48 protein-coding genes, 1 tRNA gene and 2 pseudogenes (2 of these 51 cut by a window edge) are annotated in these 56,826 nt (G+C 63.4%); 29 read left to right on the top strand and 22 right to left on the bottom strand.

The window, feature by feature from the left end; translation table 11 throughout:
• Nucleotides 1-31: the 5' end (the start) of a hypothetical protein gene (locus tag ABIB00_RS12555; RefSeq protein WP_164718835.1), read on the bottom strand. It extends 110 nt beyond the left edge of the window; 31 of the gene's 141 nt are visible here — the first part of the coding sequence; it begins with the start codon at nt 29-31; the stop codon falls past the left edge of the window.
• 79 nt (nt 32-110) lie between these two features.
• Between ABIB00_RS12555 and ABIB00_RS12550 the strand changes: the two genes are divergently transcribed.
• The 5 genes from ABIB00_RS12550 (at nt 111) to ABIB00_RS12530 (ending at nt 5,041) form a co-directional block, all read left to right on the top strand.
• Entirely contained in the window at nt 111-680 is a 570-nt protein-coding gene (locus ABIB00_RS12550; protein ID WP_354104531.1) for an alpha-ketoglutarate-dependent dioxygenase AlkB, read from the top strand.
• A gap of 232 nt (nt 681-912) precedes the next feature.
• Nucleotides 913-1,398, top strand: a complete 486-nt coding sequence (locus ABIB00_RS12545; protein WP_354104530.1) for a hypothetical protein — start codon at nt 913-915, stop codon at nt 1,396-1,398.
• A 125-nt stretch (nt 1,399-1,523) separates the two neighbouring features.
• A complete protein-coding gene (locus ABIB00_RS12540; protein ID WP_354104529.1) occupies nt 1,524-2,453 on the top strand; it encodes an alpha/beta hydrolase in 930 nt (309 codons plus the stop codon).
• A gap of 168 nt (nt 2,454-2,621) precedes the next feature.
• A complete protein-coding gene (locus ABIB00_RS12535; RefSeq protein WP_354104551.1) occupies nt 2,622-3,845 on the top strand; it encodes an ABC transporter substrate-binding protein in 1,224 nt (407 codons plus the stop codon).
• 104 nt (nt 3,846-3,949) lie between these two features.
• Nucleotides 3,950-5,041: an enolase C-terminal domain-like protein gene (locus ABIB00_RS12530; RefSeq protein ID WP_354104528.1), complete on the top strand. Its 1,092-nt coding sequence runs from the start codon at nt 3,950-3,952 to the stop codon at nt 5,039-5,041.
• A 221-nt stretch (nt 5,042-5,262) separates the two neighbouring features.
• Here ABIB00_RS12530 and ABIB00_RS12525 read toward each other — a convergent pair whose 3' ends face one another.
• Nucleotides 5,263-6,690, bottom strand: a complete 1,428-nt coding sequence (locus ABIB00_RS12525; protein WP_247339718.1) for a sulfatase family protein — start codon at nt 6,688-6,690, stop codon at nt 5,263-5,265.
• Between the two features lie 167 nt (nt 6,691-6,857).
• On the opposite strand from ABIB00_RS12525, the gene ABIB00_RS12520 reads away from it, so the two are divergent.
• The 5 genes from ABIB00_RS12520 to ABIB00_RS12500 are packed head-to-tail and all read left to right on the top strand — an operon-like array spanning nt 6,858 to nt 11,539.
• Nucleotides 6,858-7,622, top strand: coding sequence for a FadR/GntR family transcriptional regulator (locus tag ABIB00_RS12520; protein WP_354050773.1), 765 nt, complete (start codon nt 6,858-6,860; stop codon nt 7,620-7,622).
• Between the two features lie 30 nt (nt 7,623-7,652).
• A complete protein-coding gene (locus tag ABIB00_RS12515; protein ID WP_247445076.1) occupies nt 7,653-9,005 on the top strand; it encodes an ABC transporter substrate-binding protein in 1,353 nt (450 codons plus the stop codon).
• Nucleotides 9,002-9,898 (top strand): carbohydrate ABC transporter permease, encoded by an 897-nt coding sequence (locus ABIB00_RS12510; protein ID WP_354104527.1) that lies wholly within the window; start codon nt 9,002-9,004, stop codon nt 9,896-9,898. Before ABIB00_RS12515 ends, ABIB00_RS12510 begins: the two co-directional genes overlap by 4 nt.
• Entirely contained in the window at nt 9,895-10,722 is an 828-nt protein-coding gene (locus ABIB00_RS12505; protein WP_247339693.1) for a carbohydrate ABC transporter permease, read from the top strand. The genes ABIB00_RS12510 and ABIB00_RS12505 overlap by 4 nt, the downstream gene beginning before the upstream one ends.
• A 4-nt stretch (nt 10,723-10,726) precedes the next feature.
• Nucleotides 10,727-11,539 (top strand): shikimate dehydrogenase family protein, encoded by an 813-nt coding sequence (locus ABIB00_RS12500; RefSeq protein WP_354104526.1) that lies wholly within the window; start codon nt 10,727-10,729, stop codon nt 11,537-11,539.
• A gap of 35 nt (nt 11,540-11,574) precedes the next feature.
• Here ABIB00_RS12500 and ABIB00_RS12495 read toward each other — a convergent pair whose 3' ends face one another.
• The 4 genes from ABIB00_RS12495 to ABIB00_RS12480 all read right to left on the bottom strand — a co-directional run bounded on the left by ABIB00_RS12495 (nt 11,575) and on the right by ABIB00_RS12480 (nt 14,441).
• Complete coding sequence (locus tag ABIB00_RS12495) at nt 11,575-11,817, bottom strand: hypothetical protein (RefSeq protein WP_247339815.1); 243 nt, start codon at nt 11,815-11,817, stop codon at nt 11,575-11,577.
• 14 nt (nt 11,818-11,831) lie between these two features.
• Nucleotides 11,832-12,305 (bottom strand): L-2-amino-thiazoline-4-carboxylic acid hydrolase, encoded by a 474-nt coding sequence (locus tag ABIB00_RS12490; RefSeq protein WP_354104525.1) that lies wholly within the window; start codon nt 12,303-12,305, stop codon nt 11,832-11,834.
• Between the two features lie 417 nt (nt 12,306-12,722).
• On the bottom strand, nt 12,723-13,526 hold the full coding sequence (locus ABIB00_RS12485; protein ID WP_354104524.1) for a hypothetical protein: 804 nt from the start codon (nt 13,524-13,526) through the stop codon (nt 12,723-12,725).
• Nucleotides 13,527-13,670: 144 nt separating this feature from the next.
• Nucleotides 13,671-14,441 carry an abortive infection family protein gene (locus tag ABIB00_RS12480; protein ID WP_354104523.1) on the bottom strand — a complete coding sequence of 257 codons (771 nt, stop codon included), beginning with the start codon at nt 14,439-14,441 and terminating at the stop codon, nt 13,671-13,673.
• Nucleotides 14,442-14,638: 197 nt separating this feature from the next.
• Here ABIB00_RS12480 and ABIB00_RS12475 point away from each other — a divergent pair, with 197 nt between their 5' ends.
• The 4 genes from ABIB00_RS12475 to ABIB00_RS12460 all read left to right on the top strand — a co-directional run bounded on the left by ABIB00_RS12475 (nt 14,639) and on the right by ABIB00_RS12460 (nt 19,362).
• Nucleotides 14,639-15,262: a tyrosine-type recombinase/integrase gene (locus tag ABIB00_RS12475; protein WP_354104522.1), complete on the top strand. Its 624-nt coding sequence runs from the start codon at nt 14,639-14,641 to the stop codon at nt 15,260-15,262.
• Nucleotides 15,263-16,148: 886 nt separating this feature from the next.
• The gene (locus ABIB00_RS12470; protein ID WP_354104521.1) at nt 16,149-16,493 is read left to right on the top strand and encodes a response regulator; all 345 of its coding nucleotides are present in this window, start codon (nt 16,149-16,151) and stop codon (nt 16,491-16,493) included.
• A gap of 446 nt (nt 16,494-16,939) precedes the next feature.
• On the top strand, nt 16,940-17,797 hold the full coding sequence (locus tag ABIB00_RS12465; RefSeq protein ID WP_354104520.1) for a hypothetical protein: 858 nt from the start codon (nt 16,940-16,942) through the stop codon (nt 17,795-17,797).
• 62 nt (nt 17,798-17,859) lie between these two features.
• Nucleotides 17,860-19,362 (top strand): hypothetical protein, encoded by a 1,503-nt coding sequence (locus tag ABIB00_RS12460; RefSeq protein WP_354104519.1) that lies wholly within the window; start codon nt 17,860-17,862, stop codon nt 19,360-19,362.
• 381 nt (nt 19,363-19,743) lie between these two features.
• Here the strand turns inward: ABIB00_RS12460 and ABIB00_RS12455 are convergent, their stop codons facing one another.
• The 3 genes from ABIB00_RS12455 to cpdR all read right to left on the bottom strand — a co-directional run bounded on the left by ABIB00_RS12455 (nt 19,744) and on the right by cpdR (nt 21,389).
• On the bottom strand, nt 19,744-20,769 hold the full coding sequence (locus ABIB00_RS12455) for a tyrosine-type recombinase/integrase (RefSeq protein WP_354104518.1): 1,026 nt from the start codon (nt 20,767-20,769) through the stop codon (nt 19,744-19,746).
• 111 nt (nt 20,770-20,880) lie between these two features.
• Nucleotides 20,881-20,955: transfer RNA gene (locus ABIB00_RS12450), tRNA-Val, on the bottom strand.
• A gap of 74 nt (nt 20,956-21,029) precedes the next feature.
• Nucleotides 21,030-21,389, bottom strand: coding sequence for a cell cycle two-component system response regulator CpdR (gene cpdR / locus ABIB00_RS12445; RefSeq protein WP_007597092.1), 360 nt, complete (start codon nt 21,387-21,389; stop codon nt 21,030-21,032).
• A 367-nt stretch (nt 21,390-21,756) separates the two neighbouring features.
• Between cpdR and ABIB00_RS12440 the strand changes: the two genes are divergently transcribed.
• The 3 genes from ABIB00_RS12440 to ABIB00_RS12430 all read left to right on the top strand — a co-directional run bounded on the left by ABIB00_RS12440 (nt 21,757) and on the right by ABIB00_RS12430 (nt 24,952).
• On the top strand, nt 21,757-22,647 hold the full coding sequence (locus ABIB00_RS12440; RefSeq protein ID WP_354104517.1) for an N-formylglutamate amidohydrolase: 891 nt from the start codon (nt 21,757-21,759) through the stop codon (nt 22,645-22,647).
• 538 nt (nt 22,648-23,185) lie between these two features.
• On the top strand, nt 23,186-23,968 hold the full coding sequence (hisN, locus tag ABIB00_RS12435) for a histidinol-phosphatase (protein WP_247339684.1): 783 nt from the start codon (nt 23,186-23,188) through the stop codon (nt 23,966-23,968).
• Nucleotides 23,969-23,986: 18 nt separating this feature from the next.
• On the top strand, nt 23,987-24,952 hold the full coding sequence (locus tag ABIB00_RS12430; protein WP_354104516.1) for a Bug family tripartite tricarboxylate transporter substrate binding protein: 966 nt from the start codon (nt 23,987-23,989) through the stop codon (nt 24,950-24,952).
• A gap of 8 nt (nt 24,953-24,960) precedes the next feature.
• Here ABIB00_RS12430 and ABIB00_RS12425 read toward each other — a convergent pair whose 3' ends face one another.
• Nucleotides 24,961-25,854, bottom strand: coding sequence for a LysR substrate-binding domain-containing protein (locus tag ABIB00_RS12425; RefSeq protein WP_354104515.1), 894 nt, complete (start codon nt 25,852-25,854; stop codon nt 24,961-24,963).
• Between the two features lie 93 nt (nt 25,855-25,947).
• Between ABIB00_RS12425 and ABIB00_RS12420 the strand changes: the two genes are divergently transcribed.
• Nucleotides 25,948-26,700, top strand: coding sequence for a sulfite exporter TauE/SafE family protein (locus ABIB00_RS12420; RefSeq protein WP_247445082.1), 753 nt, complete (start codon nt 25,948-25,950; stop codon nt 26,698-26,700).
• A 5-nt stretch (nt 26,701-26,705) separates the two neighbouring features.
• Here the strand turns inward: ABIB00_RS12420 and ABIB00_RS12415 are convergent, their stop codons facing one another.
• Nucleotides 26,706-27,338, bottom strand: a complete 633-nt coding sequence (locus ABIB00_RS12415) for a LysE family translocator (protein ID WP_247445083.1) — start codon at nt 27,336-27,338, stop codon at nt 26,706-26,708.
• 244 nt (nt 27,339-27,582) lie between these two features.
• Between ABIB00_RS12415 and ABIB00_RS12410 the strand changes: the two genes are divergently transcribed.
• Both ABIB00_RS12410 and ABIB00_RS12405 read left to right on the top strand, forming a co-directional pair.
• Nucleotides 27,583-29,379 carry an adenylate/guanylate cyclase domain-containing protein gene (locus tag ABIB00_RS12410; protein WP_354104514.1) on the top strand — a complete coding sequence of 599 codons (1,797 nt, stop codon included), beginning with the start codon at nt 27,583-27,585 and terminating at the stop codon, nt 29,377-29,379.
• Between the two features lie 174 nt (nt 29,380-29,553).
• Nucleotides 29,554-32,319 carry a di-heme-cytochrome C peroxidase gene (locus ABIB00_RS12405; RefSeq protein ID WP_354104513.1) on the top strand — a complete coding sequence of 922 codons (2,766 nt, stop codon included), beginning with the start codon at nt 29,554-29,556 and terminating at the stop codon, nt 32,317-32,319.
• A gap of 205 nt (nt 32,320-32,524) precedes the next feature.
• Here the strand turns inward: ABIB00_RS12405 and ABIB00_RS12400 are convergent, their stop codons facing one another.
• Nucleotides 32,525-33,472 (bottom strand): alpha/beta fold hydrolase, encoded by a 948-nt coding sequence (locus ABIB00_RS12400; protein WP_247339671.1) that lies wholly within the window; start codon nt 33,470-33,472, stop codon nt 32,525-32,527.
• 206 nt (nt 33,473-33,678) lie between these two features.
• On the opposite strand from ABIB00_RS12400, the gene ABIB00_RS12395 reads away from it, so the two are divergent.
• Together ABIB00_RS12395 and ABIB00_RS12390 are read left to right on the top strand one after the other, a co-directional pair.
• A complete protein-coding gene (locus ABIB00_RS12395) occupies nt 33,679-34,149 on the top strand; it encodes an Hsp20 family protein (protein ID WP_247445457.1) in 471 nt (156 codons plus the stop codon).
• A gap of 362 nt (nt 34,150-34,511) precedes the next feature.
• Nucleotides 34,512-35,282, top strand: a complete 771-nt coding sequence (locus ABIB00_RS12390; RefSeq protein ID WP_354104512.1) for an alpha/beta fold hydrolase — start codon at nt 34,512-34,514, stop codon at nt 35,280-35,282.
• 61 nt (nt 35,283-35,343) lie between these two features.
• Here the strand turns inward: ABIB00_RS12390 and ABIB00_RS12385 are convergent, their stop codons facing one another.
• The gene (locus ABIB00_RS12385; protein WP_354104511.1) at nt 35,344-36,120 is read right to left on the bottom strand and encodes a hypothetical protein; all 777 of its coding nucleotides are present in this window, start codon (nt 36,118-36,120) and stop codon (nt 35,344-35,346) included.
• A gap of 490 nt (nt 36,121-36,610) precedes the next feature.
• Here ABIB00_RS12385 and gltB point away from each other — a divergent pair, with 490 nt between their 5' ends.
• Entirely contained in the window at nt 36,611-41,344 is a 4,734-nt protein-coding gene (gene gltB / locus ABIB00_RS12380) for a glutamate synthase large subunit (protein ID WP_354104510.1), read from the top strand.
• A gap of 157 nt (nt 41,345-41,501) precedes the next feature.
• Nucleotides 41,502-42,953, top strand: coding sequence for a glutamate synthase subunit beta (locus ABIB00_RS12375; RefSeq protein WP_354104509.1), 1,452 nt, complete (start codon nt 41,502-41,504; stop codon nt 42,951-42,953).
• A 159-nt stretch (nt 42,954-43,112) separates the two neighbouring features.
• Here ABIB00_RS12375 and ABIB00_RS12370 read toward each other — a convergent pair whose 3' ends face one another.
• Nucleotides 43,113-44,879 carry an outer membrane beta-barrel protein gene (locus ABIB00_RS12370; protein WP_354104508.1) on the bottom strand — a complete coding sequence of 589 codons (1,767 nt, stop codon included), beginning with the start codon at nt 44,877-44,879 and terminating at the stop codon, nt 43,113-43,115.
• A 191-nt stretch (nt 44,880-45,070) separates the two neighbouring features.
• Between ABIB00_RS12370 and ABIB00_RS12365 the strand changes: the two genes are divergently transcribed.
• Entirely contained in the window at nt 45,071-46,078 is a 1,008-nt protein-coding gene (locus ABIB00_RS12365; RefSeq protein ID WP_354104507.1) for a KpsF/GutQ family sugar-phosphate isomerase, read from the top strand.
• A 105-nt stretch (nt 46,079-46,183) separates the two neighbouring features.
• On the opposite strand, the gene ABIB00_RS12360 is transcribed toward ABIB00_RS12365, so the two are convergent.
• Nucleotides 46,184-46,735 (bottom strand): carboxymuconolactone decarboxylase family protein, encoded by a 552-nt coding sequence (locus tag ABIB00_RS12360; protein ID WP_354104506.1) that lies wholly within the window; start codon nt 46,733-46,735, stop codon nt 46,184-46,186.
• A gap of 72 nt (nt 46,736-46,807) precedes the next feature.
• Between ABIB00_RS12360 and ABIB00_RS12355 the strand changes: the two genes are divergently transcribed.
• Nucleotides 46,808-47,146: a winged helix-turn-helix transcriptional regulator gene (locus ABIB00_RS12355; protein WP_354104505.1), complete on the top strand. Its 339-nt coding sequence runs from the start codon at nt 46,808-46,810 to the stop codon at nt 47,144-47,146.
• A 118-nt stretch (nt 47,147-47,264) separates the two neighbouring features.
• On the opposite strand, the gene ABIB00_RS12350 is transcribed toward ABIB00_RS12355, so the two are convergent.
• From ABIB00_RS12350 to hemH, 4 genes and pseudogenes are all read right to left on the bottom strand, one after another.
• On the bottom strand, nt 47,265-47,708 hold the full coding sequence (locus tag ABIB00_RS12350; RefSeq protein WP_247445094.1) for an NfeD family protein: 444 nt from the start codon (nt 47,706-47,708) through the stop codon (nt 47,265-47,267).
• Nucleotides 47,709-47,783: 75 nt separating this feature from the next.
• Nucleotides 47,784-48,560 (bottom strand): annotated as a pseudogene (locus ABIB00_RS12345) (SPFH domain-containing protein); the annotation flags it as partial.
• Nucleotides 48,561-48,624: 64 nt separating this feature from the next.
• A pseudogene (locus ABIB00_RS12340) lies at nt 48,625-49,422 on the bottom strand (ABC transporter substrate-binding protein); the annotation flags it as partial.
• 43 nt (nt 49,423-49,465) lie between these two features.
• Nucleotides 49,466-50,503 carry a ferrochelatase gene (gene hemH, locus ABIB00_RS12335; protein ID WP_354104504.1) on the bottom strand — a complete coding sequence of 346 codons (1,038 nt, stop codon included), beginning with the start codon at nt 50,501-50,503 and terminating at the stop codon, nt 49,466-49,468.
• Between the two features lie 83 nt (nt 50,504-50,586).
• Between hemH and ABIB00_RS12330 the strand changes: the two genes are divergently transcribed.
• Complete coding sequence (locus ABIB00_RS12330) at nt 50,587-50,985, top strand: MAPEG family protein (protein WP_354104503.1); 399 nt, start codon at nt 50,587-50,589, stop codon at nt 50,983-50,985.
• A gap of 154 nt (nt 50,986-51,139) precedes the next feature.
• Here ABIB00_RS12330 and ABIB00_RS12325 read toward each other — a convergent pair whose 3' ends face one another.
• The 3 genes from ABIB00_RS12325 to ABIB00_RS12315 are packed head-to-tail and all read right to left on the bottom strand — an operon-like array spanning nt 51,140 to nt 54,968.
• Nucleotides 51,140-52,252 (bottom strand): nickel/cobalt transporter, encoded by a 1,113-nt coding sequence (locus tag ABIB00_RS12325; protein ID WP_354104502.1) that lies wholly within the window; start codon nt 52,250-52,252, stop codon nt 51,140-51,142.
• On the bottom strand, nt 52,249-52,887 hold the full coding sequence (locus ABIB00_RS12320) for a DUF1007 family protein (RefSeq protein WP_247339633.1): 639 nt from the start codon (nt 52,885-52,887) through the stop codon (nt 52,249-52,251). The genes ABIB00_RS12325 and ABIB00_RS12320 overlap by 4 nt, the downstream gene beginning before the upstream one ends.
• Nucleotides 52,887-54,968 (bottom strand): M3 family metallopeptidase, encoded by a 2,082-nt coding sequence (locus tag ABIB00_RS12315; RefSeq protein WP_354104501.1) that lies wholly within the window; start codon nt 54,966-54,968, stop codon nt 52,887-52,889. The genes ABIB00_RS12320 and ABIB00_RS12315 overlap by 1 nt, the downstream gene beginning before the upstream one ends.
• Nucleotides 54,969-55,106: 138 nt before the next feature.
• Between ABIB00_RS12315 and ABIB00_RS12310 the strand changes: the two genes are divergently transcribed.
• A complete protein-coding gene (locus ABIB00_RS12310) occupies nt 55,107-55,361 on the top strand; it encodes a hypothetical protein (protein ID WP_354104500.1) in 255 nt (84 codons plus the stop codon).
• 657 nt (nt 55,362-56,018) lie between these two features.
• Nucleotides 56,019-56,826, top strand: partial view of a type III PLP-dependent enzyme gene (locus ABIB00_RS12305; protein ID WP_354104499.1) — the 5' portion only. Its footprint extends 335 nt past the window's final position; the window shows 808 of its 1,143 coding nt (coding positions 1-808); the start codon lies at nt 56,019-56,021; its stop codon lies off the right edge, out of view.

Genomic DNA, 56,826 nt, shown 5'->3' with positions numbered 1-56,826 from the left:
CTGCCGGATCGGCGGTATGCTTCTGTGCCATGACAGCCTCGCACATTACTTCCTGCGTCATATGTAAGTCGCATCAGCAGCCATTAGGTTCCATCACGGAAATGCGAGGAATGACGCAGCTTGGTTTGTTCGCTGATCCGCAAGAAGGCCCCGTCGGCCTTCGCTACACCGATGACTTCGTCGAGGCCGCCGCCGAGCAGGCGCTGATCGGCCGCATCGCGGCATTGCCGCTCCAGCGCTTCCAGTTCGGCGCCTTCGAGGGCAACCGCCGGGTGGCGTCCTTCGGCTATCGCTATGACTACGCCCTGCAGCGGCTCGCGGAGGCCGAGCCGATCCCGGACTGGGTGCTGCCCATCGCGCATCAGGTCGAGGCATGGGCGGGTCTCGTTGGCGGCAGCGTCCAGCAGGTGCTCTGCACCGAATACGACGCCGGCGTCGGCATCGGCTGGCATCGCGACAAGCCGCATTTCAAAGAGATCCTCGGCCTGTCGCTTGGCTCGTCCTGCAAATTCCGCTTCCGCCGCCGTAGCGGCGACAGATGGGAGCGCCACACGCTCGAAGCCCTGCCGCGCTCGCTTTACATGATGGACGGCGAGGCGCGGTCGCAATGGGAGCACAGCATCCCGCCGGTCGAGGCGCGCCGCTACTCCATCACCTTCCGGACGATGAAGCAGGCCTGACGGGGCGGCCGAAACAAAAAACGCGAAAACAACCCCATGCACAGTAGAACGGCGTTCTCGGCCCGAGGCTCGGCCCTGCGGCGTAACCATTTGACACCTCGATGCAAAACAGCCGCGCCGCGCAAAGGCGCAAGGCCTGGCGAACTTGCCTTCCAATTCGCGTTTACATGCTAAACTGGTTCCACGCGCTGCCCAGGAGGGAAGCCGCGATTGCAGGTCCAGGGAGCCACGGATGAAACCCGTTCGATTGATCCTCGCCTGCGCCTTCGTTGTCGCAACCGCGTCCGGTGCCTCCGGCGCGGCGCCGGCAAAGGTCTCCGGCTCGACGGCGCTGGCGCTCGCGGGGGTGATCGCGCCGCTGTCACCGGTTCTGTCCGGTGCCGAGAAGAAGGCAATGGCGATGCTGTTCGCCGCCAACAGCGACATTCCCTACAAGAAGCCGATCGTGGTGACCGCCGATAGAATCGTCTGTCGCACCGGCCACGTCGACATCACCGTGCGGAACTGCGAGGTCGCCTTCGGCAAGAAGACCAGGACGGTGAACGGCTCAACGGCCAACGAGATATTCGCCACCGAAGCACTGGCCGGCATTCCGCCCGACGGCGCGGCGGGATCGAATTTCGAGAGCCTGACGAACCTGAGCTGCACGATCGACCCCAATGCCATCAGGCGGAAGGACGGCGGCGGGGCGGATTGCACGTTCCAGCCGGGGAATTGAACCGGGCCGGGAGGACGAAACGGGGGTGCCGTGAAATCGCCTCAAGACCAACTAACTAATAAGGCGAATTGAAAAGACAGGCCAAACGCGCGAGCCCATATCGGGCACGCGGGGCCGACACCGACATGAAGAATTATCTCGCATTTTTTCTAATTCTGGGCGTGACGGCAGCCTCCGCGCACGCTCCGTTGCCGATGCTGCCGGCTGCGCCGTCCGATCTCGTCCGGGTGGGCCTCACCGACAACGACACGAGCGCCGGTGGCACCGCGCGGCTGTGCGAGCAGGTCACCTTCTCGCGCGGCCTGCGCTACGGCGAGAGCGAAGCCAATGTGCTCGATATCGCCACCAGCACGACCAAGGCGAATACCCCGCGGCCGGTGCTGCTGTTCGTGGCCGGCGACACCTTCACCGGTGACCACGCCGCGCCGGAGCTGTCGCGCCAGATCCAGGACCAGGCCATGTGCTTTGCCGCGCGTAACGACATGATCGGCGTGCGCGTCAGCTACCGGCTGGCGCCCTCGGCGACCTGGCCCACTGGGGCGACCGACGTGGCGGCGGCGCTGTCCTGGATCCACGGCAATATCGACCTGTTCAATGGCGATGCCCACGAAATCGTCGCGGTCGGCTACGGCGCCGGCGCCTTCCATGTCGCCACCCTGCTGGCCCATCCCGAGTTCCAGACCGACCGCGCCGATGTCGCGGCGGTCGTGCTGGTGTCCGGGGTCTATCGCGCGGGCAAGGACGCGAGCGACAGTGAGAAGGCTTATCTCGGCAGCGACGCCAGCCAGTACAACAAGCGCTCGGTCTTCCCCGGCATCCTCAACGTCGAGGTGCCGATCGTGCTGGCCTGGGCCGCGGACGATTCCGCCGGGCTCGTGGCGCAGGGCGAGACCCTGAAGAAGACGCTCTGCGGCGCCGGCCATTGTCCGCGCGCCACACTGCTGCGCAGCCGCGACGGCATCGCGAGCGCCTTCGGCCTCGATGGCTCCGGCGACAGCCTCGCCGAGCCGACGCTGCTGCTGGTGCATCAACTCGAGGCGCGCGGGCTGCCGTAGCGGCACCCCGCTATCAGCGTCAGCGAGGCTGCCGTGTGGCTCCGCGCACACCGCGCACGGTCGAACGGAGCCATCAGGCCACACGATCGACAAACGCTTGACCTAGATCAAGCGGTCCTGGTGCAAATTGAGCCGACCTCGATCAGAGCCAACGTCAAGGTGTCGAGCATGCGCGTCTCCGGCAGGATGCTGTTCGTGTTGATGGTTGCCCTGGCATCGCTCGGGGCGATGTCCCAGGAGCGCGCCGATCAATCCTCCGTCGATAACGAAATCCGCATCGGCAACGTCATGCCGTATTCAGGACCGCTCTCCGAATTCGGCGCCATCGGCCAGGCGGAGGCCGCCTATTTCGACATGGTCAACGCGCGTGGCGGCATCAACGGCCGCAAGATCCGCTTCATCACCCGCGACGACAATTCCGATCCGGCGACCGCGCTGGAGTTGACCCGCAATCTGGTCGAGACGGACGACGTGCACCTGATGTTCGGCTCGTTCGGCACGCCCGGCAATCTCGCCACGCGCTGGTATCTCAACGAGAAGAAGATCCCGCAGCTGTTCGTCGCATCCGGCGACGAGGAGCTGAGCCAGGCCAAGGCGTTTCCCTGGACCATGGGCTGGCAGCCGCCGTTCCGGTCGGAGGGGCGCATCTATGCCAACTACATCCAAGCCTATTATCCGCGGAAGAAGATCGTAGTGCTCTGGCAGAACGACCAGTTCGGGCGTTCGCTCCTCAAGGGCATCGAGGAAGGTCTTGGCGATCTGAATCGTCTCATCCTCGTCGACATCGCCTTCGACATTGCCGACGAGCATCTCGACGGACACGTCTCGATCCTCAAACGCACCGGCGCCGATGTTTTCGTCTTTCTCGGCGTGCCGTCGACGGCGTCCAAGGTGATCAAGCTGGCGGCGTCACTGAAATGGCGCCCGGTCTTCATAGTCAACGACGCCTCCGCCTCGATCGCCAACGCGATGGCGCCCGCGGGCCTGGAGAATTCGGCCGGCGTGATCTCGGCGGCCTTTCTGAAAGATCCAAGCGATCCCGCGTGGAAAGACGATCCTGCCATGAAGGACTGGTTCGCCTTCATGGACAAGTACCATCACGTCGAAAGCACCAACAACAGCGCGGCGCTCTATGGCTACGCCGCGGCCGAGACACTGACGCAGGTGCTGAAGCAATGCGGCGACGACTTCTCGCGCGAGAACATCATGCGTCAGGCAGCTTCGCTCAAGAGTTATCAGCCTTCCGTCGCGCTGCCCAACATCAGGATGAACACCTCGCCGAACAGCTATCTGCCGATCAGGCAGATGCGGCTGGTCCAGTTCGACGGCCGGTCCTGGCAACCCTTCGGCGAGGTGATCGAAACCGCATTCACGGAAGGTGCGGCGCGATAGGCGCAACGCCAGTCTATGGTGGTTGCGGCAAATGCCTTTTCGTTTCATGACGAATGCTTAAAATCGACCCAGATCTGCATTCACTCCGCCGGGAGATCCTCCAAATGACCGAGACCATCCGCATCAAGCGCTTCAATGTGCGCCCCGTGATCGTGCCGATGAACCTGCCGCTCAAGACCTCGACCGGGGCTGTCGCAAAGGCGCCGCTGGTGCTGATCGACTGCGAGACCGACCAGGGCGTGCGCGGGCACGCCTATCTGTTCTCGATCACGCCCTCGGCCTTGAAGCCGCTGACGGCGATGGTCACGGAAATGTCGGACCTCGTCGCCGGCGACGAGCTGCTGCCGTTCGAGATCGAGCGCAAGCTGACCCAGCGTTTCACGCTGCTGGGGCTCGCCGGCCTGCAGCGGATGGCACAATCCGGCATCGACATGGCCGCATGGGACGCGCTGGCGCGCGCACGCGGCCTGCCGCTGGCGCGGCTGCTCGGCGGGGCGCCGAAACCGGTCAGAGCCTACAATTCGAAGGGCCTCGGCATCATGCCGGCGGGTGCCGCGGTGGAGGAAGCTCACAAGCTGCTGGCCGAGGGCTTTCAGGCCGCAAAGATCCGCGTCGGCCGCCCCGATGCGCGGGAAGACCTGAAGGTGGTGCGCGCGGTGCGCAAGGCCGTCGGCGACGACGTGACGCTGATGTGCGACTACAACCAGGCGCTGACGGTGACTGAAGCCATCCGCCGCGGCGAGATGCTCGACGATGAGGGGCTGACCTGGATCGAGGAGCCGATCCGTCACGACGACTATTCCGGCTGCGCCCGTATCGCGGATGCGCTGCGCACCCCGGTCCAGATCGGCGAGAACTTTGACAGCGCGTTCGCGATGCAGTCCGCGCTGTCGGCGGAAGCCTGCGACTACGTGATGCCCGACGTGCAGCGCATCGGCGGCGTCACCGGCTGGCTGCGCGCCGCGGCGCTCGCGCATGCCGCCGGCAGCGAGATGTCGACGCATCTGTTCTCGGAAGTCAGCGCGCATTTGCTTTGCGTGACGCCGACCGCGCATTGGCTGGAATATGTCGACTGGGCCGACGCGGTGCTGGCGACGCGGTTGCAGATCAAGGACGGCTTTGCGCTGCCGTGCGAGGAGCCCGGCAACGGCATTGCGTGGGACGAGGCGGCGGTGAGGAAGTATCTGATTGATTGATCGACACGGTTTCCTTGTGGCCATCCTTCGAGACGCCCGCTTTTAGCGGGCTCCTCAGGATGAGGTCCTGTTGCGCGGCGAGACCGTAGACCCTCCGGCAAGACTGTAGACCCTCATGGTGAGGAGCGCCGCTTACGGCGCGTCTCGAACCATGAAGGCCGAGCACTCTCGCAGCCTCGCCATATGCGTTAGGCCTGCCGGGACCGGGCGAGGGAGCGCCGTCAACGCACCGCCGCGTTCAAATCCATCGTCTCCAGCAGGCTGTTCTGGCGCCAGTCGATAAAGGCATCCTTGAGACGGCTGATGATTCCGGCATGCTCAGGCATACCCCAGAGATTGCGCTGTTCAAGCGGATCGCGCTCGAGATCGAACAACTGCCCGTCCTCGGCGCCGTGGATGAACACGACCTTCCAGCGGTCATCGCGCACCATCGTGATCAGCCGCGCGCCGGTCATGGCGACGTCGCCGGCTTGCTCGCTGAACACGAACTCGCGGCCACTCCATTCCTCGCCCTTCAGCGCCGGCAGCAAGCTGCGGGCCTGGAACGGCTTTGGATGCTGCGCGCCGGCAAGATCGAGGATGGTCGGGCCCAGATCGAACAGCTGGCACTTTTCCTGAATCCGTCGCCCGTCGGAAGGAAGGCTGGGTGACCAGAACAGCAGCGGGACGCGGGTGACGGGCTCGTACATCGACCATTTCTGGCTGAGACCGTGTTCGCCGAGATTGTCACCGTGGTCCGACATGAAGACAACGACGCAATTGTCAAGGTAGCCCTTGTTTTCCAGCACCTCGATCAGGCGGCCGATCTGCTCGTCGATCATGGTGACGTTGGCATAGTAATGCGCGCGCAGGCGCCGCATCTCTTCGTGCGTCGGCGCCAGCTTCCATGACACCGCGTCGTGGTCGACCTCGGTGTCATGGCGCCGCTTCTCCTTCAGATACGCCGGAAGCCCCTCGATCTCGGCCTCGGTCGGCTGCGGCACCGGAAGGTCGTTGCGCGCGAGATAATGCTCCAGATATTCCGGCAAGGGGTCATAGGGCGGGTGCGGTCCGGGCAGGCCGATCTGCATGAACAGCGCTTCCGGCTTGGGGCGGGTCTCCAGCCACCACATCGCGGTCTCGGCGACAAAAATGTCCGGATGCAGCGACTTCGGCATCTCCCAGGTGAACGCGCCCATCCGATCGCCATAATCCGGCAGGCTGCGATAGCCGGCGCGCGACGGCTTTGTCAGCTTGTGCGTGGCGAAGGCCTTGTCGAGCTCGTCGGCGAACCAGCGTCCCTCCAAAAAGCGATCCTTGTTCTCGACCACGAAGCGTTCGTGAAAGCCGGCCTTGGCGTCATAGGGGATCGTGTGCATCTTGCCGACATTGACGCAGTGATAGCCGGCTTCCGCCAGATTGCTGACCCAGGTCTTCTGCCAGTGTTGCCCGTTCTTCAGGACGCCCGAAGCGTGCGGATAGAGACCGGAGAACAATGCCGCGCGCGAGGGAACGCAGCTCGGCGCATTGATGAAGCAATTATCGAAATAGATGCCTTCACGCACCAGACGATCGAGATTCGGCGTCTTCATGTAGGGATGGCCCGTCGCCGCGATCGTGTCGAAGCGTTGCTGGTCGGTCATGACCAGGACGATGTGGGGCTTTGTCACGATTGTTTTGTCCTACGCGGCATTGGGAGGGGAGAAGATATGTCTGACATAATAATTCTTGTCAAACCGCCATTGGCTGGATTATCCTTCAGAACGGCCGCGTTTATGCGGTCATTTCTTCGCACTCGCAATATATCAGACATTAAACCCAGCAGAGCCGGATCAACGTGGCAAAGGCCGACAGCAAGGACAGTCAGCAATCAAGCGGTCACGTCGCCCGCGAGGTGGCGCGGCTGATCCTCACCGGCGTGTGGCGCGAAGGCGCGACCCTGCCGCGCGAGATCGAGCTTGCGTCACGCTTCGGCGTCAGCCGCGCATCGATGCGCGAATCGCTTTCGCTCCTGAAGGCGAAGGGACTGATCGCCTCGAAGCAGAAGGCCGGCACGCATGTGCGCACGCGCTTCGACTGGAATATGCTCGACGCGGAACTGCTGAACTGGACCTTGATGGCGTTGCCGACGCAGGAGTTTGCCAAGCAGATCATGGAGATCCGCAGGATCGTCGAGCCCGAGGCCTGCGCGATTTGCGCGACGCGCGGCACGGACGAAGACTTTGCCAGGATCGAGCGGGCCTATCGCGGCATGGACGCTGCCGGAATGGACCGCGTCGCCTATGCCGAGCCCGACTTGCAGTTTCACCGCGGCATTCTCATCGCCACAGGCAATGACTTTCTGATTGCTTTTGGCGCCACGGTCGCAGCCGCACTGCGGATGTCGTTCAACCTGTCGAGCACCAATCCGGGCGCGCCGCGCAAGAGCCTGCCCTATCATCGCGCGGTGCTTGAGGAAATCTGGGCGCGCAATCCCGACGGCGCGCGTCAGGCCATGCACAAGCTGATGGATCTCACCGAACAGAACATCGTCTCGGCCATGTCGCGCCAGAAGAAAAAGGACACCGAGGACGAGAAGGCCCGCACCAGACGGGCGCGTTGAAACCGACATACAATATCGAGGGAGGTCAAGATGAAGAACGCATCGCGCGCAAGTTCGCTCACCCGCCGTAAACTGCTCAAGGCCAGTGCCGCGACCGCGGCGCTTGCCGCGTTCCCCGCGCCGCTGATCGCGCAGACAAAGCCGTTTGCCGGCGTGACGCTGCACGGCGCCTCGTTCCAGCACCGCTTCTTCACGCTGCTGCAAAAGTACATTCCCGAGTTCGAGGAGCAAACCGGCATAAAGGTCGACCTGCAGCTCTCGGCCTTCCCGGTCTACAACCAGCAGGCCAATCTCGAACTGTCCTCGGGCGGCTCGGCCTACGACTTCGTCAACGTCACCTTCATCCTCGCTGCGCGCTGGGTCGCTGCGGGGCTGCTCGCCGATCTCAATGAATTCACCGGCGATCCCAATTTGACGCCCGCCGAGTGGAATCCCAAGGACTTCGTCGAAGGCGCGCAGGTGCCCTATCGCGACGCCAAGGGCGGCACCTATGGCTATTCCTGGGAAGGCGGCGCGATGCTGATGGGGCTGTCGCGCATGGACCTGATGGAAAAGAAAGGACTGAAGATCCCCAAGACGTTCGCCGAGCTCCAGCAGGTCTGCGCCGAGATCAACGGCACCGATGGCGTCAGCGGCATCACATCCTTCCAGCTTCATCACTGGAACCTGCCGCCCTACATCCAGGGCTTTGGCGGCGACATCTTCCGCAAGCCGCCGGGCGACATCATGCCGGCGCTGAACACGCCGGAGACCATCCAGGGCATCGAGTTCTACGCGAACCTGTTGAAAAACGCGCCGAAGGGCGTGCTCACCTATACCGAGGACCAGGCGCGGCAGTCGCTGCTCACAGGACGTTCCAACATCTTCATCCATTCCAGCTCCTGGGTGACGCCGATCCTGCTCTCCGACGAGAGCAAGGTGAAGGAGACTTCGCGCGTGGTGCGCTCGCCCGCCGGTCCCGTGCATGATTATCCGGCGTCGAACAGCCAGGGGCTCGGCATTCCCAAGAACGCCAAGAACAAGAAGGCCGCGTGGGAATTCATCAAATGGGCGCTCTCGCCCGACATCTCGATGCGGCTGGTGAAGGAGCACGGTCATTCCTCGGTGTGCCGGCGCTCGATCATCACCAGCGAGGCCTATCGCAAGCTCAACACGGTGAACGGGCAGGACCTCGGCGCGCTCTATCTCGAAGTGCTGGAGCTGCCGGCCAAGGGCGAGAACTACATGGCCTATCGCACCGTGAAGGAATTCCCGATCGTGGGCGACGTCCTCAACAAGGCGTTCGAGCAGGTCGCAACCGGCCAGCTGCCGGCAAAGGACGCGATGAACGCGGCGCAGGACCAGGCTATCGCCGCACTGCGCCGTTCCGGGACGCAGCTTTGAGCGAGAGTGGAATTGACGGAGAGCGCCGCAGGTTCATCGCCTTCGCGCTCACGCCGAGCCTGATCGTGCTGTTCGCGATCGCCGTGCTGCCGGCGATCTATCTCGTCGTGACGAGCCTCACGCCATTCCAGCTGACGATGCCGGGCTCGGCCACCGATTTCAGCGCGCCGCTCCGCAACTACGGCCTGCTACCCGGCGATCCCCGTTTCGTCAATTCGCTGTGGGTGCAGGCCAAGCTGTCTTGCTGGGGCGTGCTGTTCCAGGTGTTGTTCGGCATGCTGCTCGCGCTGCTGCTGAACGTGCCGTCGCGCCTTGTCGAGTTCGCCCGCACCTTCTTCCTGATTCCGATGGTGCTGCCGCCGATCGTGGTCGCGGTGATCTGGAAGCTGATCTACACGCCCGACATCAGCCCGCTCTATTACGCGGCACAAGCCCTGCATTTCACCATGCCGGCACTGACATCGAGCGTCGATTTCGCGCTGACCGCGATCATCATCGCCGACACCTGGGAATGGCTGCCCTTCACCTTCCTGATGGTTCTCGCGGCGCTGCAGACCATCCCGGATGAATATTCGGAAGCAGCCCTCGTCGACGGCGCCAGCACGCTGCAGATCTTCTGGTACGTCACGCTGCCCTTCATCATGCCGATCCTGGTCGTATCAGGCATGTTCCGGCTGATCGACAGCGTGAAGGCGTTCCCGCTGATCTTTTTGCTGACCAGCGGCGGCCCCGGCACAGTCACTGAAGTCACCAATTACTATGCATATCTGCTCGCCTTCGACACTAACGAGATCGGCTATTCCAGCGCGGTCACGGTCGTGATGCTGCTGCTGGTCGCCGGCGTCAGCCTTGGCCTGGTCTGGATGGGACGGCGCCGGGAGGCGATGGCATGAACGCGCCCACCTCACGCAAGGCGACGCCCGGCCGGCTGGCCGCGATCATGGTGACCCTGCTCATCCTGCTCTCGCCGTTCCTCTGGTTGTTGCAGATGAGCTTCAAATCGAACGACCAGATCCTGCAATTCCCGCCACCGCTGATCTTCACGCCGACACTGGAGCACTACAGCGCACTCTGGCACAGCGCGTTCTCGGCTTCCTTCGTCAACAGTCTGCTCAGCGCCTCGTTTTCGACCGCACTCGCGCTGCTGCTCGGCGTGCCCGCCGCCTACGCGTTGTCGCGCTGGGCCGGACGCGGCAAGCACGCGCTCTCCTTTGCGATCCTGGTCACGCGCATGGCGCCCCCGATTGCGTTCACGATCCCATTCTTCCTGTTCTACCGCTGGATCGGCCTGCTCGACACTATCACCGGCCTGGTGCTGGTTTATACCAGCTTCAACCTGCCGCTGGTCATCTGGATGATGCAGCCGTTCTTCGACACCATCCCGGTCTCTCTGGAGGAAGCAGCGCTCGTCGACGGCGCAAGGACCCGGACGATTTTCACCAAGATCGTGCTGCCGATGGTGACGCCGGGGATCGCGGCGACCGCGATCCTGTGCTTCCTCTACGCTTGGAACGATTTCTTCTTCGCGCTGATCCTGACCCGGACCAATGCGCGCACGGCCCCCGTCGCCGTCGTCAACTTCATGAACTACGAAGGCTGGGAATGGGGCAAGATCGCCGCCGGCGGCTCGCTGGTGATGGCGCCGGTGCTGATCTTCTCGCTTGCCGTGCGCCGCTATCTCGTCAGCGGGCTCACGGCCGGCGCGGTCAAGGGATGAGGTCATGAAGCTTCCGACCGGCGCATCGCGCACCGTCTTCATCTTCGCCCATCCCGCCGGTCATGTTGGCGCGCCGCGCCATTACACGCCCTATTTCGAGCAGCAGGGCCTCGACTGGCACATGATGCCGATGGACGTCGAGCCGAAGCATCTCGCCGAGACGATCCGCGCGCTGGCAAAGTCGCCGAGCACCGCCGGCTTCACTTTGACCATGCCGCACAAGCCGGCCGCGTTCGAGCTCTGCGACGAGGTCGGGCCTGCCGCGACATTCGAGGGCGTGGTCAACACCATCCGGATCGAAGCCGATGGAAAGCTCGTCGGAGAATCCTTCGACGGCGGCGGATTTCTGAACGCCGCGCGCGAGGCCGGCATCTTCGATCCCGACCGCGGCACCGTCGTGATCGGCGCCGGCGGCGCCGGCCGCGCGATCTGCCATGCGCTCGCGGCGGCAGGTGTGAGGCGCCTGCGCATCCTCAACGAGGTGCCGGGCCCGGTCGAGACGCTGGCGGCAAAGCTGCGCGGGCAATTCCCTGATCTCGACATCAGTGTCGAGGAGCGCTTCGACGATTTAGGCCTGTGCGTCAATGCCACCTCGCTCGGCCTGTACGCGACCGACGCGTTGCCGATGGATCCGGCCAAGCTGCCGAAGGATTGCGCCGTGTTCGACATCATCGCCGCCCGCCGCACTGGATTCATGGAAGCCTGCGCGGCCCGTGGCCTCAAGGTCATCGACGGTGTCGCCATGATCCGGCATCAGTTGCCGCTGCAAACGGCGTTCTGGCGGGGAGCAACTACTCCTTCAGCTCCGACATCCTGAGGCGCAAGCAGCGGGTAGTGCACCTGCAGATGCCTCTACCAAACCTCCGCGCCGGGGATTTTCTTGCGCACCGCCATGCGCTGGATCCAGATGCAGCGACGGACCGATCTATTGGAGCGGCCGACCGCGGATATTCCTTCGCCGGCCTGCAGCAGTGGCGCCACGTTTTCACGCAGCGCGCGGCAGCGCTGGAGCTCGGCCTGCCAGTCGATGATTGCTGCGTCGGCCCGCGACGCAATCAGCGACAGTACCGCCACGGCAAGACAGCTCGCTCGCATGGTCCGCATTCCCTTCACCGTGGTCCGACCGGATCGCGCCGGTAGCGGAAATCGCAATGAGGCGCGCCTTGCATGATGGTCTGCGTCCGCGTCAGCGCGACGTCGGGGCCGAACCCTTCTGCGGTCGCAAAATCGGCGGTACAGACCAGGAGAAAGCCGAGCTCCGGCTCGCCCAGCGCCTTGTAGAACTCGGCATAGGCGCACCGCGTCACGTCGAACGCGAAGACGTCCTCAGTCTGCTCGATGACGTCATAAGCGAGCGCGTCGTCACGGGCATAGGCCCTGAACGCCGATGATACGGCCTTGCCGAGATCGGTCTCGTTCCTGGCTTTCCAGAATTCCTCGCCGTAGCCGCGATAGAGATCGCCGAGCGTGGTGCGCACCAGCGCGTTGGCGCGCGCCTCGCCGAGTTCGGCCTGGAGCGCCTTCACCAGCGGCACCAGGACTTGCGCCTGAATCTTCGCCTGTTCGATGACGGAAACGCTCATGGGCGGCCTCATATCTGAGGCCACATCGTAGCCCGGATCGGACGAAGCGTAATCGGGGTTTCGTGCCGGATGACGAGATTTCCGGATCTCGCGAAGCGTAGTCCGGGCTGCGCGGGCCGCGTACGTTCGGTTGTTTGGACTTGGCCGATGCCCGCTGGGCTTCGGCAAGGCATCCTTCACTCGCTACCGCGAGCGAAGGATGGTGGGCGCGACAGGGATCGAACCTGTGACCCCTACCATGTCAATGCTCTCCCGCGCTCTTGTGCTGAGCTTGGTGCCAGAAAACTCGAACATCTCTAACCAGTTAGCAGACCATAGTAATATGAAAGGCCGGAAGCAAGCTCTCTCGGCGAGCAGTCAAGTGGGACCAATTTGGGACCAACCCCCAAACCAACAATACGTGACCCATTCGGGTTGTCAGACACGGTCCCCCAGTAGCTTCTTGAGGGTGCGAGGGGTGATGATCGGCAGTGGATGAGCAGTTTTCATGTCGAACAACGCCACGTCGGTGGTTACAAAAGCGAGGACCGCAAAAGAATGTCGGAAGCTGGCGAAGAACAACCCCATCCGTTCGTTTTCGGCGAGCCGCCATTGATAGCTAAACTGATCGGAGACCTCAAACTTGCCCTGTTCCAAGATCAGGGGAGGCAGCAAGATGTCAAAGACGCTTTGCGGAAACGTTCCTTCCAGTCGATCCACGTTGGAAAACCACCGAGCGGCAACTCCTCCCCGGTCAGGAACGATCTTGCCTGTCAACTCGTAGTAAAGTGCAAACCCTAACTTGGTAGCGAATGTTTGCATATGAGCAGACACAAGCGGCCCATCGGTCTTCAAGAAGCTTGCCGCTGCATATTGGGGCAACCTTTTCCTGGCTGCTGATAGATCATCTGCACCGAGATGCATTTCCTCCAGCAGCCCCGGCACGTTGTTGCTCACGCCGGTCAGCAGCTTCTTCAACTCGGCCTTCTCTTCCTCGTCCTTCGCATCAGGCGCCACACGACTTAGCAGTGCTGCCACCAGATCAACGCGGCCAGTTCCTTCGTTGCAATCTTTGCAGCTTGCAAATTCCAATCCCTTGGGACGACGACGACCACGGAACATAGCCAGTGGGGGAACGTGATCGATGGAGGCTGCTGAAACAGCACCGCCGCAATAGATGCAGTAGGGGCACGCTTCCAAAACCTGACTATGCGCCTTTTTCTTGGCTCGGCTTTCACCCATGATGCAATCAAATCCCCTGTAGCGGCTCACACGGCTGCTAACTGCGGCTGTCCATTGGCATGCCTTCCGCAGATCATTGACAAAAATCTGAGAGGGGTGCGGTCGATCGGGTTAGGCTCTTCCCCCCGTACCCCACCACTGCTCTCACGCACTGGCTGCGCTCGCGTCACCCTGCCGTGCAGTCTGCGTTTCGATCAAGAACATCGCCATCGCGCCTGCCAAATTAACAACGAGCGCAGCATGCCTTGCAGAGGGCCTGACTGCACGTCGGCCCTGACCGTGAGCATCACCTATCTTGTTTCGGATGGTGCCAATGTTGTTCACGATGTTCTGGCAGCTTCCAAGGATGGACTTGAAGGCTTCCTCCGTGTGTTGGCTCGGCGCAAGGTTGAGGAGTTCGGCAGTCCGTCGATAAAGCTTCGGCAGGTCATCATCGTCGCTGTACGATGGTGCGCCCTGTGCGTCCTGTATCGACTTGCAGACGGTTTCCAGCAGCGTCCTTGCGAGGGTAACCGCTCCCTCTGGATCATCAAAGCGGCGATCCAGCGCCTTGGTCCAAGCCTTGTGAACACCCGGCTCGTCGAAGCTCTCCAACGTCTCGGAAATGCTAACGTCTGCCGGTGCTGCGTTTGTGCGTTCGAGAAAGTCGAGAAGCGGAACGAATGCCTCTCTGATCATGATGCGGCGCTCCGCGTATGTCGGAGCTTGCGCCTTAACCCATTGCCAGAAAGCACTCAGTGTCCGGCAGACGCGAACAAACTGGGGCAGCAGCCTTGCCGTCTCTGGCCGCTCCACAAGCTCCCGACGAAGAAGCCGATATTCGTTATCTACGCCGGTTCCGCTGGTTGCCATCGCTACCAGCATTTCCTGCAATGCCAAAGCACGGTCAGCAGGCTCGGTTGGAAGTTCCTCCACGACTCACCCCCCCTTTCACAGGTGCAAGTATACTTCGACTGGACGTTCTCGCGGCTTCTTGCAGGCCTATCCGCGCTATTCACAGGCTGCTGTGTCGGCGCAGCAGTCCCTCTCCACGCTGGAGCAGTTGACTTGAGCGCAACTGTCCGTATTTTGACCATTATACGAACAGTTATCTCCTTCGGGCGCAGGAAACCATGGCCAAATCTCATCTCAAGCTCGTCACGCCGACCACCGAAAAACGAACAGTCACTCCGAAACGCCGCCTCAATGCCGACCTGCGCAGCCGCGAACACCTGACCGAGACCGAAGTGGACAAGCTCGTTCAGGCAGCGAAGGCCAACCGCTGGGGCCACCGGGACAGCACCATGATCCTTGTGGCGTGGCGGCACGGGCTGCGAGTGTCTGAACTGGTGGACCTGCGCTGGGATCAGATTGACTTCGCCAGCGCCACCCTGCACGTCCGCAGGGTCAAGCAAGGCACACCCAGCACCCACCCCATCATGGGTGATGAGTTGCGAGCCTTACGGCGCTTGCAGCGGGAGCAGGAGCCGAAGTCCCCGTTCGTATTCACCAGCGAGCGGGCGGGGCCGTTCACCACGGCGGGCTTCGCTCGCATGATGGAGCGGGCGGGCGTTGAGGCAGGAATGCCCTTCAAAGTTCACCCGCACATGCTGCGTCACGCTTGTGGGTTCGCGTTGGCCAACAAGGGGCATGATACGCGGGCGCTGCAAGCTTATCTGGGCCACAAGAACATACAGCACACTGTGAGGTACACGGAGCTATCGCCCACCCGGTTCAAGGACTTCTGGAGAAGCTGAGGCGGGCGCAGCGGCTTAGTGCGACACCGATTGCGAAGCAGCTTGGGGCCTCAATCGGGGCAATCTACAAGGCGATGAACGCCCGGTAGTCCTTGCCGGTGCTGGCGGCTTCTGTGCCACCCGTGATGTCGGCACTCATTTCGGAACTCAGGCACCGCCGGTTCCGGTATGGCAACACCGCGCTACTACGGATTTCTCAAACCTCTTGAAGAAGTCAGGATGCTCTTGCCGGGGCTGCCATTTCATTCCCGATCAAATTTTTCCGGCAGGGGTCGCGCAAATGCGACCCTTTCTTGTTACTTCTGCTCTGGCCCGCAATGGAAAGCCGCCTTCTTAGCAAGTGCAGCTTCTACCAATTCAGCTATGGCATCGATCGCAATTCGGTCGTTGATACGGGATGCTAAGTGCTGGTAGCGCACAATGCGCTGGTCGATCTCGCTACACTTCTGACACATAAGCTCACCGCGAGTATTGAGGGCGGGAGCGTGCAGAACTCTCAGTCACCGATGAAGGCCAAGGAAAACGGGCGGCGATGAGCAGACCTTACACTAAATAGTCGGCCCCAGATACGGGAACGAAATTCGGCACTCTACGCAGCCTCGCAGGAGCGGAGTCCCTTCGGCCCAAGAAGAACCCGGCCAGCAGTGCTGACCGAGTTAGTCAAGGTGGGAGGAAGACAACACGTCGTCCATGTCCGGCAACGAGGCGTATTCTGAGCCGTTCCCACCCAACTGCGGACTTGCTACAGCGCCGTGAAAACTCCCTGATCCAGGTTAATCTTTCCACGGCTCCGATAGTGCTGCGGGGTTGGCCTGTCCGCGCGGCGTGACTCAACAGCCGGAACCTTCGCCATTCACATAGGTTAACTCAGCGAGGCGGTCTCGCCATGAGTCATACAGTTTTGGTAGTAGATGATGATCCCGGCGTACTCGACGTGATTGCGTTCATGCTCGAAGACCTTGGCTGCAAAGTCGCTTGTGCGCATAGCGGCCCCGAAGCTCTCGATATGCTGGCAACGAACGAAGAAATTTCGATCCTCATCACGGACATCAACATGCCGGGCATGGATGGGCATGAACTGGCCGAACGTGCCACGCGGGTTCGTCCAACGCTGAAAGTATTGCAGCTATCAGGTCGGGAGCGAAGGCGCGACGGCTTCCCGCTGCTCAGAAAGCCGTTCTCTGAGGAAGATCTCGCTCGCGTCATGGAACAAACGATGGGCATTTGTTAGCGCAACAGAGTCGCTAAGCAGCGTTGAAGCTCATCGAGAGGGAATGGCTTCTGAAGGACTGGATGATCCTTGAAGCCTTCGGGGACGCCGTCCGCCATACGCCCTGCCCAAAGCACATCGTACCCGACCACTTCGTCCCAAGATCGACGACCGCAACAAGCACACGGCTCCAGCCTTGGGCAAAAGCTGGAGCCGCGCTGATGATGCTTCCGCCTACGGGGGTTGGACAGAAGCGAGAACTGAACGCCCCTCGCTCCGATATGTTCCAACAACGGTTCCGATGCTTCCACTGACGAGGCCTATCCACATATGGATAGGATATCAATGACTTAGCTGCCTTAATGCAGCCGCATGACCTGCGCACATCCCAGCCCCGGCATCCCGGCCTGAACGTGTTTCGCTGTCAGGTTCCGAGATTGGAACACACACAGCCTAATACGTACCCGATGCGTCAGATCACCACCGACACCCGACTTCCCGCAGCAGAACGGAACGCCATCGTTGTTGCTGCGGGCCTCCCGTGTCAGGCGCTCGGATGCCAGAACAAGGCCACCCGGTGGTCGAACTTGTGCGGCCTCTGCGAACGCCAGTTCCTTGAGGACATGAAGCCGGTCTTTGGTAAGCCGAGCAAGGAACAGCTTGCCTCTGCTGAGGCTGTGGTCCGCGATCACTACGCCGACAAGATCGCCAGCGGCGTCTTTGATGATTGGGCCTCACAGATCGGTAGAACGCTCTCCCGTCCGCTGGCGATGCTGCCTGCTCCGTTGGCTTTGAAGCGACGACCATACCCAAAGCAACGGTATGACGCGCTGCTAGCCCTGCGGACACGGGATCGGGGAGTGCTGACCCGGCGAGGCGTGATCAACCTGCTGGCCTTCGCGCTCGCCGTTGACGCACTGATCACGCCAACAATCCCTCAGCCTGTCCGCAACGACTACATGATCGCCCTACTCGGCCAGAGGTTCATGCGCAGGGAAGTCTACAGCCGAACCGTCAATCGATACCGCAGTCGCCGCGAGAAGACCGGCGTGATCCGCTATGGCCCGAATGGCCCGGAGGAACTAACGCGGATCGTTGAGGAGGAAGTGCCGACCAAGGAATACTGCCGCATACGCCGTGCTGACCTGCGATACGTCGGCAGACGGCTATGGAAAGCGATGGAGAAGATGCTCCTGTCGGGTGGCAGGAAGGGCGCGACCTGGTCCGGCAAGAAGGAGAAGGTTGCCATAGCTGCACATGCTCTACACGGGCCAGAGAAGCCCATACAGCGCGACGACGCCACACCCGCACCGAACCAGCGCTAAGCCCGTCCAGCGCATCAGTGACTCCCAATTCACGCATGAAGACTGATCAAGAAACAACCACCATGGATCACGACGACGCGCAGGAGACTCGCCGGGAGGCAGAGGCGCTGGATTTCTCCCGCCCGCTCGATGTGCATCGGTCGTCCGACTTTCCCGAGGCCAATGCTTTCGTCGATGATGTATACGCCCGGTGCCAAGATCGCATGAACACCAACATCGAGCGGAAGCATTTCAAGGTGGTCCTGCTCGATCTGTACGTCGCATGGCTGATGCACCCGGATTTGAAGATCGCGGTGGCGATGGGAGCCAGCGCCTACAAGCCCAAGAGCCGCTACAACGCATTGGGCATCTCGAAGAAGACTCTGGACGTGGTGTGGCTGCTCCATGATGCAGGTCTTGTCCACGTCAAGCGTGGCTTCCACGTCAGAAGCGAGGCAGGCGGCACGGGGCGGCTCACCCGCATCTGGCCCACGTCGGAACTGATTGCCCTGTTCAAGGGCTGTAATCTCAATGCCTATCAGATCGGCGTATCGCGGGAGGAGGAAGTCATCATCCTCAAGGAAGATGAGGGTGATCGGATCGAGTACGAGGACACACCGGAAACCCGGCAGATGCGACAGGTGGTCCGCGATTACAACGATCTGCTCGCTCGGCACTTCATTGACATCAGGCAGCTTAACGATCCGTGGATCGAGCGATCCGGTGGATCACGGGTAATGATCGGCCCATCGGAGCAGCGGGTTCATCGCGTGTTCAACCGCTCCAGCTTCTCCGATGGTGGCCGGTTCTACGGTGCATGGTGGCACAACTGCCCGAAGGAATGGCGACGGGAAATCTTCATCAATGACGCCCCTACCATCGAGCAGGATTACTCATCCCTGCACGTCGCCCTGCTGTATGCTCGGCAAGGGATCAACTACTACACCGACCACGAGGGCGATGCCTATCAACTCGACACACCCTCGTTCCTAGCAACACCACAGGAGACAAGGAAATATGCCAAAGCCCTGACGTTGATCGCCATCAACGCCAAGACCCGTAGAGGGACATTTAACGCATTTCGGAGCCAGCGGAGGAAGAAGGGCGATCAGCAGGGCGGCAGCTTCAAGGACAAGCAACTCTCGGTGCTGTTGGATGGTATCAGGCGGAAGCACCCTCTCATTGCTGATGACCTTGCATCGGATGCGGGCATTCGGATGATGAACGAGGACAGCAAGATCACCGAGCATGTGATCAAACGGTTCACCGAACGCGCTCTACCAGTCCTCACCATCCACGACAGCTACATCGTTCACTGGCAATACCATGACCTGCTGGAGCAAGTACTGAACGAGGCGTTCTCGATGGTCACAGGTATGACAGGGATCAGGTCTGAGCGAACCGGGGTGGCTGGTGACCTCACATCATGGGACACGGACAAGCTTCCTCAGGAGGCAATGACGAGGAGTAGGGGATACACGGATCGTTTGCTCAAGTGGATGATCAACGGCAATCACGGGAACATGGGTGAAAGGATCATCGGTGAGAGACTGATGCCTCTCCTGAGGGAGATGGCAGACGAGTAAGCTGGCTCACCATGCTTACAGGTTCCATAATCATCATGATCCATGATGTAAGGGGGTAGACCTGAGTAGGCTCATCCTCACACTCCTGCTCCCCTCCTCCATTACTAGGACGTTTTTGCTTGTCACCATCCTGAACTTCAATGGATGTGACGGTTCCATGGTGAGGATCGTTGGTATCCGCAGCCTACGCGGAGTGCGGCCCGCTGGCCGATGCTTCCCTCGAACTTCTCAGGTCAGCGGTCATGAAGCACCGACTTCCGACAGCCTCTTAGATGACCAGCGGAGGTCATGGCCTCATTCGCATCAGCGAGGGCGGCAGGTGGCGCGGCAACAGAAAAACGCATCAGCAGACTCAGCAGAGGTCGGCGCCCGGTCATCCTGTCACCCAGCAGCGTCCTCCCTCAACCGGCCCGTTGTGTCGAGTTTCGCCAGTATCCTCGCTCGTCTCGCATGCCCGTACCGCAACAGCATTCTGGCATCCTTGTGCCCGCTCTGGCTGGCGACTTCTGGTAAGGTGAGACCCATTTCAAAGAACCGGCTGATAGCCTCATGTCTGAGGTCATGAAAGCGCAGGTTCTGACCGTCGAGACCCGCTCGCGTCCTGATCCGACGCCATGCACACTTTGCGGCTTCCTTCGATAGGGGCAACACCCGTCCGTCCTGACCTGCCACGTCGATCAGCTTGGCGAGAATAACGAGCGCATCTTGCGTGAGGACGATGGTACGAGCTTTGTTGTTCTTACCCGGTGGAACGTACAGCTCCCGCCGATTGATGCTGATATGCTTGACGACGATACGCAGCATCTCACCACGACGCATGCCGGTTTCTTTGCCGAGCCTCATCATCGGCTCAATCAGCGGGTTACGAGAAGCCCCCACAGCTTCAATCAGACGGTCCCACTCATCGTCATCGATCCGCCGCTCGCGGTCGTCATCCTCGTTCTTGAGGTTCAGCGCGGCGACCGGATTGCTCGGCATCGGAACCTCCCATTCCTTGCGAGCGATATTGAACATATTCTGTACAGGGTTGAGCTGTCGCCGAAGTGTGTTGTTCTTGACCACCTTCAACCGCTCATCGCGATACCGCGCAAAGTCTGCCGTCGTCAGGTCGCAAAGCCGCTTCTTGCAAATTGGGTGACGCAGAAAAGCATTGAGGATGGTGGTCTCCATTTCCGCGCCCTTCTTGCGGACCGTGACCTCGTCCCGATATCGCTTGATCAAATCGGCCAAGGTAATTTGTGCAAGCTTCTTGATGCTGGCAGGCAGCTCGCGCCGCTCTGCTTTCGCCTCTGTCTGCCGCGCCCACGTTTGGGCATCTTGCTTAATGGTGAAGGTTTTGGCCAGGGCCACGCCGTCGCGGCGAACACGCACCTGCCATTTGCCTCTGCGCTTGCGGATGGTTGCCATCCAAACATCTCCTGCCAAGTGGGACCAATTTGGGACCAGCAGAGATGTCGAGGATTTCAGAGACCCGAACGAAAAGACGGAAATCTACGTAAGATCAAGTTCTTACGCAGATGGTGGGCGCGACAGGGATCGAACCTGTGACCCCTACCATGTCAAGGTAGTGCTCTCCCGCTGAGCTACGCGCCCTAGATGTCGTCTAGATCGGGTCGGGACCCTATAACGGCTCAGGAGAGCCGGTGCAAGGACGGAAGGGGGCCGATTTAGGCCGCCAGCATCTTGTTCACTTCGCTGACCAATTCGCGCAAATGCACGGGCTTGGACAGCACCTTCGCGTTCTTGGGGGCGTCCGAATCCGAGTTCAGGGCGACCGCTGCGAAGCCAGTGATGAACATGATCTTGATGTCGGGGTCGAGTTCCGAAGCCCGGCGGGCGAGCTCGATGCCGTCCATTTCCGGCATCACGATGTCGGTGAGCAGCATCTCGAACGGCTCTTCCCGGAGCCGCTGATAGGCGGCCATGCCGTTGTCGTGGGACGAGACCTGAAAACCGGCGTTTTCCAGCGCCTTGACCAGGAAACGGCGCATGTCGTTGTCGTCTTCGGCGAGCAGGATTTTTGGCATGGCTGGAACGTCGAATCCCCAAGACAATTACAAGGCATCAGCAGAGGTCACTAAGCCCGACAGAGGGTAAATTTCGGGTGAAAATCTTTACCTTGGCCCGACCGGCGCGGCTCCCTTGTGAACCCGAATGCGGCTCGAAGCAATCAAGTCGCGTTGGTCGATCCCCATCTCGATGCCCGCAGGGTTAAGACATGTTCCAGCGCAGATCACATCTTTTCGCTTGGCAGGATGGTTGCGATTCCGGACAATGACGACACATAACAGCCGCTCGATCGGCCGAATCAATGCGTTAAGGCCCGTGCCGGGCTTGCCGGATTGTGCGGCGCCAAGGGGCGAAGCCTGACACCAAGGGACGAAGCCTGAGAACATGACCCGGTTTGACGGCGACAAGTCGCCAGCGTTCGAGATCATTGAGCCCGCGCAATGGCGCGCGCCTGTCATCTTCAACTCGCCCCATTCCGGCTCGACCTATCCGGACGAATTCCTCGCGGCATCGCGGATCGACCTGCCGCAGCTGCGGCGGTCCGAAGACTCTTTCATGGACGAGCTGATCGCGCATCTGAGCGAGCGCGGCTTTCCGACCGTGCGGGTCAACTTTCCGCGCTCCTATGTCGACGTCAATCGCGAGCCCTATGAGCTCGATCCCCGGATGTTCACCGGGCGCCTGCCGAGCTTCGCCAATACCCGCTCGATGCGGGTTGCCGGAGGGCTCGGCACCATTCCGCGCGTGGTCGGCGACGGCCAGGAGATCTATCGCGACCGCATCCTGGTCGAAGATGCGCTGGCGCGGATCGAGACGCTCTACAAGCCCTACCATCGCGCGCTGCGCCGGCTGATCAACAAGGTGCACCAGATGTTCGGCACCGTGGTGCTGGTCGACTGCCACTCGATGCCCTCGGTCGGCGTCTCCCGCGACGAGCCACGGCGGCCCGACATCGTGATCGGCGACCGCTACGCCACGAGCTGCACGCCGCTCCTGCCCGACAGGGTCGAGGAGACCATGACCGGGCTCGGCTATTCGATCGGCCGCAACAAGCCCTATGCGGGCGGCTTCATCACCGAGCATTACGGCAACCCGGCCAGCGGCCTCCACGCCGTGCAGCTCGAACTCAACCGCGCGATCTACATGGACGAGCGGCGGCGCGAGCGCAGTCCGCGTTTTGCGCAAGTGGCGTCGGACTTCGGCGTGCTCGCCGACGTGCTGGCGACCACGATCCCGTTCGGCGATCTCGGCCCGTTCCAGGCCGCGGCCGAATAGGCGCGACGTTTTCTTCGAACGATTGTGTTGGGTGCGATCAAGCGCGAACGCGTTTCGCGGCGCGCATTGAAATGAAAGCCAAGGGCTGAAAGAAATTAGAGGCTGAAAGAAAAAAGGGCCGCTTCTGATGAAGAAGCGGCCCAAGTCTAGGGAGGAAACGCCCAAGGAGGGCAGCAGTAACGCGAGAAGCGCTACCGCACCGCAACAATATGCGGCCGCGACGCACAAAGTGCAAGGGCTTTCGAGCGGTTTCCCATGCAATGAGCACATAGCTCAGTTGCTTCTAGAGAAACCCAGATTCAGTTCCTTTGATAAGGAAATTCAATGGGTTGATAGTCATTTGCATACGAACGAGGCAGATCCGGAACTAAGGTTTCAACTCAATGATCGATATTTGCCCAGTGAGTGGTCTTTGCCGAGGCGAACGCTTCCGGCATCCAAAATACCAGGGTGCGAAAGCAAGACAGCGCTGCACGATCCTTCCGATTTGAGCTAGGCAGGAGTGAGCTTCACCCGACTTTCGTTTTGAGGATGCGCCGTGACGGTGATCGACTTCTCCGCCTTCATCGAACGGCTCGCCACCGTCTCCGGCGAAACCATCCTGCCGTTCTTCCGCACTTCCCTATCGATCGACGACAAGAGCAAGACCAAGGATTTCGACCCCGTGACGGAGGCCGACCGCGCCGCGGAGGCGGTGATGCGGCGGCTGATCAAGGCCAGCTTCCCCCAGCACGGCATCGTCGGCGAGGAGTTCGGCAACGAGCGCGAGGACTCCGACTATGTCTGGGTGCTCGACCCTATCGACGGCACCAAATCCTTCATTGGCGGCTTTCCGATCTGGGGCACGCTGATCGCGTTGCTGCACAAGGGCACGCCGGTATACGGCATGATGCACCAGCCCTTCATCGGCGAACGCTTTTCCGGCGACAGCGGCTCGGCTCATTATAAGGGCCCCTCCGGCGAGCGCCGGCTCCAGGTCCGGCGATGTGCTTCGCTGTCGGAAGCGACGACCTACACGACCAGCCCGCTGCTGATGAACGAGCGCGACCGCGCCATCTTCGGCCGCATCGAGAAGGGCGCACGTCTCTCGCGCTATGGCGGTGACTGCTACTCCTATTGCATGCTGGCCGCAGGTCACGTCGATCTCGTGGTCGAAACCGAGTTGAAGCCTTACGATATCGCGGCCCTGATCCCGATCGTGACCGGCGCCGGCGGCGTCGTCACCACCTGGGAAGGCAAGCCCGCCCAGGGCGGCGGCCGCATCATCGCAGCCGGTGATGCCCGGGTTCACGAAGAAGCACTGAAACTGCTCAACGGATAGGCCGCACAAGGAGCCTGCATGACGAACCGGCGTACGCTCCTTCTCGCAACCCTGCTTCTGTTTCCGACGCTCGTCTCCGCGCAGAATTACCCCGCCAAGCCGATCAAGCTGATCGTGCCGTTCCCGGCCGGCGGCCCCAACGACATCATCGCGCGGGTGATCGGTCAGCGCATGTCGGAGCTGTCGGGCCAGCCGGTGCTGATCGACAATCGCGGCGGCCAGGGCGGCGTGCTCGGCACCGATGCCGTCTCCAAGGCTGCGCCTGACGGTTACACCATCGCGATCTCCAGCGCCGGCGCGCTGGCGATTAGCCCGAGCATGGAGCGCGTCGCATACGATACTCTCAACGACCTCACGCCGGTGACGTTGGTCGCAACCGTTCCGGAAATGCTCGTGGTCGCCACCAATGTAGAGGCCAAAAACATCGGCGAGCTGATCGCGCTCGCCAAGGCGCAGCCCGGAAAACTCAACTTCGCCTCCTCCGGCCCCGGCAGCCTGCCGCATCTGGCCGGTGAATTGTTCAAGCTGACGGCCAGGATCGACATCGTGCACGTGCCTTATCGCGGCGCGGCGCCGGCCGTGAACGATCTGCTGGGCCAACAGGTGCAGATGACGTTCCTGGATCTCCCCGTGCTGCTGCCGCAGGTCAAGGCCGGCGCCCTGCGGCCGATCGCGGTCGGCTCGGCCGAGCGCTCCGCCACCGCGCCTGACGTCCCGACCACCGCGGAAGCGGGCTTTGCGGACCTGCGTATCGAGAACTGGTACGGCATGGTCGCGCCGAAGGGCACGCCGAAGGAGATCGTCGCCGCACTGCATGGTCTCACCACGAAGGCGATGGCGGATCCCGCGGTGAAGGAGAAGCTCGCCGCCCAAGGCGCAACGCTGGTCGGCGACGAGCCGGAGCATTTTCGGCAGTTCATCGCGGACGAGACGAAGAAATGGGCGAAGGTGATCAAGGACGCCGGGGTGGAGACGGCAAAGTAGCGCAGAGTTCATACCGCCGCCGTCGCCCTCAAATGCTCCACCAGCATCTTCGCCGGCCGTGACAATGTCTTGAAGCTGCGCGCGCAGATCACGAGCCTTCGGTTGGCGAAGGCGTCGCGCAGGCGGACCATGGCGAGCGGCATCAGTTTTGCGCAGCGGCGGGCGGCGGCTTCGGGCATCAGCGCGACGCCGACATCGGCGGCGACCATCTGGCAGATTGCGTCGAAATCGCGCAGCCGCGCGCGGAAATGCGGACGCATGCCGAGCCGCGCAGCGTGCTTCGAAATATGCACTTGAAGCGCAGTGGCGCCGGTTAGCCCGACGAACTCGCAATCCCCTGCCTCATGAAAATCGATCTGGCGGCGGCCAGCGAACGGGCCGCGCTTGGAAGTCACCAGCATCAGGCGGTCCTCGCTGAAGACGAAGCGCTCGATATGGTCGGGCAGCGCATGCTCGGCGGCGAAGCCGAGATCGGCAGCACCGGCGGTGATCGCCGCCGCAATGTCGGTGCTCTCGCGCTCCTCGATGTCGATGGCGACGTCGCGATGCTCGCGCAGGAAGCCGGCGAGAGCCTTGGGCAGATGCTCCGACAGACCCGAGGTGTTGGCGAGGAAATGCACGCTCGCCCGCGCGCCGCTGGCAAAGCCGGCGAGATCGCCGCGCATGGCGTCGATCTGGTGCATGACGAGCCTCGCATGATCGAGCAGGCTCTCGCCCGCCGCGGTCAACTCGACACCGCGGCGCCCGCGCTTGAGCAGCGCGACGCCGAGCGCGTCCTCGAGCCTCTTGATGCGCGCGCTGGCCGAGGCCAGCGCCAAATGCGACCGCTCGGCGCCACGGGTGATGCTGCGCTCGTCGGCGACCGCGATGAACAGCTGGAGGTCGACGAGGTCGAAGCGCATGGCAGGTTTCTCCCCTCAGCCTTCGTCACGAACGAAGGCACTCTCCGTAACCTCCAGATTGTGCCCGGGCGCGGCTTCGGTCAATGTGCAGATATGATCGACCCGCTCCTCATTCTCATCGCCGCCGTCTTCCTGATCGCCGGATTCGTCAAGGGCGTGGTCGGGCTCGGACTGCCGACCGTATCCATGGGCCTGCTCGCCGTGAGCATGGCGCCGAGCCGCGCGATCGCCATCGTGATCGTGCCCGCGATCGTCACCAACATCTGGCAGACCTTCGTCGGCCCCCATCTGCGTGACATCCTGAGGCGGCTGTGGCCGCTGATGATCGGCACCGTGATCGGCTGCTGGCTCAATGCCGGCGCGCTGACCGGTCCCCATGCGCGCTACGGCACGATCGTGCTCGGCGTCCTCCTGGTCATCTACGCGATCATCGGGCTGAACAAATTCCAGTTCCGGGTCGCGCCGAAGAACGAGAAATGGGTCGGCGGCGTAGTCGGGGTGATCACCGGCGTGATCTCGGCCTCGACGGGCGTGCAGGTGATCCCCTCGATGCCGTTCATGCAGGCGATTGGCATGGAGAAGGACGAGCTGGTGCAGGCGCTCGGCGTGTTCTTCACGACAGCCACTCTGGCGCTCGCCTTCAACCTCACGGCCGGAGGATTGCTGACGCCGGCCAATGCCGTGCCGGGCGCGGTGGGCATGGCCATGGCCTTTGCCGGCATGTACATCGGCCAGTCGGTGCGGGCGCGGATGCCGGCCGAAGCGTTTCGCCGCTGGTTCCTGATCGCGATGATCCTGCTCGGCCTCTATCTCGCCGGCAGCGCGCTGCTGAAAGAGTTCGGGTAGAAAAGTTACCGCGTCTCCAGCATGGCGACGCGGATGCCGAGATAGATGAAGAGGCCGCCGAGCGCGCGGTTGACCCAGGCGATCGCGCCCTCGGAGGTCCGCAAGCGGTGGGCGGCCTTGGCCGCGAACGCCGCCAGCACCAGGCACCACAGCGTTCCCGTGCAGATGAAGATCAGGCCGAGCGTCAGGAAGGCGAGCGGCTTGTGCGGCGCGTCGGCTGCGACGAATTGCGGCAGGAAGGCCAGGAAGAACAGCGCGACCTTGGGATTGAGCGCGTTGGTGAAGACGCCCTGGAGGAAAACCCGCCGCAGCGAGCTCCGCACCGGCTCGTCGATGGCCGATGCCAGTACCGGGCGCGACCACAGCATCTGGAGTCCGGTCACGACGAGATAGGCCGCACCGACCAGCTTCAGGATCGAGAACGCGGTCGACGAGGCCATCAGCAGGGCCGAAAGGCCGATCGCCGCGCCCGCGACATGGAAAAAACAGCCGCAACTGATGCCGAGCGCGGCGGCGCCGCCGCCTCGCCACCCCATCTGCATGCTGCGGCCGATCACATAGACCGTATCAGGCCCCGGCGTGATGTTGAGCAGCACGCCCGACAGGACGAAAAGCCAGATTTCGTGAATGCCCAGCATCTGTGAGGTGCCTCCGCCGCCGAGCCGTCGCCTCAGGGGCCGGCTTAGTCGGTTCGCTCGTCCCCGTCCATCGCCGGGATTGCGGAGCATTTAGCTCGAATTTGCAATGCGGATCATACTTTCGCTCGGCCTCATCTGCTCTATAAAGGCAGGTTCTTGAATGCGGGATTCGAGGCGACTGCCACGGCGTGGCCGGTCCTCGATCTCTTCCAAGTCTCTTGCAAGTCTCTTGGAGCTCCGGAATATGGAAAGACGTCTGGCCGCCATCATCTGCGCCGATGTCGCCGGCTATTCGCGCATGATGGGCAGCGACGAGGCCGGCACCCATGCCGCCTTCAAGGCCCATCGCAGCGCGATCCACCCCGTCATCCTCAATCACGGCGGCCGCGTCGTGAAGAACACCGGCGACGGCTTCCTGCTGGAGTTCCCGAGCATCGTCGGCGCCACCGAAGCCGCAATCGCGATGCAGACGCTGATGGCGGAGCGTAACCATCATCTGCCAGCCGATCGTGCGATGCAGTTCCGGCTCGGCATCCATATGGGCGACGTCATCGCCGACGAGGACGAGGTCTTCGGTGACGATGTCAACATTGCCGTCCGCCTCGAATCCGTGGCCAGCCCCGGCGGCTTCGCGATATCGGCCAAAGCCTACAAGGAGGCAGGCAAGCATCTCGCCGTGCCGATGGCCGATGCCGGCAACCACCGCTTCAAGAACATCAAGGATCCGGTCGGCGTCTGGACCTGGACGCACGAGGGCGCATCGGCGCTTGCGCCCGCGCTGAAGGAGACATCCGCCCTCTCGCAGCAGTACCGGACCGCCATCGTCGGCGTGCTGCCCTTCGCCAATCTCAGCGACGCCCAGGACGAATATTTCTCCGACGGCCTGACCGAGGACTTGATCCACGCGCTGTCGCTGCAATCCTTCTATCGCGTGCTGAGCCGTAACTCGACCTTCGCCTTCAAGGGCAACAATGTCAGCACTCGCCTGATCGCGCGGGAGATCGACGCGACCTATTTGATCCAGGGTTCGGTGCGGCGCGCCGGAGCCAAGATCCGCGTTACCGCAGAGTTGATCGCGCCGGAGACCGGCGAGCAGCTCTGGACCGGCCGCTACGACCGCGACATCGGCGATCTCTTCGCGATGCAGGACGAGATTACGACGAACCTGTCCGCCGCCATCGCCACCGAGATCGTCCGGGCGGAAGCCTCGGCGCCGGCACGGCTCTCGACCGACGTGACGGCCTGGGACCGCTTCCTCAAGGGGCTGTCGCACTACTACCGGCAGACCAAGGAGGATTTGAACCTCGCCGTCGCCCTGTTCAGGGAGGCGATCGCGGTTGATCCGAAGCTGTCGATCGCGCACGCCTATCTCGCCACGATCCAGATCCAGAGCATCCAGTTCGGCTGGGTCAAGGGCACGCGGGAGATGTGGGCCGAGGCGATGAAGCTTGCCGAAACCAGCGTCCGGCTCGATCCACGCTCGTCATTTGCATTCTCGATCCTGTCCTGGACCCACGCGCTGGAGGGGCATTACGAGGCCGCGATGGACGCCGCCAAGCGTGCGGTCGCGCTCAACCCCTACGACAACGGCGCGCGCGGCGTGCTCGGCATCTGCCATTTCGTCATCGGCGAGCACCGCGAGGCAATCGAACTGTTCTCGATGGCCGCGCAGCGCGACAACAGCGATCCGCGCTACCAATGGGCCGCGCTGAATGCCTTCAGCCACTATCTGCTGGGCCAATATGACGCGACCCTGTCATGGGCCCGCGAGCAACTCTACATCAACCCGAACCACATGCAGGCGCTGGCGATCCGCGCCGCGGCGCTGGCGCAATTGGGGCGGGCCGGCGAGGCGAGCGAGGCGACCCGCGTGCTCATGGGTAACTATCCGACTCTGAATGTTGACCGTCATTTGCGCAATTTCCACTGGAAGCGCCCCGAGGACCTCGCCCATTACCGCGACGGACTCTTGAATGCGGGCGTGCCGCTCGGCAAGCTGACCCTGGTCCAGAGCGACCTGAAACGCGTCGCCGAATCCTGAGGGCCAGCCGCGGCCACGCGGCAATTTCCGTCCACCTTGATTGACACGACAGTGAATTCAACCACACTCCGTTACACGCTGAAGTAGTATAACGTACTGTCGGTTTGTTAGGACTTTCCCCGCTCTATCGCCGCGCCTGTATTTTACGATTCGCTGTTTTCAGGATTCTGGGCCATGCATGATTCCGCTTCGAAGCCCCCCTTCGACCCCTCCATCCAGGTCTCGCCGAACAATCCCTGTCCATTCCTGCGCGGCCTCGTCGGCGAAGGCTTTGTTGACGGCGGGACTGTCCCGCTCGGGACGCTGTCGCAGACGATTGCAAATGCAACCGGCGAGACCGGGCTGAAGAAGGCCTTCGCCCGCATCCAGGTCCGCGGGGTCGCGCTCATCGCAAATGGTCTCGGTCACATCCTGAAGAGCGCATTTTCGGGCGCTCAGCTCGATGCGCTGCGTGGTGGCCCCCTCGACAAGCGCGGTGCCGGCTCGCGCGTCCTCGGCGTCGACGGCAAGGTCGACGAGGACGAGCTCGCGCGGTTTGCCAGCTTCGGCCGGAATTACCAGAATCCGAACGGCGGCGGCTCCGAGCCGGGTCTCAACGCCTCGGAAATCGACGTCTTCATGCGCGACAACCTCAAGCGCGCCGGCAGCGCCGCGCGCTGGTACTACCCCCTGCTGATGAAGTTCGAATGGCCGATCCTCCTGAAGATCGTAGGCAAGGGCGAGGGGGAGGACCGCTATCTCAGCGTGGCCGACGTGCGCACGCTGTTCAACGAGCGCCAATTTCCTGCTCGCATCAACCAGCGGCTCGTATCGCAGCCGGCGCTGTCGACCTGCCAGCGCGTGGTGCGGCGCGCCCTCAAGTTTGCGGCCCTGCTCGTCGCCCTCGGTCTCGTCTTGCTCGTTGCCGTCGCCGAATTCCCCGACCAGGTCCGCGCCATGCTGCCGCAAAAGGGGATTCTCGTGAATCTGCTGCCGCCGCCCCTGCCCGCTGTGCCCGAGACGAAGGCGGCCTATTGGCTCGAGCAAAACTGGTCGCTGAAGGACAGGCACTGGTTTCACCACGCCAGCCAGGGCACGGCGACCTTTCCGGTACCCTATGAATGGTTCATGGCGCTGGAGCAGCCGCGCCTGCACCTGTTCTCGCGGCCAGGCATGATGACGGACAGCGCCTATCTCGAGCGCTTCGGCTTCATCCCGAGCCCGCAGTCGATCCAGACCGACGCGGCGTCACTGCGCCGCTTCGGCTACGCCAATGTCTACGAGACGACGCAAGCGCCGGACTGGTCGACCAGGTGGACACCGGCGGAGAACGTCGACGGCCTGCCGGTCGGCTTCGCGCGGATGACCGGGGTCAGCGATCCCGCGACCGGCCGACGCGAAGAGGACAAGATCGGGCTGACCTGCGCGGCCTGCCATACCGGCCAGATCCATTATCAGGGCATCGACATCCGGTTCGACGGCGGCCCGGCCATGACCGACCTGAAGAAGCTCGAGCTCTCCACCGGCCTGTCGATCGCCTACACGCTTTACGTGCCGTTCCGCTTCCAGCGCTTCGCCGATCGCGTGCTCGGCCCCGACGCCAGCAAGACGGACCGCGACGCGCTCAAGCAGAAGCTCAGCGCGATCGGCAATTTCCTGATCGACTGGGCGAAAATCCAGCAAAAGACGATTGAAGGCAAGAAGACCTGGAACGGCAGGCAGCAGAGTGACACCGAGGAGGGATTCGGCCGCCTCGACGCTCTCAATCGCATCGGCAATCAGGTCTTTTCGCAGGACCTGGCGCTGAGCGGGATCAAGGGATTCGAGAAGAACCTGCACGCCCAGGACGCGCCGGTCAGCTACCCTCCGATCTGGACAGTGCCGTGGTTCAAGTTCGCCCAGTACGACGCCTCGATCGAGCAGCCGCTGATCCGCAACGCCGGCGAGGCACTCGGCGTGACGGCGCTGCTCAACCTGTCCGACGCCTATCCGGAGGACAGGATTTGGCGGTCCTCCGTTCATATCAACACGCTCGGCTGGATCGAGGACATGCTCAGGGGGCCCGATCCGTTCAAGACGGCTGATCCCTCCACCGGTCCGAAGTTCGGAGGCCTGCTGGCGCCGAAATGGCCGTCGCAGATCCTCGGCGACAATTGGAGGCTTGATCAGAAGAAGGCCGACAATGGTCGCAAGATCTACGCCGAGATGTGTTCCGGATGCCATTTGCCCGCCATCGACACTCCGGCTTTCTGGTCCTCCGGACATTGGGAGCCGAGCGGCGACGGCAAGGTCCTGAACGCGGTGACGATCCCCCTCGACGAGATCAAGACCGACCCCGAACAGTCGCTCGTGCTCAGCAACAGGATTGTCGATGTGCCGGGCTTCCTGAAGGTGAATACGGCCGACCTCCAGAAATGGTGGCAATGCGACGTCTCGACCGCGAGCTCGCCGACCGAGATGGTGTATGCGCTCGGGCTCATGACGGTGGTGGACCTGGTCGCCCGCAAATGGATGGACGATGAGAAGACTCCAGACGCCGAGCGGGCGAAATTGTGGAACCTCGCGCGCAAGAACTGCCTCAATCCGGTGGGGGGAGCACGCTATCGCGCGCGGCCGCTCAACGGCATCTGGGCCACCGCGCCCTATCTGCACAACGGTTCGGTGCCGTCTCTCTACTGGTTGCTGAAGCCTGCAAGCGAGCGTCCGCAAAAATTCTGCATGGGCCGCCGCGACTATGATCCCGTGACCGTCGGCTTTGCGGTCACCGCCGACGAGAAGTGCAAGACGGGTGAAACCGAGTTCTCGGCGGGGTCGGACAAGGATCCGATCCAGGGCAACAGCGTGCTCGGCCATTCCTTCGAGCGCAAACCGGGTGAGGAGAAACGTCCCGGCGTTATCGGCCGAGTGTTCAAGGACGACAACGAGCGCTACGATCTGATCGAGTATCTGAAGACGCTGTAGCCGAGCTCTGTCCCGAGCACGCCGCCCTCATCCTGAGGAGCCCGCACAAAGCGGGCGTCTCGAAGGATGGCCGAGGGCGAGAGCCGGGCCTTCATGTTTCGCCCGGCGATGCGAAGCATCGTCCGGAGACGCGCGTTCCGCGCTCCTCACCATGAGGGTCTTGCGACCAAGCGGGCCGAGGCAGCGCACCGCCGTCGCTCCCGCCTCACTTGAACAGCGGCGTGCCCGGCACGAAGGCGTCGAAGGCTGCCCAGAATTGGGAACGGTAGCGGTCCTGCTCCTGGAGGATCTCGTGCTTGGCGCCGGCGATCACGAGATGGGAGCCGGCGCGCAGATGATAGGCGAACTCCTCGATCGCCGCGGTCGAGACCACGGTGTCGCTGGAAGCCGCCAGCATCAGGATCGGCTGACGGATCTTCGACGGGTAGTTTTTGCCTCTGAAGGTGTTCATCGCGCGGAAGGCGGTATCGGCCCAGGCGACCGTCGGTGAGGCCAGCCCCAGCGTCGGATCCTCCTCAAGGATCGCGGCATTGCGCGCGTAGCGCACGGGATCGCTGGTCAGCGGATTGTTGATGAAGGGGTTGAGCCCGGTGATGTGATCGCTGCCGCCGGGGACGTAGCGGCCGCCCATTCCCAACACGCGCATCGTCTTCAAAAGCGTCCGCGCCGGAAACGAGGTAGCGCGGCCGGGCAGGTCGATCATCGGCGCCGACAGCACCATGCGGTCGAACCAGCGCTTGCCCGCATGCGCGACCCGCAGCAACACTGTGCCGCCCATGGAGTGGGCGAGGGCGAAGAAGGGCGGCGGGCAATCCGGCAGCACCACCTGCTGCACGAAGGTCTCGACGTCGATCTCGAAATCGGCGAAGTCACGTACATAGCCCTTGCGCGGATCCCGCAGGCGGCGCGAGGAGTGGCCCTGCCCGCGCCAGTCGATCATCGCCACAGCAAAGCCGCGGTCGCGCAGGTCGCGCACGGTCTCGAAATATTTCTCGATCTGCTCGCTGCGTCCGGTGAAGACGCAAACCGTGCCCTTGCGGTTTGCCGGCGGTGCCCAGCGCGCAAAGCGCAGCTCGGCGCCATCAGGGGTCTTGATGGTGCCGCTGACGACGTCTTCGGGAACAGGATTGGACGGAATCGAGACCAGCGTCATGGGCGGGAGGTTTTGAGAATCAGGGGGCGGGAGCGCCGAAAAGGCGCAGATAGCCGCCCTCTTGAACGCAGTTTCCCAAAACCCATATCACCATGGTGCAGGCCGCTACCAGTGTTTCGGAACCGGAACATCAGGCTGCACACAGACGAAAGCCCGGCCCGATTGGCGGGCGGGTTTCCAACAGTCGCTCAATGGAGGACTTGACCATGCGTACCTACGATCTGACCCCCTTTTACCGTTCCACCGTCGGCTTTGACCGCCTCTTCAACCTGCTCGACCAGACGAGCTCGGACGGCAGCCCCGGTTATCCCCCATACAATATCGAGCGTACTGGCGAGAACGACTACCGCATCACCGTTGCGGTTTCGGGCTTTGCCAAGGATGAGCTCTCCATCGTCGCGAAGGAAAACACGCTGACGATCAAGGGCGAGAAAGTCGCCAACGAGAACTCGAAGTCCGAAGTGCTCTACCGCGGCATCGCCGCGCGTGCCTTCGAGCGCGCCTTCCAGCTTGCCGACTTCGTACAGGTGAAGGACGCCTCGCTCGAGAACGGCCTGCTTCACGTCGACCTCGTGCGCGAGATTCCCGAGGCCAAGAAGCCCCGCCAAATCTCGATCAGCAGCAGCACGCCAAAGGCGCAGGTGATCGAAAACTCGGCCGCGCAAGCCGCCGCGTAAATCACTCACGCCACTTCCAGGTTGCGAAAACGCCCCGGTGCCCCGGGGCGTTTTTTTGCTTGTCCAGTCGTTGGCTCGCGAAAAGCCGCAAGTAGCCCTGTGGCTACTCCTCCATCGATATATTTCGTACGGGTCCAACCGCCTCGTCAGCGCGGCAAGATCCAGCGGCAGTCAGCTGGTTTTCGGTTGAAATCGAAATACAGGTTTGGGTCCGTTGTTCTACGTTGCCCCCACACCTCGCGGGCTCGCCTGCGAGTCTCGTACGCGCCCGACGCTTGTCACAGGTGAGTGACCACGCGTAACGCCGCCGCTCCGCACACCGTCCTTTGGATATCGAACACAAAATGAGACGGAAAACGATCATGATACTTTGGCGCAGCCTTTTCGTCGCCGCGAGCCTGCTGGCGGCCCCCATCAGCCTTGCTCACGCACAGACCCCGCAGACGGTGAAGGCCAGGAACGTCGTGCTGGTGCACGGCGCCTGGGCCGACGGCTCAAGCTGGTCGGAGGTGATCCCGATCCTCCAGGCCGCAGGCCTCAACGTAACTGCCGTGCAAAATCCGCTATCGTCGCTGTCGGACTCCGTCGAGGCGACCAAGCGCGCGCTGGCCGAACAGGATGGTCCAACCGTGCTGGTTGCGCATTCCTGGGGCGGCACCGTGATCAGCCAGGTCGGCAACGACCCGAAGGTCACCGGCCTCGTCTATGTCGCCGCCCGCGCACCCGATGCCAACGAGGATTTCGTCGCTCTGTCGAAGCAATTCCCCGCGGGACCGGTGCGCGCCGGCGTCGTCGAGCGCGACGGTTACACCAAGCTTTCGGAAGACGCCTTCCTGAAGTACTTCGCCAATGGCGTTAAGCCGGAGCAGGCCGAGGCGCTCTACGCCGTGCAATGGCCAACGGCCGCCTCGATCTTCGCCAGCCGCACCACGGAGGCGGCATGGCATTCCAAGCCGAGCTGGTACGCGGTGTCGAAGAACGACTACACCATCAATCCCGATTTCGAACGCTTCCTCGCCAAGCGCATGAACGCCACCACGGTCGAACTCGACGCCGGCCACCTCTCGCTGGTGTCGCACCCGAAAGAAGTGGCGAACCTGATCCTGGAAGCGGCGGGGTACGGGCGGAGCTGACCGGCGATCGGCTCAATGAGAAAGCGCCCGAGGTTTTCGGGCGCTTTTGTTTTGCTCAGGTCTAATCCAGTCCCTGTGCGGCCGGCATCTCCTGCGTCGGCATGATCGTGGGAGCCGGCTTGGCCTGAACGACGGTTGCTGCCGCGGCTTGCGGTGCGGCTTCGGTGGCCTTGGCCTGCACGGCCACCGTCTGCTGAGCAGGCTGCGGCGCCTGGGCCTGTTGCGTCGCGGGTTCGGCCGGCTTGGCGGCGACCGGCGCCTCGCCACGCCGCGGGGCGGCCTTCGGCACCGGTACGGCGCGGCTGGCGACATGCGGAATCGGGGCCGGCGGGCGTGGCGGGCCGCTGCGGACCATGGTCGGTGGCGGCAGCGCGCTTTGCGGGCGGTAGGGCGCAACCGCGGGCTGCTCGTAGGCCGGCGCCATGCCGTAGGCGTCAGCGGCCGGCATGAAGCGCAAAATTCTTCCGTCGCGGGCATCGATCACCAGCCGGCCGTCCTCGCCGCGGCGGTCGATCACCGCGATGGTGTAGACGCTGCCGCGCAGGCGCGGGATGCCCAGCGGCGAGAAGCCGTTTTCGCGCAGCACCGCGTAGACCTCGGTCGACGGCAGCAGCACCGGGGGCGGGCCGCGGTCTTCGTAGCCATAGCCGTAGCCTTGGCCGTAACGCGGCGGCGGCGCGGCGTCCGATGGCGCATAGGGGCCGTCGAAATCCGACACCGCAATAGCGGCCCTGCTCCCGATACCGTTCGCCGGAACTTGCGCAAGAACCTGCGCTTGAGCCGCGGTCGCAGCCAGCACCAGCGTGGCAGCGGCCACACATCCTGTGAAAAACTTCATGGTCGACACGCTCCTGTCAGCCCCCGAACGTCTCGCGCTCTTTCGCTTCTTGCGGCGTGGCGCGCCTTTCGAAGGGTCGATCCGAAGCATCCTTGGGGATTTCGGCGTCGGCAGGGCCGGATCAGGGCGCGTTTGCTTCAAAACCGGGGCCGCACGGCTTGCGGAAAGCGATGATTGACACCTCGGGAATCGGGACTTGCACGCGCTTGTGTGATAGACAAAAATTTGGCAAGGTGATGGTTAGGACAGGAAGACTGTCTCAATTTTGCTTGCGGTTCCGGCATAGGGATTGCAACGAAAGTCGGTGCTTTCGAGCGCCAGGAAGGCAACAGGCAAAGCCGTTTTCGGGGACGAAGAACGCCTTGGCCTGAATTTAAGAAAATGCGGCTCGCGAGCGGACGAGCGGTGACCCAGAAGCGGGTGCCGCGGGACGCCCAAGGTGCGCCGAAGATGGCGGTGAGGCAGCTTGCCGCATGGAGAGGACGAGGACATGAACGGGTCGCAAGTCGAGCGCGGAAACATCGTGGCAGAACAACTGTCGGCGACGCTCGCCTCGAAAACGAGCGACCCGATTCAGGAACACAATTCACGCCCGCCGGCCATAGGCCTGTACGATCCGAGCCTGGAAAAGGATTCCTGCGGCGTCGGCTTCATCGCCAACATCAAGGGCCAGAAGTCCCACGAGATCGTCGCGGACGCACTCAGCATCCTCTGCAACCTCGAGCACCGCGGCGCCGTCGGCGCCGATCCGCGCGCCGGTGACGGCGCCGGCATTCTGGTGCAGATCCCGCACGCCTTCTTCACTCGTAAGGCGAAGGAGCTGGGCTTCGCGCTGCCCAATCCGGGCGAATACGCCATCGGCGCGCTGTTCATGCCGCGCGACACCGCCTGGCGCAACGTCATCAAGAGCATCATCGCCGACCAGATCAAGGAAGAGGGCCTGACGCTGCTCGGCTGGCGCGACGTGCCGACCGACAACTCCTCGCTCGGCGTCACCGTGAAGCCGACCGAGCCCGCCTGCATGCAGGTGTTCATCGGCCGCAACGGCACCGCCAAAACCGAGGACGATTTCGAACGCCGGCTCTACATCCTGCGCAAGTCGATCTCGCAGGCGATCTACCAGCGCCGCGACCGCGGCCTCGCCGGCTATTATCCCTGCTCGATGTCGTGCCGCACCGTGATCTACAAGGGCATGTTCCTCGCCGACCAGCTCGGCAAGTATTATCCCGATCTGCACGAAACGGATTTCGAGAGCGCGCTCGCACTCGTTCACCAGCGTTTCTCGACCAACACGTTCCCGGCGTGGTCGCTGGCGCATCCCTACCGCATGATCGCGCATAACGGCGAGATCAACACGCTGCGCGGCAACACCAACTGGATGGCGGCGCGTCAGGCTTCGGTGAGCTCCGAGCTGTACGGCAAGGACATCAACCGGCTCTGGCCGATCTCCTACGAGGGACAGTCGGACACCGCCTGCTTCGACAACGCACTCGAATTCCTGGTACAGGGCGGCTACTCGCTGCCGCACGCCGTCATGATGATGATTCCGGAGGCGTGGGCCGGTAATCCCTTGATGGACGAGAAGCGCCGCGCCTTCTACGAATACCATGCAGCCCTGATGGAGCCGTGGGACGGCCCCGCCGCGATCGCCTTTACCGACGGCCGCCAGATCGGCGCCACGCTCGACCGCAACGGCCTGCGGCCAGCGCGCTATCTCGTCACCAAGGACGACCGCATCGTGATGGCGTCCGAGATGGGCGTGCTGACGATTCCCGAGGACCAGATCATCACCAAGTGGCGCTTGCAGCCCGGCAAGATGCTGCTGGTCGACCTCGAGCAGGGCCGCCTCATCCCCGACGACGAGATCAAGGCCGAGCTCGCCAGGAGCCATCCCTACACGGAGTGGCTGGAGCGGACCCAAATCGTGCTGGAAGAGCTGCCGAAGGCGCCGACCACCGGCGTGCGCTCCAACCTGTCGCTGCTCGATCGCCAGCAGGCGTTCGGCTACAGCCAGGAAGACATCACCATCCTGATGACGCCGATGGCCTCCATTGGCGAGGAAGCCGCGGGCTCGATGGGCAACGACACGCCGATCTCGGCGCTGTCGGACAAGGCCAAGCCGCTGTTCACCTACTTCAAGCAGAACTTTGCGCAGGTCACCAATCCGCCGATCGACCCGATCCGCGAGGAGCTGGTGATGAGCCTCGTCTCCATCATTGGACCGCGGCCGAACCTGTTCGACCTGCAAGGCATGGCCACCACCAAGCGCCTCGAAGCGCGCCAGCCGATCCTGACCGACGCGGACCTCGAAAAGATCCGCTCGATCTCCGACGTCGCCGAGTCGCACTTCAAGTCGCGCACGCTGGACACCACCTTCCACGCCGGCCTCGGCGCGGCCGGCATGGACCAGGTGCTGGACGAGCTCTGCGCGCGCGCCGAAAGCGCGGTGCGCGAGGGCGTCAACATCATCATCCTGTCCGACCGCATGGTCGGCACCGACCGCGTGCCGATCCCGTCGCTGCTGGCTTGCGCGTCCGTGCATCATCATCTGATCCGCACGGGTCTGCGCACCTCGGTCGGCCTCGTCGTCGAATCCGGTGAGCCGCGCGAAGTGCATCACTTCGCCTGTCTTGCAGGCTACGGCGCGGAAGCGATCAATCCTTATCTGGCGTTCGAAACCATCATCGCGATGAAGGACCGCCTGCCCGGCTCACTCGACGACTACGAGATCGTCAAGCGCTACATCAAGTCGATCGGCAAGGGCCTGCTGAAGGTGATGTCCAAGATGGGCATCTCGACCTACCAGTCCTATTGCGGCGCGCAGATCTTTGACGCTATCGGCCTGAAGGCGGAATTCGTCGGAAAATTTTTCGCCGGTACGCACACCCGCGTCGAGGGCGTCGGTCTCGCCGAGATCGCGGAAGAGGCCGTGCGCCGCCATGCCGACGCATTCGGCGATGCTCTGGTCTACAAGACCGCGCTCGATGTCGGCGGCGAATATGCCTACCGCAGCCGCGGCGAGGACCATGCCTGGACCGCCGAGTCGGTCGGGCTGCTCCAGCACGCCGCGCGCGGCAATTCGCTGGACCGCTACCGTGCCTTCGCAAAAATCCTCAACGAGCAGTCGGAGCGTCTGTTGACGCTGCGCGGCCTGTTCCGGATCAAGAACGCGGACGAAGAGAAGCGCAAGCCTGTCGCCCTCGAGCAGGTCGAGTCGGCCAAGGATATCGTCAAGCGTTTCGCCACCGGCGCGATGAGCTTCGGCTCGATCTCGCGCGAGGCGCACACCACGCTGGCGATCGCCATGAACCGGATCGGCGGCAAGTCGAACACCGGCGAAGGTGGCGAGGAAGCCGACCGCTTCAAGCCGATGCCGAACGGCGACAGCATGCGCTCTGCGATCAAGCAGGTCGCCTCGGGCCGTTTCGGCGTTACCACGGAGTATCTCGTCAACTCCGACATGATGCAGATCAAGATGGCGCAGGGTGCCAAGCCCGGCGAAGGCGGCCAGCTGCCCGGCCACAAGGTCGACGCGACCATCGCCAAGGTCCGGCATTCGACGCCGGGCGTCGGCCTGATCTCGCCGCCGCCGCACCACGACATCTACTCGATCGAGGATCTGGCGCAGCTCATCTACGACCTCAAGAACGTCAACCCGGCGGGCGACGTCTCGGTCAAGCTCGTCTCGGAGATCGGCGTCGGCACGGTGGCCGCGGGCGTCGCCAAGGCGCGCGCCGACCACGTCACCATCGCGGGCTTCGAAGGTGGCACCGGCGCTTCGCCGCTGACCTCGATCAAGCACGCCGGCTCGCCGTGGGAGATCGGTCTCGCTGAAACCCACCAGACGCTGGTGCGCGAGCGGCTGCGCAGCCGCATCGTGGTCCAGGTCGACGGCGGCTTCCGCACCGGCCGTGACGTCGTCATCGGCGCGCTTCTCGGCGCCGACGAATTCGGCTTCGCCACTGCGCCCTTGATCGCGGCCGGCTGCATCATGATGCGCAAGTGCCATCTCAACACCTGCCCGGTCGGCGTCGCGACCCAGGACCCGGTCCTGCGCAAGCGCTTCACCGGCCAGCCCGAGCACGTGATCAACTACTTCTTCTTCGTCGCCGAGGAAGTTCGCGAGATCATGGCCTCGCTCGGCTTCCGTACCTTCAACGAGATGATCGGCCAGGTGCAGCTGCTTGACCAGACCAGGCTCGTCGCGCACTGGAAGGCCAAGGGGCTCGATTTTTCGAAGCTGTTCGTCAAGCAGAAGGAAGAGAAGGGCCAGAAGGTCTATCACTCCGAGCGCCAGAACCATCATCTGGAAGCCGTGCTCGACCGCACGCTGATCGAGAAGGCAACGCCTGCGCTCGACCGCGGCGCGCCGGTGAAGATCGAGGCCAGGATCAACAGCACCAACCGTTCCGCCGGTGCGATGCTGTCCGGTATGGTCGCCAAGATCTACGGCAATGCCGGCCTGCCGCATGACACCATCCATGTCAGCCTCAAGGGCACCGCCGGCCAGGCTTTCGGCGCGTGGCTCGCCCACGGCGTCACCTTCGAGCTCGAGGGTGAAGCCAACGACTATGTCGGCAAGGGCCTCTCGGGCGGCAGGATCATCGTCAAGCCGCCGGCCAACAGCGCCATCGTGCCGGAAGAGAGCATCATCGTCGGCAACACCGTGATGTACGGCGCGACCGATGGCGAGTGCTACTTCCGCGGCGTCGCCGGCGAACGCTTTGCCGTGCGCAACTCCGGCGCGGTCGCCGTGGTCGAGGGCGCCGGCGATCATTGCTGCGAATACATGACCGGCGGCATCGTGGTCGTGCTCGGCAAGACCGGGCGCAACTTCGCGGCCGGCATGTCCGGCGGCATCGCCTATGTGCTCGACGAGAGCGGCGACTTCGACAAGCTCTGCAACATGGCGATGGTCGAGCTCGAGCCGGTACTGTCGGAAGAGCTGATCAACGCCGGCACCTATAACCACTCCGGTGACCTCGAGGCGCACGGCCGGGTGGACGTGTTCAAGAACCTGCTCGCCTCCGACGTCGAGCGGCTGCACGTCCTGATCACGCGTCATGCGAAAGCGACCGGCTCCAAGCGCGCCGCCGACATCCTTGCCAATTGGAAGGACTGGCTGCCCAAATTCCGCAAGGTGATGCCGGTCGAGTACCGGCGCGCGCTGCGCGAAATGGCCGCCAACGCGGACGCCGAGCCGAAAATCGCGATCGGGGCGTAGGCAATAAGCCCTCATGGTGAGGAGCGCACAGCGCGTCTCGAACCATGAGGTCACCAGCGGGGCCTTTCATCCTTCGAGACGCGGCGCCAAGTGCGCCGCTCCTCAGGATGAGGGTCTGGAAAAGAGACGAATTTAAGCGGCAGGGACTTCGGGTTTAATGGGCAAGATCACGGGTTTTCTCGAAATCGAACGGCATGACCGCAAGTACACCCCGGTCGCCGAGCGCGTGAAGCATTTTGGCGAGTTCGTCGTCCCCCTCTCCGAGAAGGAAACGCGCGACCAGGCCGCGCGCTGCATGAACTGCGGCATTCCCTATTGCCACGGCACCGGCTCGGTCGCGCCCGGCACGCCCGGCTGCCCGGTCAACAACCAGATCCCGGACTGGAACGACCTCGTCTATCAGGGCAACTGGGAAGAAGCCTCGCGCAATTTGCACTCGACCAACAATTTCCCGGAGTTCACGGGGCGCATCTGCCCCGCGCCATGCGAGGCGTCCTGCACGCTCAACATCGACGACAACCCCGTCACCATCAAGACCATCGAATGCGCGATCGTCGACCGCGCCTGGGACAATGGCTGGCTGAAGCCGGAGATCGCGGCGGTCAAGACCGGCAAGAAGGTCGCGGTGATCGGTTCCGGCCCGGCCGGCATGGCCTGCGCGCAGCAGCTCGCGCGCGCCGGTCACGACGTGCATTTGTTCGAGAAGTTCGCCAAGGCCGGCGGCCTGCTGCGTTACGGCATCCCCGACTTCAAGATGGAAAAGAACGTCATCGACCGCCGCGTCGCGCAGATGGAAGGGGAAGGCGTCACCTTCCACTACAGCAGCCATGTCGGCGTCGACGGCAATGTCGATCCGCGCGAGATGCTCAACGAGTACGACGCGGTGGCGCTGACCGGCGGCGCGGAAGCTCCGCGCGACCTGCCGATCCCCGGCCGCGAGTTTTCGGGTGTCCACTACGCGATGGATTTCCTGCCGCAACAAAATCGCCGCGTCTCCAGCGAGCCGCTGAATGGCGTCCAGGAGATTTTGGCGGGCGGCAAGCATGTCGTCGTCATCGGCGGCGGCGACACCGGATCTGACTGCATCGGCACCTCGCTGCGCCAGGGCGCGCTCTCTGTGACCCAGCTCGAGATCATGCCCGCTCCGCCCGAGCACGAGAACAAGGGCCTGACCTGGCCGAACTGGCCGCTGAAGATGCGGACGTCCTCGAGCCAGGCCGAAGGCGCGGCCCGCGAATTCGCCGTGCTGACGCAGAAGTTTTCCGGCGAGAACGGCCAAGTCAAGAAGCTGCACTGCGTGCGCGTCGACGACAAGTTCAAGCCGATCGCCGGCACCGAATTTGAGCTCGACGCCGACCTCGTCCTGCTCGCGATGGGCTTCGTCCATCCCGTGCACGAGGGCCTGCTCAAGCAGCTCGCAGTCGAGCTCGACCCGCGCGGCAACGTCAAGGCCAACACGCTCGACTACCAGACCTCGCGCCCGAACGTGTTCACCGCCGGCGACATGCGGCGTGGGCAATCGCTGGTGGTGTGGGCGATCCGCGAGGGCCGGCTGTGCGCAAGGTCGATCGATGCGTTCCTGATGGGAAAGACGGATTTGCCGCGGTAGTCGTTCACTCCACTGCCAGATTTACGAAAGGTGTCATCGCCCGCCTTGTGCGCAATTGCGCACTGGAGCGGGCGATCCAGTATTCCAGAGAAGTTAGCTGTCTACCGACAAACCGCGGCGTACTGGATGCCCCCGCCTGCGCGGGGCATGACAGCGAGTTTAATTCTGCAGCCTCACCCCCACCATCATCACCGTGCCCTGCGAGCTAGATCCCGCCTGGTTCGAGTCCAGGATGTCGTGGCGCAGCGTGCCCTTGATCCAGATGTTGCGGTTGAGCTTGTAGATCAGATTGCCTTCGAGCGAGTAGGTCTTGTCGTTGCGATTTTGGCCCTGATAGTCGTAGGTGCCATAGGTGAACTTGCCCACTGCCGTAAGCCAGCGGCGGAAATCGTGATCGACTTCGGCGGCGTAGGTGTGCACCAGCACGCCGGATGAGCCGGGCACGGTGGTCTCCGCGATCTGCGTGTCGGTGGCGAATTTCACCGTGGTCAGGCCGCTCGCGTTCCAGATCAGCGAGCCCGAGGTGAGGAAGCCCGCGAGCTGGCTCAGCCGCGGATCGACATAGTTGCGCGCGGAATAGCCGACCGAGACCTCGCCCGTGAGGATGCGCGAGAACTCGAAGGACGAGCCGACCTTGGCGTACCCGCCGTTCGAATCGCGGAAGTAGCCGTTGCGGTCCGCGGGCTGGTCGTGGACGCGGGTGTCGCCCTGGATTTCGACGAACGGCTTCAGGCCCGGCTTCAGCTCGTAGGAAAAGCGCCCCACGCCGCCATACTGGTTGAAGTCACGATCATCGTTGCTGAAGGTCGAGCCATCGGTCAGCTTGGAGTTGGTGTAGGCGGTGCGATCGACGGTGGCGCCGGCAGCGACCTGGAAGCGATTAAAGGTCTGGTCGAAGCCGACGGTCGTGCCGTAGGTGGCGTAAACAGGATATTTTTGCAGGCCGGCCTGCACGTTGGGGCTGCCGGGATTGTCGGTGGCGAGCCGCAGGCGGAGCTGGGTGGTCAGCTTGAGATCGCGATTGACGTCGATGCGGCCGTCGACATGGCCGGTAAAGTCGGGGCGGTCAACCTCGACCGGCGAGGGCGAGGCAAAGCCGTCGATCGTCGCCGGCATGTTGTTGGTGTAGCCTGAGAACGAGCCGCGCAAATCGGCGACCAGCGCGTGGCGCTCCCAGTCGGACACCACGAGAAGGTCGGGCGCGACGACATAAGCCGGCGAGCCGACCGGCTTGTTCAAACGCGCCGGATTGGTGTCGTAGCCGGCGGAGAGCTCGAGCCCACCCTTGATCAGGAAGCTGCCGGCATAGTCGCCGACCGCGCCGAACGAATCCTCGTCGAGCTTGAGGCGGCGGCGCAGCGGCTGGCCGGGCACGTTGCCGGCCAGCGCCGGTGGCACCGGCGTCTTGTGCGCGGTCTCGGAGGGTGGCGGCGCGATGCGCGGCGGCCCGAGCGTTCGATCCGGCGTTGCCGGCGGCACCGGCGAACCGGGACCGACCGGGCGTTTCGGCTTTGGCTGTCCGGGATAGAGCTTTGGCTGCAGCCGCTTGCGGTTGAGCGAATCGTATCCGGAGGCGCTGGCGCCATTGGCAGCGGGCAGGCCGTAGGTCGGGACCTTATTGGTCGGGTTCTGGCTGGTCGGGTTTTGGCCTGCGCGCGCCGGCGCCTGCTGGCGCTTGCGCAAATCGGCGTTGGGATCTGGGAGCGCCGGCAGCGCATCCAAGGGTGCCTGCGGCACGCCCGCGGTACGGCGCGTCGGCAGCGTGTCTGGTGAGGCGAAGCCACCGCGGTTGGGGCTGAACAGGTCGGGGGTGAGGCTCTGGGCGCCTGCCGGTGCGCTTCCAAGGGCGGTCAGCGCGAGACACGGCAAAGCGGCGCGCAGGAAATGCGCGCGTTTGCTCCGGCTCGTGCCTGGAGACGACCACACGATGGAAGAACCCCAACGAAATCAAATACTTTCGCGATAGCCTCCGCCGACTGGCGGGAACCATCGTTAATGGACTTAAAACAATTATGGTTAACGACCGGTTGAGGGCTGGGGCGCCCTCGTCGCCTCGAAGGCTGTGGCGTGCTAAGCAGGCGCCAACGGGCGAACGCCCCTCCTCCCTGGACCAGAACATGCCGAGTTCGAAACCGCTGATGACCCAATCATCCGGCCCCATTCCCGACAGCGTCGAATCCGCGCTCCGCACGCTGGAAACCGAGGGCGGCGGTATCAACGCACTCGCCGCCGCCCTGCGCGGCCCGCTTGGCGCGAGCTTCGCCAAGGCGGTCGATCTGATCCGCAACGCGAAGGGCCGCGTCATCGTCACCGGCCTCGGCAAATCGGGCCATATGGGCCGCAAGATCGCGGCGACGCTGGCTTCGACCGGCACGCCCGCCTTCTTCGTGCACACCGCCGAAGCCGCCCACGGCGACCTCGGCATGATCACCACCGATGACGTCATCATGGCGCTGTCCTGGTCCGGCGAGCAGCCGGAGATGAAGACACTCGTCAACTATTCCGCGCGGTTCGCGATCCCGATGATCGCGGTGACGTCGAACGCGGCGTCCTCGCTTGGACAAGCAGCCGACATCGTGCTTGAGCTGCCGAAGGCGCGCGAGGCTTGCCCGCACAATCTGGCGCCGACCACCTCGACCATGATGCAGGTCGCGATCGGCGACGCCATCGCGATCGCGCTGCTCGAAGGCCGCGGCTTCACCGCGCTGGAATTCGCGCATTTCCACCCCGGCGGCAAGTTAGGGGCGATGCTGAAATTCGTCCGCGACTACATGCGCACCGGCGCGGAGATTCCGGTCAAGCCGCTCGGCACCAAGATGTCGGACGCAGTAATGGAGATGTCGGCCAAGGGCCTCGGCTGCGTCTGCATCGTCGATGATGTCGGCGGGGTTGCCGGCATCATCACCGACGGCGATCTGCGCCGCCACATGCGGCCCGACCTGCTGACGGCGTCGGTCGACGACGTCATGACCAGGCAGCCGAAAACCGTGCCGCCCTCGATGCTCGCCACCGAGATGATCGAGGTGCTCAACACCCGCAAGATCACGACGCTGGTCGTGACCGAGGCGGACAAGGTGGTGGGCATCGTGCATCTGCACGATCTGTTGCGCGCGGGCGTGGCGTAAGGTTTCTCCGTCATTGCGAGCGCAGCGAAGCAATCCAGAATCCCTCCGCGGAGGCAGTCTGGATTGCTTCGTCGCAAGAGCTCCTCGCAATGACGGCGGTTAGAGCTATGCCAGAAATCTTGCCGCCGGCTCCTCCAGCGGCAGCTTTAGTCCGTTCGCCAGATACGACACCGTGCGATAGAAGCCGCACAGCAGCATGATCTCCAGGATCTGCGCCTCGTCGTAATGCGCCGAGAGCGCGGCGAACTCGGCATCGTCAAACGTCGCGCGGTGATGCAGCGCATCGACGGCGGCGATCATCGCCTGTTCGGCCGGCGACCAGCACGACGACGTCGCATCGCCCTGCACGGTCGCACGGACTTCCGCCTCGGTGAGGCGCGCGGGCCCGGCGAAGATCGCGACATGCACGCCCCATTCATATTCGCATTTGTTCAGCGCGCAGGTGCGGTCGATGACGACCTCGCGCTGGCGCAACGACAGCGGGCCAGGATCGAGCAGGCCGCCGGCGCGGAACTTGTCCCAGGCGCGGGCGTGGCCCGCCATCACCCGGAACAGCAGCAACGGCGGCGCACCGCGCATGATGCGATCGAACTGCGCCTGGATCTCCGGGGGATAAGGCGGGGTGAGCGGCGCAATGCGCGGCGGGGCCTGGGACATTGGCTGTCTCCTTTGCTACATTTATTGTAGCATCACGCTACATTATTTGTAGCAATACGCAAGAGGGCGACGATGGCGAAACAGTCCGCTTCCAGATCGCGTAGCGTCCGTGGTTCGCGCACGGGCCGACCGGTCATGGCGCTGCTCGACCTCCTGGGGCGACGCTGGAGCCTGCGTATCCTGTGGGAATTACGCGAAGCCCCCCTCACCTCGCGCGGCTTGCGCACTGCCTGCGACGAGGCCTCGCCGACCGTGCTTCAAGCGCGGCTGAGCGAGCTGCGAGAGGCGGGGTTCGTGGAGCTGGGCGAAGGTGGAGGTTATGGGCTGACGGCGCTGGGACAGGAGCTGTGCGAGACGTTCATACCGCTGCACAGGTTTGCGGAGCGGTGGCGCAGCAAGAGTCGCGCCTAAGTCTGGCGACGCCGTCCTGACAAACTCGTCATTGCGAGCGGAGCGAAGCAATCCAGAATCTTTCCGCGGAGACAGGCTGGATTGCTTCGCTTCGCTCGCAATGACGGGGAGGCAACAGCTACGTCGCCGCCACCGTCAGATTCGCACCGTCCACCTGCACCACTTTCACCCGCGTCCCCGCCGGCGTATCCGGGCCGGCGACGCGCCACACCGTGTCGCCGATACGCATGGTGCCGTTGCCGTCGATGATCGGCTTCTCCAGCGTGAACTCGCGGCCCAGGAGCGCGTCCGCGCGCTTGTTGAGGAAGGGGCTGGCACTCGCATCCGCCCTCGGCCGCGCGAGCCGGCGCCACACCGGCACGGCGGCGGCGGCGAACACAGCGAACATCACGAGCTGGATCTGCCAGGACACGACAATCGCGAACGAGATCAGGCCGACCAAAATCGCGGCGAGCCCGAGCCAGAACAGGAAGATCCCCGGCGCCAGCACCTCCAGCACCATCAGGATGAAGCCGAAGATCAGCCAGTTCCAGGTGCCGAGCGATACGAATATGTCGGTCATGACACGACCTCTTTAATTCAGACGCTTACCCTTATCGGAAAACCGGTGTCCGCGTTTCCGGGGGATGCGCTGTGACTATCCCTGCCGCGGCGGCACCGCCGGCGGCGTGAGGCTGGACGACGGCACCGAACCGCCGCGGCGAGCGGCAGCGGCCGCGGACGCCGCGCTTTCGCCGAACGTCGCCTTCGCAATCTCGCCGATGCCGGCGAGCGAACCCAGCATGCTCATCGCTTCGACCGGAAGCATGATGATCTTCTGGTTCGGCGAGTCGGCCAGCTGCCCGAACGCCTTGATATACTTGTCCGCGATAAAATAGTTCAACGCGGAGATATCACCCTTGGCAATGGCTTCCGATACCACAAGCGTCGCCTTGGCCTCGGCCTCCGCGGAACGTTCGCGGGCCTCGGCGTCGCGGAACGCAGCTTCCTTGCGGCCTTCGGCCTGGAGAATCTGGCCCTGCTTGGCGCCCTCTGCACGCAAGATCTCAGACTGGCGCTGGCCTTCGGCCGCGAGAATATCGGCGCGCTTGACGCGCTCGGCCTTCATCTGCCGGCCCATCGCCTCGACGAGATCCGCGGGCGGCACGATGTCCTTGATCTCGATGCGGTTGACCTTGAGACCCCACGGCGAGACCGCGGCGTCGACGACGCGCAGCAGGCGCTCGTTGATCTCGTCGCGATGCGACAGCACCTGGTCGAGATCCATGGAGCCCATCACCGAACGGATATTGGTCATGGTCAGCACGATGATCGCCTGCTCCAGATTGGAGACTTCGTAGCTCGCCTTCGCGGCATCGAATACCTGGAAGAAGGCGACGCCGTCGACCGTGACCGTGGCGTTGTCCTTGGTGAGCCAGCTCGAACTTGGTCGGATTCTGGACCGGGAGGTCGGCCGCTTGCGCACCCTTCAGGATGCGGTCGATGTAGGAGGCGGCGCGGCGGAGCTGCTCGGCGCTGTCGGTGCTGTAGGACATCAGCCCGCCCTCGTCGACGAAGGTGCGGCTCCAGAACACTGCCGGCACGCCCGCTTCACCGATCGCCGCCAGGAGGAGCGCGCGGTTGGCCATGGTGAAGAAGTCCGGCAGCACCAGCAGTCCGCCGTCCTTTCGCGAGGCCAGCGCGGCGATCGAGGCGGTGTCGTGCACGGGCGCAGGCTCCACCGTCACATGGAGCGCGCGGCCCGCGTCCTCGATGGTGCGCAGCATCAGCGGCGCGAACGGCGCGGTGGCGGGATTGTAGACGACGAAGACACGGGACAGTTTTGGCGTGACCTGCGTCAGCATCTCCAGCCATTTGCCGGCCAGCGGGCCGTCGTAATCGGTGAACCCAGTGACGTTGCCGCCGGGATGGGCGAGATTCTGGACGAAGCCCTGGCTGACGGGATCGGTGACGACGGCGAACACGATCGGGATCGTCGTGGTGCGCCGGCGCAGCTCCTCCACCGAGGGCGTGCCGACCGCAAGCAGGATGTCGGGCTTGAGCGCCACGAGTTCGTCGGCAAGTTGCGCCATGCGCGCGCGGTCGCCGCCGCCATTACGCCAATCGATCTTGAGGCTGGCGTGCTCCTTCCAGCCATGGCCGGCGAGCGCCTCGACCAAGATGGCGCTTCGCGTCTGCCCGATCCCGTCGTCGGCCGCAGTGACCGAGAGCACGCCGAGCCGCCGCGTCGCATTCGGCTGCTGCGCCAGCGCTGAAGCCGGCAGCGCTGCGGTCATCCCGAGAAGCGCCAGAATCTCGCGGCGGTTCATGGGGCGCACCTCAGATCCAGCCCTGCAGCTCGCGCAGCACCAGCGTCTGGATCACATCCATGCCGGGATCGCTGTCGTTGAGGCAGGGGATCGCGGAAAACTGCTCGCCGCCATTGTGCTTGAAGATCTCGGCATTCTCCTGCGCGATCTCCTCCAGCGTCTCCAGACAGTCGGCGGAAAAGCCGGGCGTCACCACCGCGATCCGGCGCACGCCCTCTTTCGCCAGACGCTCCATGGTCTTGTCGGTGTAGGGCTGGAGCCACTCGTCGAATCCGAAGCGCGACTGGAAGGTCAGCAGCAGTTTCGTCTCGTCCATGCCGAGCCGGCGTCGCAGCGCCTCCGTCGTGGCCACGCATTGGCCCTGATAAGGATCGCCCTTGTCCACGTAGGCCTTCGGCATGCCGTGGAATGAGGCGACGATCAGCTCCGGCTTGAACGGCAGGCTCGCCAGATGCGTCTCGATCGAGGTGGCGAGCGCCTCGATATAGGCTTCGTCCTCATAGTAAGGCGGTGTCACCCGCAGCGTCGGCTGCGCGCGCAGCCGCGCAAGCACGCGAAACACCTCGTCGCAGACGGTGGCCGATGTCGCGGCGGAATATTGCGGATAGAGGGGCACGGTGAGGATACGTTCACAGCCCTTCGCGATCAGCGCGTCGATGCCCGACTTGATCGAGGGATTGCCGTAGCGCATTGCCCAATCCACCACGACGTGATCGCGATCCGCCAATGCGGCCGCGAGCTTGTCGCTCTGCGAGCGCGTAATGGTCTTTAGCGGCGACTCGTTCTTCTCGGTGTTCCAGATCTTGAGATAGTCGCGCGCCTTGGCGCGGGGTCGGGTGCGCAGGATGATGCCGTTCAGCACGAACTGCCAAATCAAGCCCTGATCCTCGATGACGCGGGCGTCCGAAAGGAACTCTTTGAGATAGACCCTCACACCCGGCGCATCGGCCGTATCAGGCGTGCCGAGATTGACCAGCAGCACGCCGACGCGCGGCAGACCGGACCGGACGGCCTGCTTCGCGGCTGCGATGGGGGCAATTGTCGTCATGTATCGTTGGGTCGCGCGTTGCTCCGAACTTGTCAAGATGAGGCCTGTTTCGCTAGGGTCGCACTCAAGCGGGGGGAGGAAAGATGACGCTCGCGGAATGGTGCGTCCTTGGAGCATTGCTGCTCTATCTGTTAACGATCGGCTCGATCAAATGGATCAGATTTCGCAGCTTCGACAATTCGCGGCCGCGCGATCCCGCCTTCTATCAGGACGCCATCGCGCAGCGCGCGCTCGGCGCGCACCAGAACGGCATCGAGACTTTTCCGTTCTTCGCCTTCGCGGTGCTGCTCGCCGAATACAGGGATTCGCCGCAGCGCCTGATCGACGAGCTCGCGGCGCTGTTCCTGATCGTACGGATCGCCTATGTGCTGACCTATCTCGGCAACCGCCCGACGCTGCGCTCCATCCTTTGGAGCATCGGCTTTGCGATCAATCTCGGGATCTTCTTCATGCCGGTGTTGAAGCGGTTTCTGCCGGTGTGACGCGCCGTGTCCCGGACGCGGTGCAGCGCGCTTGCGCTGCTCCGCAGAGCCGGGACCCAGAAGGCCGCCCGCTACCCTACGGAGACATGGGCCCCGACTCTGCAGCGCACCGTCGAAGGGACGCTGCGCTGCGTCCGGGGCACGAGAGTCTTGCTCAAAAACACGTCGTCCGCTCAGCCGCGATGTAACCCAACAACAGGCCGGCGCCGAACAGCAGCACGAGGCCGGCGGCGGCGAATTCGATGCCGCGCATGAACAGCGCACCACCGCCGTCGCGCCCGGCGCTGAGGCGGGCGGCGATGTCCTTGGCGGAGACGGCGACCACCGCGATGGCGGCGACCGTGATCGCGGTGCCGAGCCCCATCAGCAAGGTCGCGGCGATACCGGCCCAGAACAGGCCCTGAGCCAGCGCGAACACCAGCACCAGGATCGCGCCCGAACAGGGGCGGATGCCGACGGTCAGGATCGCGCCGAAGCCGCGTCCCCAGCCACCGGGGCCGGCGAGCTCGCTCGGCGCGGGACCGTGGGAATGGCCGCAATGCTCGTCATGGACGTGGTCATGCTCGTGGTGATGATGGGCGTGCGCGTGGTCGTGACTGTGATCATGGGGTCGATGATCATGCGCGTCGTGATGATGGTGGTCGTGATCATGGTGGTCATGCGGCACGCCCGCGATCGCCGGCACTGGCTGAACTGCCTGGATGGCACGGATGAGAGTGCGGCCCTTGACCCAGACCAGGCGCAGGCCGAACAGCGCGATCAGGGCATAGCTTGCGATCTCGATCGCGCCTTCCGCATTGCACATGGTCTTGGCGGTCGCATTCAACACCCAGGCCGAGACGCCGACGATCAGGATCGCCACCAGCGACTGCATCAGCGCCGAGGCAAACGACAGCACGATGCCGCGCCGGGCGGTCTCACGATTGGCGACGAGATAGGAGGCGATCACCGCCTTGCCGTGGCCGGGGCCGGCCGCGTGGAAGATGCCATAGGCGAACGAGATGAAGAGCAGCGTCCACACCGCCGAGCCGTCGGACTTAGCTGCGCGGATGGTCGCCGACATCTGGCGATAGAATTCCGACTGTTTCGCCAGGAGCCAGCCGATCAGGCCGCTGGCCTCGGGGGCTGCTGGCTGGGTGGTGCGCGGCGCGCCGAACGGGTTTTGCGCGAGGAGATCGTGGAGCGCGGCATCGACCACGCTCACGAGCAGCACAATGGCGGCGCAGGCGAACAGCCCGCGGGCGAGCGGGGAGAGTTGCGGCTTCAAGGGCAATCCACCGTGATCTTGTTGGCGAACATCATGCCGAAATTCGAGTTCTCGCCGTTCATGAAGGTCTGCTCGTTGAGCTTCTGGGCGGTGGCGGAGCCGTCACTGGGCCGATCAAGCTTCATCTGGCAGCCGGCGGGAGCGCCGACCAGCTTGACCGGATTGTCCTTGGCCATCTGGAAGTCGATGAAGAAGGAGCGATCGAACACTTCGAGCACCAATTGCCTGGGCTTGACCGGATTCTTCAGCGGCAGCGTGAAGTGCAGGGTCAGGACCGTATCCTTGTAGTCGAGGAAGTAGTCGACCGGCTCCTGGAATCGCTCCTTCTTGCCGTCGGCTCGCGCAAAGGTGAAGTAGGCATATTCCTTCAGCGATTCGACATTGGTCTGCGCCAGCGGCCCGAGCTCCTCGCGCGTATAGGCGCCCTTGGTCTTGCTCTCGAGCCCTTGCACCGCATAGGCCGAGAACATGTCGTCAAACGTCCAGGAGTGGCGGACGCCGGTGATGGTGCCGTCCTCAGCGTAGAGCAGCTCGCTCGTCGCCGTAATCCAGACATGCGGATGCGCGCTCGCCGTTCCTGCCGCAAGCGACAGGGCGATGGCGAGCAGCAGTCCGAACAGGGCACGCATGCCCATCAGGCGACCTTTGCGTCGTCGAGCAGACCGCGGCGGCGCAGCAGCGCGTCCGGCTCCGGCGGGCGGCCGCGGAAGGCCTCATAGGCAACTTCAGGATCGACCGATCCACCCGAGGAGTAGATGTCGTCGTGCAGGCGCTTGGCGACCTCAGGATCGAAGATGTTGCCGGCCTCCTCGAACGCACCGAAGGCGTCGGCGTCCATCACCTCCGACCACATGTAGCTGTAATAGCCCGCGGCATAATGATCGCCGGTGAAGATGTGACCGAACTGGGTCGGCCGGTGGCGCAGCGAGATCTCCTCGGGCATGCCGATCTTCTCCAGCTCCTTCTTTTCGAAGGCGCGGACATCCTGCGCGGCGGAGGCCGGCTGGGTATGGAATTCGAGATCGACCAGCGCCGAGGAGACGAACTCGACCGTGGCAAAGCCCTGGTTGAATTTTCGCGCGGCAAGGAACCGTTGCAGCAGATCGTCCGGCAGCGGCTCGCCGGTTTGGTAGTGGCGGGCGAATTGCTGCAGCACCTCGGGCCGCTCCTGCCAGTGCTCGTAGAGCTGCGACGGCAGTTCGACGAAGTCGGTGAACACGGAGGTGCCCGACAGCGACGGATAGGTCACGTTGGAGAGCATGCCGTGCAGGGCGTGGCCGAACTCGTGGAACAGCGTGCGGGCATCGTCGGGCGACAGCAGCGAGGGTTCCCCGCCTGCGCCCTTGGAGAAGTTGCAGATGTTGAGGATCAGTGGCGCGACCTCGCCGTCGAGCTTCTGCTGATCGCGCAGCGAGGTCATCCAGGCGCCGGAGCGTTTCGACGTCCGGGCGAAATAGTCGCCATAGAATAGCGCCTTATGCTTGCCGTCCTTGCCCTTCACCTCCCAGACCCGGACATCCGGGTGCCAGACCGGAACGTCCTTGCGCTCGGCGAAGGTGATGCCGAACAGGCGCGTGGCGCAGTCGAAGGCGGCGGCGATCATGTGATCGAGCGCGAGATACGGCTTGATCGCAGCGTCGTCGAAATTGGCCCGCCGAAGGCGCAGCTTTTCGGCGTAGAAGCGCCAATCCCAGGAGGCGAGCTTGAAATTTCCGCCCTCTTCCGTGATCAGCGCCTGCATGTCGTCGCGGTCGGCGAGCGCGCGCGCCCGGGCCGGCTTCCAGACCCGCTCCAGAAGGCCCCGCACCGCTTCCGGCGTCTTGGCCATGGAATCCTCGAGCCGGTAGGCCGCGAAGGTCGGGTAACCCAGGAGATTGGCGCTTTCCTCGCGCAGCTTCAGGACCTCGACGATGGTCGCGTTGTTATCGTTGGAATTGCCGTTGTCGCCCCGCGCGGTGAAAGCCTTGTAGACCTTCTCGCGCAGGTCACGTCGGGCCGAGCTCTTCAGGAACTGTTCGACCGAGGAGCGCGACAGGGTGACGATGGCCTTGCCGGCCATGCCACGTTCGTCTGCCGCAGCCTCGGCGCTGGCGACAAAACTCTCCGGCAGGCCCTGGCGGTCGGCTTCGCCGAGCTCCATGAACCATTCCTGCTCGTCGCCGAGCAGATGATGACTGAAGCTGGTGCCGAGCTGAGCGAGCCTCTCGTTGATCTCCGCCATCCGCGTCTTGGCCTCTTCGGAGAGGCCAGCGCCCGAGCGGTGGAAGCGGGTGTAGGTGCGCTCGAGCAGGCGGAGCTGTTCCGGTGTCAGACCGAGATTGGCGCGGTTCTCGTGCAGATGGGCGATGCGGCCAAACAGCACGGCGTTCATCATGATCGGATTCCAGTGCCGCGCCATCCGCAAGGAAACCTCCTTGTCGATCTCCAGGATGGCCGGGTTGGAATGCGCCGAGACGAGGTCGTAGAAGACGGAAGCGACCTTGTTGAGCAGTTTGCCCGAGCGCTCCAGCGCCGTGACGGTGTTGGCGAAGTCGGCTGCGGCCGGATCATTGGTGATCGCCGCAATCTCCGCGGAGTGATCGGCGAAGGCCTGCTCGAAGGCCGGGAGGAAGTGCTCCGGCTTGACCTCGTCGAAGGGCGGGGTCGCAAACGGTGTCACCCAGGCCTTCAGCAGCGGGTTGGTCTCGGAGTCCGTAGTTTGGCGGGGTTCTGACATCACACGTCCCGATTTTCGAGCCTAAATTGTTGCGGCCAGCTATAGCACGCGATGGGGCTTTTTTGGGCCATTTGCCCTTGCTCCCGGCCGCCTTTTCGAGGAGATTGCGGCCCTCCAAGCCTAGGGACCCCTGAGCTCATGAACGCGCCTTCCTCGTCTTCCCGTCGGATCGTCTGGCCGAGCGTCATCACTGTCATCAGCGCCGCCATCCTGATCGGCGCCGAAGTGTTCGGCGCGGCGTTTGCCGGCGGATGGGCGCTCGCGATCCTGTTCGGGCTCGGCGACCAGGGCGCACACATCCTTCAGGCCGCGCTGTTCGCGCTCGGCGTGCTCGTGATGACCGCCTTCATCCGCGCGGCTCAGCGCGTCGAGCCCTTCACGAAGCGCGGCTGACGCTTCTCACGCGCGCGAGGGACACGCGCGCGCAGAAAACTTAACGCGCGTTCATCTTTCGCGTCGCTCGCGCAACACTGCGCAAGCAGATGTTAGGCAAATCTGTTCTCAGCCTAAAAAATCTCTTGCGAACCAGAGTCAAAACACCTATTTGCGGATTGCCCAATTTCGCACGTGCCTGTGGTCGTGTGTCAGTCGGTAGGTATCCGGACAAGAGGCCGGACAGCCGCCAAGGGGTGAAGAAGCCGAGGGGCTCTTCGGAAGTGCGGAGGTCGCGAGGCCTGAGCAAACCCGGAGCGTCCAGCATCTCTCTCAAAGAGATGCCTTGTCGAAGGTGACTTCACTTTTTGCAACCGTGACTGGCAGCCGGAGGCGAACCGGCGCACCCCGCTCTCAACGGGGGACGCGACTTAAAGCAACGACGGATCGGGCTTTTTTGGTCTCTACCGGCATTCCAACGCCGGCGCGGGCTACTGAAAAGGCTTGTCCTTCATTGCCAGGTGTGCGGGCGGGAACATTTCCCAACCAATCCACGGCAGCACAGTCTGATGTGAGTCTTTGGCTCGTCGTGCCTCCATCGCGCGATCTGGCCGGAGCGCTCTTATCCGACGTCATTTTTTGAACGGATCCCGTCGCTGGGCCGTTTGGGAGAGTGCTATGACCGATCGTATCCAGGAATTCCTGCGCAACCGCCGCAAGGATGGCCTCGACACCGAGCCGTGCCTCGTCGTCGACCTCGAAGTCGTGCGCGACAATTACCAGACCTTTGCCAAGGCGCTGCCCGACAGCCGCGTGTTCTATGCCGTCAAGGCCAACCCGGCGCCGGAAGTGCTGGCTTTGCTGGCGTCCATGGGCTCCTGCTTCGACACCGCGACGGTCGCCGAGATTGAGATGGCGCTGGCCGCCGGTGCGACGCCCGACCGCATCTCCTTTGGCAACACGATCAAGAAGGAGCGCGACATCGCGCGCGCCTTCGCGCTCGGCATTCGGCTGTTCGCGGTTGATTGCGTCGCCGAGGTCGAGAAGGTCGGCCGTGCCGCGCCCGGTGCGAAAGTGTTCTGCCGCATCCTCTATGACTGCGCCGGCGCCGAATGGCCGCTGTCGCGCAAGTTCGGCTGCGACCCGGAGATGGCCGTCGACGTGCTCGACGTCGCCAAGCGTCTGGGCCTGGAGCCGTGCGGCATCTCCTTCCATGTCGGCTCGCAGCAGCGCAAGGTGAAGGCGTGGGACCGTGCGCTGGCGATGGCCTCGCAGGTGTTTCGCGACTGCGCCGAGCGCGGCATCAGCCTGACCATGGTCAACATGGGCGGCGGTTTCCCGACCAAGTACCTGAAGGACGTGCCGCCGGTGGTCACCTACGGCCGCTCGATCTTCCGCGCGCTGCGCAAGCACTTCGGCAACCAGATTCCGGAGACCATCATCGAGCCGGGCCGCGGCATGGTGGGCAACGCCGGCATCATCGAAT

The organism is Bradyrhizobium sp. LB14.3 (assembly GCF_040547985.1).
Lineage (GTDB): Bacteria > Pseudomonadota > Alphaproteobacteria > Rhizobiales > Xanthobacteraceae > Bradyrhizobium.
Note: the sequence above shows the minus strand (reverse complement) of the source record. Positions and strands in the feature narration are given on the sequence as shown.

Excerpts from the sequence above, each read along its gene's own strand:
- ABIB00_RS12365 (WP_354104507.1), top strand. The coding sequence starts at position 45,071 with ATGCCGAGTTCGAAACCGCTGATGACCCAATCATCCGGCCCCATTCCC.
- ABIB00_RS12375 (WP_354104509.1), top strand. The coding sequence starts at position 41,502 with ATGGGCAAGATCACGGGTTTTCTCGAAATCGAACGGCATGACCGCAAG.
- ABIB00_RS12455 (WP_354104518.1), bottom strand. The coding sequence starts at position 20,769 with ATGGCAACCATCCGCAAGCGCAGAGGCAAATGGCAGGTGCGTGTTCGC.
- ABIB00_RS12495 (WP_247339815.1), bottom strand. The coding sequence starts at position 11,817 with ATGCGAGCGAGCTGTCTTGCCGTGGCGGTACTGTCGCTGATTGCGTCG.
- ABIB00_RS12415 (WP_247445083.1), bottom strand. The coding sequence starts at position 27,338 with ATGCTGGGCATTCACGAAATCTGGCTTTTCGTCCTGTCGGGCGTGCTG.
- ABIB00_RS12385 (WP_354104511.1), bottom strand. The coding sequence starts at position 36,120 with ATGAAGTTTTTCACAGGATGTGTGGCCGCTGCCACGCTGGTGCTGGCT.
- cpdR (WP_007597092.1), bottom strand. The coding sequence starts at position 21,389 with ATGCCAAAAATCCTGCTCGCCGAAGACGACAACGACATGCGCCGTTTC.
- ABIB00_RS12515 (WP_247445076.1), top strand. The coding sequence starts at position 7,653 with ATGAAGAACGCATCGCGCGCAAGTTCGCTCACCCGCCGTAAACTGCTC.
- ABIB00_RS12355 (WP_354104505.1), top strand. The coding sequence starts at position 46,808 with ATGGCGAAACAGTCCGCTTCCAGATCGCGTAGCGTCCGTGGTTCGCGC.
- ABIB00_RS12545 (WP_354104530.1), top strand. The coding sequence starts at position 913 with ATGAAACCCGTTCGATTGATCCTCGCCTGCGCCTTCGTTGTCGCAACC.
- ABIB00_RS12315 (WP_354104501.1), bottom strand. The coding sequence starts at position 54,968 with ATGTCAGAACCCCGCCAAACTACGGACTCCGAGACCAACCCGCTGCTG.
- ABIB00_RS12475 (WP_354104522.1), top strand. The coding sequence starts at position 14,639 with ATGGCCAAATCTCATCTCAAGCTCGTCACGCCGACCACCGAAAAACGA.
- ABIB00_RS12320 (WP_247339633.1), bottom strand. The coding sequence starts at position 52,887 with ATGGGCATGCGTGCCCTGTTCGGACTGCTGCTCGCCATCGCCCTGTCG.
- ABIB00_RS12430 (WP_354104516.1), top strand. The coding sequence starts at position 23,987 with ATGACGAACCGGCGTACGCTCCTTCTCGCAACCCTGCTTCTGTTTCCG.
- ABIB00_RS12310 (WP_354104500.1), top strand. The coding sequence starts at position 55,107 with ATGAACGCGCCTTCCTCGTCTTCCCGTCGGATCGTCTGGCCGAGCGTC.
- ABIB00_RS12395 (WP_247445457.1), top strand. The coding sequence starts at position 33,679 with ATGCGTACCTACGATCTGACCCCCTTTTACCGTTCCACCGTCGGCTTT.
- ABIB00_RS12465 (WP_354104520.1), top strand. The coding sequence starts at position 16,940 with ATGCGTCAGATCACCACCGACACCCGACTTCCCGCAGCAGAACGGAAC.
- ABIB00_RS12400 (WP_247339671.1), bottom strand. The coding sequence starts at position 33,472 with ATGACGCTGGTCTCGATTCCGTCCAATCCTGTTCCCGAAGACGTCGTC.
- ABIB00_RS12485 (WP_354104524.1), bottom strand. The coding sequence starts at position 13,526 with ATGGGTGAAAGCCGAGCCAAGAAAAAGGCGCATAGTCAGGTTTTGGAA.
- ABIB00_RS12425 (WP_354104515.1), bottom strand. The coding sequence starts at position 25,854 with ATGCGCTTCGACCTCGTCGACCTCCAGCTGTTCATCGCGGTCGCCGAC.
- ABIB00_RS12405 (WP_354104513.1), top strand. The coding sequence starts at position 29,554 with ATGCATGATTCCGCTTCGAAGCCCCCCTTCGACCCCTCCATCCAGGTC.
- hemH (WP_354104504.1), bottom strand. The coding sequence starts at position 50,503 with ATGACGACAATTGCCCCCATCGCAGCCGCGAAGCAGGCCGTCCGGTCC.
- gltB (WP_354104510.1), top strand. The coding sequence starts at position 36,611 with ATGAACGGGTCGCAAGTCGAGCGCGGAAACATCGTGGCAGAACAACTG.
- ABIB00_RS12535 (WP_354104551.1), top strand. The coding sequence starts at position 2,622 with ATGCGCGTCTCCGGCAGGATGCTGTTCGTGTTGATGGTTGCCCTGGCA.
- ABIB00_RS12500 (WP_354104526.1), top strand. The coding sequence starts at position 10,727 with ATGAAGCTTCCGACCGGCGCATCGCGCACCGTCTTCATCTTCGCCCAT.
- ABIB00_RS12490 (WP_354104525.1), bottom strand. The coding sequence starts at position 12,305 with ATGAGCGTTTCCGTCATCGAACAGGCGAAGATTCAGGCGCAAGTCCTG.
- ABIB00_RS12390 (WP_354104512.1), top strand. The coding sequence starts at position 34,512 with ATGATACTTTGGCGCAGCCTTTTCGTCGCCGCGAGCCTGCTGGCGGCC.
- ABIB00_RS12540 (WP_354104529.1), top strand. The coding sequence starts at position 1,524 with ATGAAGAATTATCTCGCATTTTTTCTAATTCTGGGCGTGACGGCAGCC.
- ABIB00_RS12360 (WP_354104506.1), bottom strand. The coding sequence starts at position 46,735 with ATGTCCCAGGCCCCGCCGCGCATTGCGCCGCTCACCCCGCCTTATCCC.
- ABIB00_RS12350 (WP_247445094.1), bottom strand. The coding sequence starts at position 47,708 with ATGACCGACATATTCGTATCGCTCGGCACCTGGAACTGGCTGATCTTC.
- ABIB00_RS12460 (WP_354104519.1), top strand. The coding sequence starts at position 17,860 with ATGGATCACGACGACGCGCAGGAGACTCGCCGGGAGGCAGAGGCGCTG.
- ABIB00_RS12470 (WP_354104521.1), top strand. The coding sequence starts at position 16,149 with ATGAGTCATACAGTTTTGGTAGTAGATGATGATCCCGGCGTACTCGAC.
- ABIB00_RS12505 (WP_247339693.1), top strand. The coding sequence starts at position 9,895 with ATGAACGCGCCCACCTCACGCAAGGCGACGCCCGGCCGGCTGGCCGCG.
- ABIB00_RS12550 (WP_354104531.1), top strand. The coding sequence starts at position 111 with ATGACGCAGCTTGGTTTGTTCGCTGATCCGCAAGAAGGCCCCGTCGGC.
- ABIB00_RS12530 (WP_354104528.1), top strand. The coding sequence starts at position 3,950 with ATGACCGAGACCATCCGCATCAAGCGCTTCAATGTGCGCCCCGTGATC.
- ABIB00_RS12330 (WP_354104503.1), top strand. The coding sequence starts at position 50,587 with ATGACGCTCGCGGAATGGTGCGTCCTTGGAGCATTGCTGCTCTATCTG.
- ABIB00_RS12440 (WP_354104517.1), top strand. The coding sequence starts at position 21,757 with ATGACCCGGTTTGACGGCGACAAGTCGCCAGCGTTCGAGATCATTGAG.
- ABIB00_RS12410 (WP_354104514.1), top strand. The coding sequence starts at position 27,583 with ATGGAAAGACGTCTGGCCGCCATCATCTGCGCCGATGTCGCCGGCTAT.
- ABIB00_RS12420 (WP_247445082.1), top strand. The coding sequence starts at position 25,948 with ATGATCGACCCGCTCCTCATTCTCATCGCCGCCGTCTTCCTGATCGCC.